General features: G+C 71.6%; 53 protein-coding genes (2 of these 53 running past the window's edge). 29 read left to right on the forward strand and 24 right to left on the reverse strand.

The features are described from left to right. The 6 genes from M1203_RS04210 to sigK form a co-directional block, all read right to left on the reverse strand. On the reverse strand, positions 1-309 hold the 5' end (the start) of the coding sequence (locus M1203_RS04210) for a glycosyltransferase family 2 protein (protein ID WP_249948120.1). 936 nt of this gene lie to the left of the window's left edge; 309 of the gene's 1,245 nt are visible here — the first part of the coding sequence; its start codon is at positions 307-309; its stop codon lies off the left edge, out of view. Then, the gene (locus tag M1203_RS04215) at positions 306-2,021 is read right to left on the reverse strand and encodes an ArnT family glycosyltransferase (protein WP_374401814.1); all 1,716 of its coding nucleotides are present in this window, start codon (positions 2,019-2,021) and stop codon (positions 306-308) included. Before M1203_RS04215 ends, M1203_RS04210 begins: the two co-directional genes overlap by 4 nt. Next, on the reverse strand, positions 2,018-3,274 hold the full coding sequence (locus tag M1203_RS04220) for a glycosyltransferase (protein ID WP_249948121.1): 1,257 nt from the start codon (positions 3,272-3,274) through the stop codon (positions 2,018-2,020). The genes M1203_RS04215 and M1203_RS04220 overlap by 4 nt, the downstream gene beginning before the upstream one ends. 205 nt (positions 3,275-3,479) lie before the next feature. After that, positions 3,480-5,531, reverse strand: coding sequence for a thioredoxin domain-containing protein (locus M1203_RS04225; protein WP_249948122.1), 2,052 nt, complete (start codon positions 5,529-5,531; stop codon positions 3,480-3,482). A gap of 130 nt (positions 5,532-5,661) precedes the next feature. Then, on the reverse strand, positions 5,662-6,411 hold the full coding sequence (locus M1203_RS04230) for an anti-sigma factor domain-containing protein (RefSeq protein WP_249948123.1): 750 nt from the start codon (positions 6,409-6,411) through the stop codon (positions 5,662-5,664). Then, positions 6,408-6,992 (reverse strand): ECF RNA polymerase sigma factor SigK, encoded by a 585-nt coding sequence (gene sigK, locus M1203_RS04235; protein ID WP_374401819.1) that lies wholly within the window; start codon positions 6,990-6,992, stop codon positions 6,408-6,410. The genes M1203_RS04230 and sigK overlap by 4 nt, the downstream gene beginning before the upstream one ends. 289 nt (positions 6,993-7,281) lie before the next feature. Here sigK and M1203_RS04240 point away from each other — a divergent pair, with 289 nt between their 5' ends. From M1203_RS04240 to M1203_RS04250, 3 genes are all read left to right on the forward strand, one after another. Next, positions 7,282-8,853, forward strand: coding sequence for a molybdopterin-dependent oxidoreductase (locus M1203_RS04240; protein ID WP_374402100.1), 1,572 nt, complete (start codon positions 7,282-7,284; stop codon positions 8,851-8,853). 281 nt (positions 8,854-9,134) lie between these two features. Next, the gene (locus tag M1203_RS04245; RefSeq protein ID WP_249948126.1) at positions 9,135-9,788 is read left to right on the forward strand and encodes a fasciclin domain-containing protein; all 654 of its coding nucleotides are present in this window, start codon (positions 9,135-9,137) and stop codon (positions 9,786-9,788) included. 206 nt (positions 9,789-9,994) lie between these two features. After that, positions 9,995-13,231 carry a tetratricopeptide repeat protein gene (locus tag M1203_RS04250; RefSeq protein ID WP_249948127.1) on the forward strand — a complete coding sequence of 1,079 codons (3,237 nt, stop codon included), beginning with the start codon at positions 9,995-9,997 and terminating at the stop codon, positions 13,229-13,231. Between the two features lie 75 nt (positions 13,232-13,306). Here the strand turns inward: M1203_RS04250 and M1203_RS04255 are convergent, their stop codons facing one another. Together M1203_RS04255 and mca are read right to left on the reverse strand one after the other, a co-directional pair. Next, complete coding sequence (locus tag M1203_RS04255; protein WP_249948128.1) at positions 13,307-13,606, reverse strand: hypothetical protein; 300 nt, start codon at positions 13,604-13,606, stop codon at positions 13,307-13,309. After that, complete coding sequence (gene mca / locus M1203_RS04260; RefSeq protein ID WP_249948129.1) at positions 13,599-14,480, reverse strand: mycothiol conjugate amidase Mca; 882 nt, start codon at positions 14,478-14,480, stop codon at positions 13,599-13,601. Before mca ends, M1203_RS04255 begins: the two co-directional genes overlap by 8 nt. Before the next feature lie 98 nt (positions 14,481-14,578). Here mca and M1203_RS04265 point away from each other — a divergent pair, with 98 nt between their 5' ends. After that, positions 14,579-14,980: a DUF4307 domain-containing protein gene (locus M1203_RS04265; RefSeq protein WP_249948130.1), complete on the forward strand. Its 402-nt coding sequence runs from the start codon at positions 14,579-14,581 to the stop codon at positions 14,978-14,980. 232 nt (positions 14,981-15,212) lie between these two features. Continuing rightward, a complete protein-coding gene (greA, locus tag M1203_RS04270; RefSeq protein WP_249948131.1) occupies positions 15,213-15,710 on the forward strand; it encodes a transcription elongation factor GreA in 498 nt (165 codons plus the stop codon). 144 nt (positions 15,711-15,854) lie between these two features. On the opposite strand, the gene ilvA is transcribed toward greA, so the two are convergent. Continuing rightward, positions 15,855-17,108 carry a threonine ammonia-lyase gene (gene ilvA, locus M1203_RS04275; RefSeq protein ID WP_249948132.1) on the reverse strand — a complete coding sequence of 418 codons (1,254 nt, stop codon included), beginning with the start codon at positions 17,106-17,108 and terminating at the stop codon, positions 15,855-15,857. Positions 17,109-17,275: 167 nt separating this feature from the next. On the opposite strand from ilvA, the gene M1203_RS04280 reads away from it, so the two are divergent. The 3 genes from M1203_RS04280 to M1203_RS04290 are packed head-to-tail and all read left to right on the forward strand — an operon-like array spanning position 17,276 to position 18,734. Beyond that, complete coding sequence (locus tag M1203_RS04280; RefSeq protein WP_374401826.1) at positions 17,276-17,929, forward strand: MarR family winged helix-turn-helix transcriptional regulator; 654 nt, start codon at positions 17,276-17,278, stop codon at positions 17,927-17,929. A gap of 32 nt (positions 17,930-17,961) precedes the next feature. Beyond that, complete coding sequence (locus M1203_RS04285) at positions 17,962-18,483, forward strand: sigma factor-like helix-turn-helix DNA-binding protein (protein WP_249948134.1); 522 nt, start codon at positions 17,962-17,964, stop codon at positions 18,481-18,483. Then, positions 18,480-18,734: a hypothetical protein gene (locus M1203_RS04290; protein ID WP_249948135.1), complete on the forward strand. Its 255-nt coding sequence runs from the start codon at positions 18,480-18,482 to the stop codon at positions 18,732-18,734. The genes M1203_RS04285 and M1203_RS04290 overlap by 4 nt, the downstream gene beginning before the upstream one ends. 90 nt (positions 18,735-18,824) lie before the next feature. On the opposite strand, the gene M1203_RS04295 is transcribed toward M1203_RS04290, so the two are convergent. Next, a complete protein-coding gene (locus tag M1203_RS04295; RefSeq protein WP_249948136.1) occupies positions 18,825-19,982 on the reverse strand; it encodes a cystathionine gamma-synthase in 1,158 nt (385 codons plus the stop codon). A 96-nt stretch (positions 19,983-20,078) separates the two neighbouring features. Here M1203_RS04295 and M1203_RS04300 point away from each other — a divergent pair, with 96 nt between their 5' ends. Together M1203_RS04300 and msrA are read left to right on the forward strand one after the other, a co-directional pair. Continuing rightward, on the forward strand, positions 20,079-21,248 hold the full coding sequence (locus tag M1203_RS04300; protein ID WP_249948137.1) for a hypothetical protein: 1,170 nt from the start codon (positions 20,079-20,081) through the stop codon (positions 21,246-21,248). 113 nt (positions 21,249-21,361) lie between these two features. Beyond that, entirely contained in the window at positions 21,362-22,018 is a 657-nt protein-coding gene (gene msrA, locus M1203_RS04305) for a peptide-methionine (S)-S-oxide reductase MsrA (protein ID WP_249948138.1), read from the forward strand. A gap of 79 nt (positions 22,019-22,097) precedes the next feature. Here msrA and M1203_RS04310 read toward each other — a convergent pair whose 3' ends face one another. Then, the gene (locus M1203_RS04310) at positions 22,098-22,463 is read right to left on the reverse strand and encodes a PH domain-containing protein (protein ID WP_249948139.1); all 366 of its coding nucleotides are present in this window, start codon (positions 22,461-22,463) and stop codon (positions 22,098-22,100) included. Positions 22,464-22,620: 157 nt separating this feature from the next. On the opposite strand from M1203_RS04310, the gene M1203_RS04315 reads away from it, so the two are divergent. The 8 genes from M1203_RS04315 to abc-f all read left to right on the forward strand — a co-directional run bounded on the left by M1203_RS04315 (position 22,621) and on the right by abc-f (position 31,503). Continuing rightward, positions 22,621-23,445, forward strand: coding sequence for a hypothetical protein (locus M1203_RS04315; protein WP_249948140.1), 825 nt, complete (start codon positions 22,621-22,623; stop codon positions 23,443-23,445). A 113-nt stretch (positions 23,446-23,558) separates the two neighbouring features. Beyond that, positions 23,559-24,131: an RNA polymerase sigma factor gene (locus M1203_RS04320; RefSeq protein ID WP_249948141.1), complete on the forward strand. Its 573-nt coding sequence runs from the start codon at positions 23,559-23,561 to the stop codon at positions 24,129-24,131. Beyond that, positions 24,128-24,976 (forward strand): zf-HC2 domain-containing protein, encoded by an 849-nt coding sequence (locus M1203_RS04325; protein ID WP_249948142.1) that lies wholly within the window; start codon positions 24,128-24,130, stop codon positions 24,974-24,976. The genes M1203_RS04320 and M1203_RS04325 overlap by 4 nt, the downstream gene beginning before the upstream one ends. A gap of 103 nt (positions 24,977-25,079) precedes the next feature. Continuing rightward, entirely contained in the window at positions 25,080-25,889 is an 810-nt protein-coding gene (locus M1203_RS04330) for an ABC transporter ATP-binding protein (RefSeq protein ID WP_249948143.1), read from the forward strand. After that, positions 25,886-27,361 carry a hypothetical protein gene (locus tag M1203_RS04335; RefSeq protein WP_249948144.1) on the forward strand — a complete coding sequence of 492 codons (1,476 nt, stop codon included), beginning with the start codon at positions 25,886-25,888 and terminating at the stop codon, positions 27,359-27,361. Before M1203_RS04330 ends, M1203_RS04335 begins: the two co-directional genes overlap by 4 nt. A 146-nt stretch (positions 27,362-27,507) precedes the next feature. After that, positions 27,508-28,071 carry a hypothetical protein gene (locus M1203_RS04340; RefSeq protein WP_249948511.1) on the forward strand — a complete coding sequence of 188 codons (564 nt, stop codon included), beginning with the start codon at positions 27,508-27,510 and terminating at the stop codon, positions 28,069-28,071. 190 nt (positions 28,072-28,261) lie between these two features. After that, a complete protein-coding gene (locus tag M1203_RS04345) occupies positions 28,262-29,695 on the forward strand; it encodes a ParB/Srx family N-terminal domain-containing protein (RefSeq protein ID WP_249948145.1) in 1,434 nt (477 codons plus the stop codon). 200 nt (positions 29,696-29,895) lie between these two features. Beyond that, positions 29,896-31,503, forward strand: a complete 1,608-nt coding sequence (gene abc-f, locus M1203_RS04350) for a ribosomal protection-like ABC-F family protein (protein ID WP_249948146.1) — start codon at positions 29,896-29,898, stop codon at positions 31,501-31,503. A 58-nt stretch (positions 31,504-31,561) separates the two neighbouring features. On the opposite strand, the gene M1203_RS04355 is transcribed toward abc-f, so the two are convergent. From M1203_RS04355 to M1203_RS04375, 5 genes are all read right to left on the reverse strand, one after another. Next, on the reverse strand, positions 31,562-32,551 hold the full coding sequence (locus M1203_RS04355; RefSeq protein ID WP_249948147.1) for a GNAT family N-acetyltransferase: 990 nt from the start codon (positions 32,549-32,551) through the stop codon (positions 31,562-31,564). A 114-nt stretch (positions 32,552-32,665) separates the two neighbouring features. Continuing rightward, entirely contained in the window at positions 32,666-33,349 is a 684-nt protein-coding gene (locus M1203_RS04360; protein ID WP_249948148.1) for an ABC transporter ATP-binding protein, read from the reverse strand. Between the two features lie 43 nt (positions 33,350-33,392). After that, a complete protein-coding gene (locus tag M1203_RS04365; RefSeq protein WP_249948149.1) occupies positions 33,393-34,862 on the reverse strand; it encodes an ABC transporter permease in 1,470 nt (489 codons plus the stop codon). A 147-nt stretch (positions 34,863-35,009) separates the two neighbouring features. Then, a complete protein-coding gene (locus M1203_RS04370; protein WP_249948512.1) occupies positions 35,010-36,269 on the reverse strand; it encodes an Ig-like domain-containing protein in 1,260 nt (419 codons plus the stop codon). A gap of 166 nt (positions 36,270-36,435) precedes the next feature. Further along, positions 36,436-36,801: a hypothetical protein gene (locus M1203_RS04375; protein WP_249948150.1), complete on the reverse strand. Its 366-nt coding sequence runs from the start codon at positions 36,799-36,801 to the stop codon at positions 36,436-36,438. 107 nt (positions 36,802-36,908) lie between these two features. Here M1203_RS04375 and M1203_RS04380 point away from each other — a divergent pair, with 107 nt between their 5' ends. Beyond that, positions 36,909-37,193: an LAETG motif-containing sortase-dependent surface protein gene (locus tag M1203_RS04380; RefSeq protein ID WP_249948151.1), complete on the forward strand. Its 285-nt coding sequence runs from the start codon at positions 36,909-36,911 to the stop codon at positions 37,191-37,193. A 62-nt stretch (positions 37,194-37,255) separates the two neighbouring features. Here M1203_RS04380 and hutH read toward each other — a convergent pair whose 3' ends face one another. From hutH to M1203_RS04405, 5 genes are all read right to left on the reverse strand, one after another. Next, entirely contained in the window at positions 37,256-38,803 is a 1,548-nt protein-coding gene (hutH, locus tag M1203_RS04385; protein WP_249948152.1) for a histidine ammonia-lyase, read from the reverse strand. Between the two features lie 428 nt (positions 38,804-39,231). After that, positions 39,232-40,401, reverse strand: a complete 1,170-nt coding sequence (locus M1203_RS04390) for a diguanylate cyclase domain-containing protein (protein ID WP_249948153.1) — start codon at positions 40,399-40,401, stop codon at positions 39,232-39,234. Positions 40,402-40,482: 81 nt separating this feature from the next. Continuing rightward, entirely contained in the window at positions 40,483-41,292 is an 810-nt protein-coding gene (locus M1203_RS04395; protein WP_249948154.1) for an enoyl-CoA hydratase/isomerase family protein, read from the reverse strand. An 88-nt stretch (positions 41,293-41,380) separates the two neighbouring features. Beyond that, positions 41,381-42,532, reverse strand: a complete 1,152-nt coding sequence (locus tag M1203_RS04400) for an adenylate/guanylate cyclase domain-containing protein (protein WP_249948155.1) — start codon at positions 42,530-42,532, stop codon at positions 41,381-41,383. Positions 42,533-42,766: 234 nt separating this feature from the next. Continuing rightward, positions 42,767-43,645, reverse strand: a complete 879-nt coding sequence (locus M1203_RS04405; protein ID WP_249948156.1) for a biotin--[acetyl-CoA-carboxylase] ligase — start codon at positions 43,643-43,645, stop codon at positions 42,767-42,769. Positions 43,646-43,763: 118 nt separating this feature from the next. Between M1203_RS04405 and M1203_RS04410 the strand changes: the two genes are divergently transcribed. The 4 genes from M1203_RS04410 (at position 43,764) to M1203_RS04420 (ending at position 46,465) form a co-directional block, all read left to right on the forward strand. Next, positions 43,764-45,377, forward strand: coding sequence for an acyl-CoA carboxylase subunit beta (locus M1203_RS04410; protein WP_249948157.1), 1,614 nt, complete (start codon positions 43,764-43,766; stop codon positions 45,375-45,377). A 21-nt stretch (positions 45,378-45,398) separates the two neighbouring features. Beyond that, complete coding sequence (locus tag M1203_RS04415; protein WP_249948158.1) at positions 45,399-45,605, forward strand: acyl-CoA carboxylase epsilon subunit; 207 nt, start codon at positions 45,399-45,401, stop codon at positions 45,603-45,605. Between the two features lie 68 nt (positions 45,606-45,673). Continuing rightward, positions 45,674-45,802 carry a morphogenic membrane protein MmpB gene (gene mmpB, locus M1203_RS38650; RefSeq protein ID WP_283958182.1) on the forward strand — a complete coding sequence of 43 codons (129 nt, stop codon included), beginning with the start codon at positions 45,674-45,676 and terminating at the stop codon, positions 45,800-45,802. Positions 45,803-45,850: 48 nt separating this feature from the next. Then, a complete protein-coding gene (locus M1203_RS04420; RefSeq protein ID WP_249948159.1) occupies positions 45,851-46,465 on the forward strand; it encodes a nucleoside triphosphate pyrophosphatase in 615 nt (204 codons plus the stop codon). Between the two features lie 28 nt (positions 46,466-46,493). Here the strand turns inward: M1203_RS04420 and M1203_RS04425 are convergent, their stop codons facing one another. Beyond that, positions 46,494-46,961 (reverse strand): hypothetical protein, encoded by a 468-nt coding sequence (locus M1203_RS04425; protein WP_249948160.1) that lies wholly within the window; start codon positions 46,959-46,961, stop codon positions 46,494-46,496. Between the two features lie 306 nt (positions 46,962-47,267). Between M1203_RS04425 and M1203_RS04430 the strand changes: the two genes are divergently transcribed. The 3 genes from M1203_RS04430 (at position 47,268) to M1203_RS04440 (ending at position 50,547) form a co-directional block, all read left to right on the forward strand. Next, positions 47,268-49,022: a biotin carboxylase N-terminal domain-containing protein gene (locus M1203_RS04430; protein WP_249948161.1), complete on the forward strand. Its 1,755-nt coding sequence runs from the start codon at positions 47,268-47,270 to the stop codon at positions 49,020-49,022. Between the two features lie 94 nt (positions 49,023-49,116). Beyond that, entirely contained in the window at positions 49,117-49,698 is a 582-nt protein-coding gene (locus tag M1203_RS04435) for a TetR/AcrR family transcriptional regulator (protein ID WP_249948162.1), read from the forward strand. Positions 49,699-50,112: 414 nt separating this feature from the next. Continuing rightward, positions 50,113-50,547 (forward strand): DUF5707 domain-containing protein, encoded by a 435-nt coding sequence (locus M1203_RS04440; protein WP_249948163.1) that lies wholly within the window; start codon positions 50,113-50,115, stop codon positions 50,545-50,547. A gap of 216 nt (positions 50,548-50,763) precedes the next feature. On the opposite strand, the gene M1203_RS04445 is transcribed toward M1203_RS04440, so the two are convergent. Together M1203_RS04445 and M1203_RS04450 are read right to left on the reverse strand one after the other, a co-directional pair. Further along, a complete protein-coding gene (locus M1203_RS04445; protein WP_249948513.1) occupies positions 50,764-51,882 on the reverse strand; it encodes a DeoR/GlpR family DNA-binding transcription regulator in 1,119 nt (372 codons plus the stop codon). A gap of 241 nt (positions 51,883-52,123) precedes the next feature. Next, the gene (locus tag M1203_RS04450; protein ID WP_249948164.1) at positions 52,124-53,587 is read right to left on the reverse strand and encodes an NAD(P)H-quinone dehydrogenase; all 1,464 of its coding nucleotides are present in this window, start codon (positions 53,585-53,587) and stop codon (positions 52,124-52,126) included. Positions 53,588-53,766: 179 nt separating this feature from the next. Here M1203_RS04450 and M1203_RS04455 point away from each other — a divergent pair, with 179 nt between their 5' ends. The 3 genes from M1203_RS04455 to M1203_RS04465 all read left to right on the forward strand — a co-directional run. Next, positions 53,767-54,204, forward strand: a complete 438-nt coding sequence (locus M1203_RS04455) for a gamma-glutamylcyclotransferase (protein ID WP_030355792.1) — start codon at positions 53,767-53,769, stop codon at positions 54,202-54,204. A gap of 161 nt (positions 54,205-54,365) precedes the next feature. Then, positions 54,366-55,193: a purine-nucleoside phosphorylase gene (locus tag M1203_RS04460; RefSeq protein ID WP_249948165.1), complete on the forward strand. Its 828-nt coding sequence runs from the start codon at positions 54,366-54,368 to the stop codon at positions 55,191-55,193. An 83-nt stretch (positions 55,194-55,276) separates the two neighbouring features. Further along, a protein-coding gene (locus tag M1203_RS04465; RefSeq protein ID WP_249948166.1) for a phospho-sugar mutase crosses the window boundary here: on the forward strand, positions 55,277-56,551 show its 5' portion. The gene runs 390 nt beyond the window's last position; the window shows 1,275 of its 1,665 coding nt (coding positions 1-1,275); it begins with the start codon at positions 55,277-55,279; the stop codon falls past the right edge of the window.

The following is a 56,551-nucleotide window of genomic DNA, read 5'->3' on the forward strand; positions in this document are numbered from 1 at the left end:
TTCGACGACCGCGCCGCCGAGACCGCCCTCGGGCGCCTCGCGGTGGATCACGTTCACGGGGAACGGGCAGTCCTGCGCGGCCGACACGATCACCTCGGGGGTGTCGTCGGTCGAGTCGTCGACGAAGAGCACCTCGCAGGGCAGCCTGGCCGGTACGGCGTCGGTGAGCTGCCGCAGCAACTCCCTGATGTTTCCCGACTCGTTGAAGGTCGGGATGATGACGGTGACGGCGCCCGGCTCGGCGACGACGGTCGCTTCCAGCTCCGGTTCACCGCGCTCCCCGGCACCGATGGGGGGAAGAATGCTCATCGCCCGTCGCCTCCCGCGATCCGGTTGCCGTCCGTGATCCGGTCACCTCGCGTGATCCGGTTGCCATCGGTGATCCGCCGGATCTCGATCCGGTCCTCGCCGTCCCCGAAGACGGCGACGGCGGTCGAGTGCTCCAGCGCGTCGCGCACCGTGGGCAGATCACGCGCGTCGCGCCGTACGGTCGGGGACGCGACCACATAGTCCAGGTCGCGCCAGCCGTCCGGCATGGTCTTCGTGACGGCCGGGTCGAGGTCGGCCTTGTAGAACCAGATCGCGCCGAGCCCCGGCTCGTACCCGGCGTGCACCAGATCGAGCCAGAGCGCGTCATCGACCAGCACCCGGGCCCGGGAGGGGTCCGGCACCTCCGTCGCCATCCACGCGGCGGCCTGCCGGTAAGGGGCGTTGGCGTCGGCCGTCAGCGCGGTGCGATCGCCCTCGTACCAGCGGGGTACGACGACCACGAGCGCGGCCAGGGCGAGCGCCGCCAGCGCGGTGCGGCGGACGGTGGTGAGCGCCCGGCCCTCCCGCGGACCGCGCCGTCTGCGCAAAATCGCGTGGCTGACGGACGCGGCGCCGCCCGCCAGCACCAGCGCCAGGAACGGCAGCCCCTGGATCACATACATCGCGGGCAGATAGCCGGACGGGCGCAGGGCGACCAGGGTGAGGATCACCACGGCCAGCGCGGGCCCCGCCAGCGCCCGCGCGGTGACCGACCAGCGCAGGGTGACCATCAGCAGGACGGCGCCCGCGATCCCGCCGAGCGGCAGCACCCGGTCGTAGTACAGCCAGGACTGGAGCACCCCGTACGAACCGCTGCCCGGGTCGAGCACAAAGCCGGATCCGGGCCTGCTCATCTGGTACGTGATGCCGTCCCAGAGCGAGACATGCCCGGCGCCGGGCAGCAGCTCCCCCTTGAGCAGCGCCATCAGCGGATAGCAGAGCCCGACCAGCGCGCAGGCGGTGATCGCGCCGGTCACCGCGAACTTCCGGGTGTCGCGATGGCTGTGCCGCCACAGCGTCATCAGCAGCGCGGGCAGGATGACCAGCATGGTCTCCTTCGTCAGCACCCCGACGGCGGCGGCGAGTCCGGCCGCGAAGTGGTGCCACAGGTGCCGGCTGGGCGAGGCCGCGAGACAGAACGCGAGCAGCATCCACATCACGGCGAGGTTGTCGAGGAAGATCTCCCGCTGGAGCACCACGGAGAGCGGGGAGAGCCCGAACAGGGCCATCGCCAGCCCGGCGGCCCAGCGCGGCAGCCACAGCCGCCGGGCCAGCACATAGAGGAAGACCGCGCTCGCCGCGCTGACCAGCAGCATCGCGAAGCGCATCGGGGCGACCGTCATCGTCTCGGGCGAGAGGAGCGAGGGCAGCCAGGTCAGAAAGGCGATCTGCATCCAGCCGAGCGGCGGATGGTCGTACCAGTAGGTGTAGTGGGCGAGGCCCTTGCCCTCCTGGACGGCCCAGGCCTGGGCGAGATAGGTGCCCTCGTCGTCGCTGAGCGTCGGATAGTGCTGGATGTTCCAGCCCTGGACCAGCAGGATCGCGACGAGGAGCGCCCCGCACAGGAGCAGATCGGCGCGGGAACTGCGGAAGCGGATGACCGGGCGGACGGTGAGCGGCGTCGGGCCGCCGCCGCGGCGGCGGGCATGGCTCGGCCGCGCGGGGACGGTGGTCCGCTGATCCGCCGTCACCTCGGGGAGGGTGGAGGTCACGCGTGGACGTCCTCTCGGATGAGATGCGCGCCGACATGACTGGTCAGCTCCCAGTCGCCGTGCCCCCGCTGCTCGCGCCAGACGGCGCGGATCGCCGCGCCCGCGAGGAGCAGTTGGTAGAAGGGGCCGCCGACGATGAGCTTCAGATAGTGCGTGAGCCGGACCCGCAGTCCGTACTGCTTGCCGAAGTCATGGAGCCCGACGACCTCGAAGACGAAGGTCACCATGGCGGTGACCAGCGGCAGGAAGGTCACGAACGCGACCGTCACCGGGACGTCGAGGAGGAGCGCGATCCCCACATTGAGCGGGATGATCAGACCGGTGAACGCCTGGAGGAACGGTGTCATCAGCGTGTAGCGGGCCAGCATTCGCTGTCCGCGCGTGGGCAGTTGGCGCCAGTCCTTCTTGCGGTAGACCTGAAGGAAGCCCTGGTTCCAGCGGGTGCGCTGCTTGAGCAGGGACATCAGCGAGCCCGGGGTCTCCTCGCGGGTCACCATGTCGGAGTCGTAGGCGACGACGACCTTCTTGCCGGCGCTGGAGAGCCGTACGCCCAGATCGCAGTCCTCGGCCAGGCAGTTCTGGTCCCAGCCGCCCGCCTCGCGCAGGACGTCGGTGCGTACGAAGACGGTGTTGCCGCCGAGCGGGATGAAGCCCTTCTGGGCGTGCAGATGGAGCCTGCTGCGGAACCAGAAGAAGTACTCCAGGCAGTTGCGCAGGCTGTACCAGCTGGAGTGGAAGTTGATCAGCTGGACGCCGCCCTGGACGACATCGGCGCCGGTGGTGCGGAAGGCGTGGTCGACATGGGCCAGCAGCTCGGGATGGACCTGGTCCTCGGCGTCGAAGACCCCCACGACCTCGCCGGTGCAGTGCGGCAGCGCGGTGTTCAGCGCCTTGGGTTTGTTCTTGGCCTCATGGGTGTCGACGACGACCCTGACCCGGTGCGGGTCGCGGGCGGCGGCCCGCTCGGCGACCGCCGCGGTCTCCGGGTCGTCGTGCCCGACGATGACGATGATCTCGAACTCGCGGTGGCCGGACTCCAGCAGCCGTTCGACGGTGTGCTCCAGTACGGCCTGTTCATGACGGGCCGGCAGGAGCAGCGAGAACGAGCCCTGGCGACCGCCGTCGGGCCGGTCGAATCTGGTCGCGGCCAGCGTTTCCGGCGTACGCCAGGCATGCATCTGCCACCAGAGCGTGAACGCGGCCATCCAGAACAGCGCCAGTGAAATGGCAGCGATGAGTACAGACGTGAACACATGGCCCCCCTCGGCCAGGGCCGGCCGCGGCAGGCCCCCCTGGCCGTCGGCTGACCCGTACATCCCCCTGTGCGCACAGTCCCCCCGTGCACACCTGTTGTGACTCTTGTGAAGACGATAGGGGGGACCTGTGACCGCCGGAGGGCCGATTGGGTGAATACTGCGTTTCGGGCCGATTCACCATGCGTCGAAAATCAGCCAGACGTTACTCGAAAACGCCCAACTCTCCCTTGAGGGCGGCTACTTCCGTCACCGGTGCCGCGCAGACGAACCTCCGGCAGACATAGGCGGCGGCCTCCCCGCCGACCAGCGGACGGTCCGCCAGCAGCGGGAATTCATCACTTCCGGCCACGCCCGCGGCGACGACGGCACCCGGCGCGGTGCCCAGCAGCGCCGTACGGTGCAGCGCGCTCCGCCCGGGACCGGTCCCGTCCGCGTCGTCCCCCGGCTTCTCCACGACCGCGACCTCGCGCGGCCCGTCGAGCAGCGCCTCGGCCACCGCGAGCCCCCAGCCGATGAACCGCGGCGCCCTCGGCCCGAGCGCCTTGACCACCCCCAACGCCCCTTCCGCCGCGGTGCGGTGGGCCTCCGAGCCGGTGTGCGCGGCATACGAGAGGAGCGCCCCGGCGGCGGCCGTCCAGCCGGACGGCGTGGCGTTGTCCGTGGGGTCCTGCGGGCGCCTGATCAAACGTTCGGCATCGTTCGCCGTGTCGTACAGCGTCCCGCCCTCGGCCACGAACCGGTCGAGGACAATGTCCAGCAAGAATCCGGCGAATTCCAGCCAAGCACCCTCACCGGTGACCCCCGCGAGCGCCAGGAAGCCCTCGGCGACATCGCCGTAGTCCTCCAGGACCCCCGCGTTGGCTCCGGCGCGGCCGTCCTTCGACGTACGGGCGAGCCGCGCCGTATCGTCCAGATGCACCCGCACCAGCAGATCGGCGGCCTCGGTGGCGCGCTCCACCAGATCCGGCCGGTCGAAGTAGGCGCCGGTCTCGGCCAGGGCGGCGATCGCGAGCCCGTTCCAGGCGGCCACGACCTTGTCGTCCCGGCCCGGCCTCGGCCGTCCGTCGCGCGCCGCGAGCAGCCGCCGCCGTACGGAATCGACCCGGGCGGCGTCCGCCACCCCGCCGTCCAGGGGCAGTTGCAGCACGGACGCGCCCTTCTCGAAGGTGCCTTCCTCCGTCACCCCGAAGTACCGCGCGGCGAACGCGGCGTCGGACTCCCCCAGCACCTCGCGCAGCTGGTCCGGCGTCCACACATAGAAGGCGCCCTCCACATGCGCGCCGCTGCCGTCGTCGCTGTCCGCGTCCAGCGCGGACGCGAACCCGCCCTCGGCCGTGCGCAGTTCGCGCACCATGAAGTCGGCCGTCTCCAGCGCCACCCGCCGGGCCAGATCGGAACCGGTGGCCCGCCACAGATGCGCGTACACCCGGCACAGCAGCGCATTGTCATACAACATTTTCTCGAAGTGGGGCACCGTCCACTCACGGTCCACCGAGTACCGGGCGAACCCGCCGCCCAACTGGTCGTAGATCCCGCCCCTGGCCATCGCCTCGCACGTGTCGGCCGCCATCTGGAGCGCCCCCTCCGCGCCGGTACGGGCGTAGTGGCGCAGCAGGAACTCCACCGCCATCGACGGCGGGAACTTGGGCGCCCCGCCGAACCCGCCCCGCGCCGCGTCGTACTCCCGCGTCAGCCCCAGCAGCGCCTGCGCCAACTCCTCCTCGCCCGGCACCCCGTCCCCCCGGTACGCGAGCGACCGCCCGGCCAGCTCCCCCACGATCCGCGCCGCGACCTCCGCGACCTCCCCGCGCCGGTCCTTCCACGCGGCACTGACCCCCTCCAGGACCTGCGGGAAGGACGCCATGCCGTGGCGGGGCGCGGGCGGGAAGTACGTACCGAAGTAGAACGGCTCCCCGTCCGCCGTCAGAAACACCGTCATGGGCCACCCGCCCTGCCCGGTGGCCGCCTGCACCGCCTCCATATACACGGCGTCCACATCGGGCCGCTCCTCGCGGTCGACCTTGACGCTGACGAAGTGCGCGTTCATGTACCGGGCGGTCGTCGGGTCCTCGAAGCTCTCGCCCGCCATCACATGGCACCAGTGACAGCTGCTGTACCCCACGCTCAGCAGCACCGGCACATCCCGCCGCCGCGCCTCCTCGAACGCGGCGGGCGACCACGGCCACCAGTCGACCGGGTTGTCGGCGTGCTGGAGAAGGTAGGGGGAGGTCTCATGGGCCAGTCGGTTCGCCATACGCCCATCCTGCCCCAGCGGGGGCGCTGCCCTCGCGCACGCCCGCCGCGGGCGCGGAGTTCCGGGCTGGTGACGCGGCAGGTTCGAGGGCTCCGCCCATGGAGTGCCCGACGTACGCGCGTGCGTCCGGTCATGCGGGAAGCGTGAGCAGCATCAGTGGAGCGGTGGTGGGCTGGGGTGAGCCGCCGGCGGGTTCGATGGTGAGCCCGACGGCGGTGGCCTTGCCGAGGTCGCCCTCGATGGCCACGGCCCCGTCGTGTTCGAGCAGTCCGGCCGGGCGCATGGTGCCGTGTTCGGCGTACCAGAGCTGGTAGGTCCTGCCACTGGCCGGCCTGGGGAGGCCGGTGCCGACGAACACCGCCTTGCCCAGCTGCCTGGACGTGATGACCGCGGCGGAGGCCCCGTTGGTGGTGCGGCCCTGGACGGTGCGGACGTCGGGGGCGGACATGACCGACGTCAGGTCTTCGAGCTGCCGGGCCGCCTGCCGCGCCTCTCGTTGCGACTCGGTGCTCCGCTGGTGCTGCCAGGCCGCGACGCCCGCCAGGGTGACGGTGACGACGATGCCGGCGGCGACGAGGAGGGGGCCGGTCCTGCGCATCGCCGAGAAGATCGATGTGACGCGCTGGTCGCTCGCCGGCACACGTGGGGGCATCTGGCGTACGGAGTCGATGCCGTGCATGACGGAATCCCTCATGCCCCGCGGGGCCGGGCCGGCCACCGCTCCGGCGAGCCGGCCGGCGGTGGCGGCGAACCCGGCCACCTCGTCCCGGCACGGTGCGCAGTGCGCGAGATGGGCCTCGACCACCTCGCGCTCGTCGTGTGGGAGCGCGTCGAGTGCGTAGGCGCCGGTAAGGCTGTGGAGTTCTTCGTGAACTCTCATGCTGTCACCCCCATGCAGTCGCGCAGCCGGATGAGCCCGTCGCGCATACGTGTCTTGACGGTCGGAAGCGGGGTGCGGAGGGTTTCCGCGACTTCCCGGTAGGTCAGCCCCTGGTAGTAGGCGAGAGTGACCGCCTGCCGCTGGAGTTCGGTGAGCTGCTTCATACAGCGGCGCACCTGCTGGCTCTGCAACCGGGTCTCGGCTCGCTCGGCGACATCGTCGTAGGGCCGTTGCAGGTCGCGTACGGCGTGGTCGCGGTCGCGGTTGGCTGCTGCCTCGGCCGAGCGGACCCGGTCCACGGCGCGGCGGTGAGCGATCATGCTGGCCCAGGCGTGGACGCTGCCCTTCTCCGGGTCGTAGCGCGGAGCGCGCCGCCACAGGTCGATCATGACTTCCTGGGCGACTTCCTCGGACTGGGCACGGTCGCGCACGACCTTGAGGACGATCCCGAACACGGTGTCGACGACGGCGTCGTAGAGAACCGTGAAGGCTTCCTTGTCGCCGCACGCGACACGCCTCATGATCTCGTCCAGCCGGAGTTCGGCGGGGTGTGGCGGGCCGGAAGGAGCGGGTTCACTCAACGGGTTCCCTCTCATCACTGGTGGGCCACCTCACACAGGCAGCCCTTATGACCGGCGGGACGCTTCCCTCGCATATCAGCCCTTCGGTGATCAGTGACGACGAATGGGGGAGTTCAGGCGCGGCGCGCTCCGCCACGCTGTGCCTCCTCATTACTTCGCCACGGTCGGGCAAGCGGATGGGTCACTCATCGCCCGGAGGAACGACCGTGTCCGGCGGTCAACTGTGAGACCGCCGGCACCGGGCGGGTCCAAGCCGGTGGCCGCGCCGCCGCGAAGGACGGGTGTGACCATCAACCGAGCAACTCTCATCCGTGGGACGACGGCGGGCGCCGCCGGACTGCTGGCCGCGTTCTCCTCGCTGGCGGTGGGGGAACTGGCGGCAGCGCTCGTGCGACCGGAGGCCAGTCCCGTGCTCGCGGTCGGCGGCGCGTCCATCGACCTCACCCCGGCACCGGTGAAGGACTGGGCGATCCGCAACTTCGGCACCCACGACAAACTCGTGCTGCAGGCGGGCATCCTCACCGTACTGGCGCTGTTCGCCGTGGCCCTCGGCCTGCTCGCCCCGCGCCATCGGCGGGCCGGCGCTCTCGGAGTCCTGGCCTTCGGCGTGATCGGAGCGGCTGCCGCGCTCGGGCGCCCGGATTCCGCGTCGTGGACCGACGCCCTGCCGTCGATCACCGGGTCACTCGCCGGTGCCGCGGTGCTGTACGTCCTGGCCCGCGCTCTCGCCGGCCCCCGCGACGCGGTGACGCAGGACGGACCGGATGGCTGGGACCGCCGCGGCTTCCTGCTCGCCGCATCCGCGGCGGCCGTCGCCTCCGCTGGGGCATCGGTCCTCGGCCGCGGCCTGGCCTCCTCCCGAAGCGGTGACGCCGTCGCGTCACGAGCGGCCATCACCCTGCCGACCCCCGGGTCACCGGCCCCCGCGATCGATTCCCGCGCCGCACCGCGCGTTCCCGGAATGCCGCCGTTCACCACCCCGAACAAGGACTTCTACCGCGTCGACACCGCCCTCGTCGTCCCCAGGGTCGACGCCACCGCCTGGCGCCTGAGGATCCACGGAAGGGGCGTGACCAACCCTCTCAGCCTCACGTTCCAGGACCTGCTGGACAGTGAGCTGATCGAGCGCGACATCACCCTGACCTGTGTGTCCAACGAGGTGGGCGGCCCCTACGTCGGCACCGCGCGCTGGATCGGCGTACGCCTGGCGGACCTGCTGCGGCAGGCAGGAGTCAGGCCGCCGTCACGCGGGGGCCGGGCCGATCAACTCGTGGCCCGGTCCGTCGACGGGATGACGCTCGGCGCCCCTGTCGAGGACGTGATGGACGGCCGGGACGCCATGCTCGCCATCGGGATGAACGGCGACCCGCTGCCCTTCGAGCACGGCTTCCCGGTCCGTATGGTCGTGCCGGGGCTCTACGGCTATGTCTCCGCCTGCAAGTGGATCGAGGACATCGAGCTCACCACCTTCGACGCCTACGACCCCTACTGGGTCAAGCGGAAGTGGGCCCGCGAGGCCCCCATCAAGACACAGTCCCGCATCGACACCCCCAAACCCTTCGCGCGCCCCACGGCCGGCACCGTCATGGTCGCCGGGGTCGCCTGGGCACAGCACCGGGGCATCGACCTGGTCGAGGTACGCGTCGACGACGGCCCCTGGCAACGCGCCCATCTCGCGGCCGAACACACCACCGACACCTGGCGCCTGTGGTCCCTCCCCTGGAAAGCCACCACCGGCACCCACACCCTCACCGTGCGCGCCACCGACCGCACCGGCGAGATCCAGACGGAGCGGCGCGCCCGCACCATCCCCGACGGCGCCAGCGGTTGGCACAGCGTCGTCGTGACAGTGACCACCTGACGGAGTGACCTGACAGAGCGGCCTGACGGGCGACCTGACGCACGACCTGACGCGCGATCACCTCGAACTCCCGTTCAAGAGCTGCCCCATCGGGTGATATCTCGTCGCCTACGCGATCCACCAATCCACCTCGCGCCGCGCTCCGAATCACCAATGTGACGATCAAACGGAGAGCCCTCACGGGACAAGCGTCACCAGGTGACCCGCGCTTCCCGCCCAGGCCGCCCCACACACCCAAGTCACTACACACCGCAATCATTCGATCACCCAGGAGAACTCTGATGACTTCCTTCCGCTTCCGTCGTGCCGCTGTCGCCGTCGCCGCGGCCGCTGTTCTGCCCCTCGCGCTGACCGCCTGCGGGGAGAGCGACTCTTCGACATCGGCCGCGGACAAGGAGACGACGGCGCCGGCCGAGGAGAAGTCGACCCCGCCCGCGGACGATGCCGCTCCTGGCGGCGATGGTCCGTTCGGGCCCGCCTGCGCCTCGGTCCCCACGGAGGGCGCCGGCTCCTTCGACGGCATGGCCAAGGACCCGGTGGCGACGGCCGCCTCCAACAACCCCGCCCTGTCCACACTGGTGGCCGCGGTGAAGAAGGCCGGGCTCGTCGACACCCTCAACAACGCACAGAACATCACCGTGTTCGCGCCCACCAACGACGCCTTCGCCAAGCTCCCGAAGGCCGACTTGGACAAGGTCCTCGCGGACAAGGAGATGCTGACCAACATCCTCACCTACCACGTGGTCGGGCAGAAGCTCACCCCGCAGCAGCTCGAGAACGGCAGTTACGAGACTCTCCAGAAGTCCACCCTCACCACCAAGGGATCCGGCGAGGACTACACCGTCGACGACAACTCGAAGGTTGTCTGCGGCAATGTCCCGACCGGCAACGCCACGGTCTACATCATCGACACCGTGCTCATGCCGAAGTCCTGACCAGCGAACGGGACTTGGCCGAACACCCCCACCACCCACTCACACACCCACTCACACACTCACCCACCGCTCACCCGGCACAGAGGCGACTGTGCCGGGTGAGCGGTGCGGGTGTGCCGACCGTGGACCGGCGGGCTCCCTCGCCATCGCGTGCCGCAGGCAGGACAATGTCCTCTCTCAACCCATGCTCTCGGAGGGGGACGCACATGCGGGAAAGCCACCGGGCCGAAGCCGAGAGGCTGTTGGTACGTGCCGTGGAGGAAGAGGTACGGCGCTCCGGCGGGCGGACCGAGGGGAACACCCTGCTGGCGCGCGGGCGCGGCGCCCTGGACGCCATCGCGGCAGGCGCGGACGAGGAGTACGCCGCGTATGTGCGCGCGCTGGACACGGACCGGGCCGAGCGGCCCGCGCTCTCGGAACGCTTCAGCAAACAATCCCTCGGAACGCCCGCACTGGTCACGTCCGTCGCCGCGGTCGCCGCCATCGGCGCGGATGTCGCGCTGGGCACCGCCACGGGCGTCGCGCTCGGCGCCGGCGCCGTCGTCGCGGTCGCGGGGGCCGCGACCACCGTCGCCAAGGTGACCGCCTCGCACTGGCCGGCCGCGCACCGCAGAGCCGGGGCGGCCGGCCAGCCAGGCGGCACCGAACAGTTGCGGCTCCAGTGGCTGACGGCGCTGGAGGTACGGGGCATCCGCCCGTTCCTCGACCAGCAGCGGGTGCTGACCTCCGCGTCCCGGCGCACCACCAAGAAGCCCACCGTCGTCCCGCAACTGCGCGGCGGGGACCGCAGCGCGGCGGCCCGCCGGCGCAGTGTGCTGGAGCAGTCCTTCGGCCATCTGCCCGAGCCGGCCGGGCCGTTCGCCGGCCGGCGCGCGGCGATGGCGCAGATCGCGCAGTGGGTGCACGCGGCCCGGGTGTCGACGGAGACGAAGCCGACGGTCGTGGTGCTGTACGGCGCCCCCGGCTCCGGCCGCACCGAACTGGCCGTACGGGCCGCGCACCAGCTCAAGGACCAGTTCAGAGGCGCGTGCGTGGTCGACCTGCGCGGCGGCGGCTCCTTCGAGGCGCCCCTGTCGACCCGGGAGGCGCTGCTGCATCTGCTCAACCGGCTCGGCGCGCCGCGCGAACAGCTGCTGTTCCGCGAGGGGTCCTCCCCGGAGCAGCAGGTACGGCGGCTGAGCGAGCTGTATCACCAGCATCTGACGGGCCTGCCGGTGACGGTCGTCCTGGACGACGCCTCCGACCCCGAACAGGTACGGACGCTGGTGCCCGAACGGTCCGACAGCCTGGTGCTGGTGACGGCCCGCGAGCGGCTCGATCTGCCGGACGACGTACCGGCCTGGGTGCACCAGCTGGCCGTCGAGCCGCTGGACACGGCGGGCGCGGAAGAGCTGCTGCGGGCCATGGCCGAACCGTCCGCCGCGTCGGCGGAGGGACCGTACGACGCGCAATCCACCGACCGGGTCGGCGAGTTGTGCGGCGGCCTGCCGCTCGCCCTGCGGATCGCCGGTTCCTCCCTCACGGAGCGTTCCGCCCAGCGGCTGGCCACGGACCTCGACGCGTACGGCCCGGTCGAACCGGTCGAGCGGGCCCTGTGGGTGCGTTACACCGACATGAGCGACCAGGCCCGCAGGCTGCTGCGCCGCCTCGCGCTGGCGGGCCGCGCCTCCCTGGGCGCGGCAGCGGCGGCGGCGCTGCTGGCGACGGACGAGCAGGAGGCGGGCCGGCTGCTGGCCGAGCTGTCCCGGGCGGGTCTGATCGACCACGTACGGGCCAGCCGCTACCGGCTGCACGACGTCGTCAGGATCTTCGCGCACTCACGGCTGCGGGACGAGGAGGGCGCCGAGGACCGTACGGCCGCCCAGGAACGGCTGATCCGGAACTACGGCGAGCTGGCCGACTCCGTGATCCGGCTGGTCGACGGCAAGACCTCCACCCGCGCGGACCTCTTCAAGACCGCGGCGGGCGCGCACGGCTTCTCCTCGCTGGAGTCCGCGCTGCGCTGGCTGGACGACGAGTCCAGCTTCATCACGGCCGCGCTGCGGCACGCCGAGGGGGTCGACCAGCAGGCCGTACTCAACCTGCTGGGCGCGCTCTGCGACTACTGCCTGCTGCGCGGCGACCTCTACCGGCTGGGCGAGATCAACGAGCTGACCCAGGCGGTGGGCCAGGGGCTGCTGCTCCGCTCGGTCCAGTGGCGTACGGGCATCGCGGCCCGGCAGCTCGGCGAGCTGGACAAGGCGCGCACCACCCTGACCACGGTCGTCGGTCTCTACCGTGAGGCGGACCATGACGCGGGCGCGGCCCGCGCGCTGTGCTCGCTCGGCATCACCCTGCATCACCAGGGCAATCTGACCGAGGCGTCGGCGAAGCTGCGCGAAGCGCTCGCCCTCCAGTCCCCGGAGCCGCTGGCCGGAGACCGCGGCTGGACCCTGCACGCGCTGGCGGCCGTCGAGCGCGACCGCGGCTCGCTGGCCGAGGCGCTCACCCTCCTGTCCCGCGCGCTCGTACTGCACCGCGAGAACGAGTCCCTGCACGGCGAGGCGTGGACGCACTTCCAGCTGGGCCAGTTGTATCTGCGCCTCGGCGAGGTGGCGCGGGCGGAGGCGGAGCTGCGCGCGGCACTCGATCTGTACGGCAGGACCCGTGACGGCCGCGGCGAGGCCTGGGCGATGACCCAGCTCGCCCGTACCCACCTGGTGGACGGCGACCCGGCCCCCGCGGTCGGTGAACTGCGCGACGCCCTCGCCCGCCACCGCGACAACGAGGACGCGCGCGGTGAGGCGTGGACGCTCTACTACCTGGGCCACGCGCTGGAGGCGACGGGCGACCGCGACCAGGCGGTACGGGAACTGGAGCGGGCGCGCACGATGTTCTCCCGGATGCGGGACGTGTACGGGCTGGCCTGCGCCCGGCACCACTCGGGCCGGGTCACCCGCGACCAGCGCGCCGCCCAGACCGGCAACCTCCGCAACTCCGGCTTCGCCCGCCAGCTGCTGACCGACGCCCGCGCGGACTTCCGCCGCATCGGCGTCGCCCACGGCGAGGCCTGGACCTGTCTGGAGCTGGCCGTCATCGACGCCGGCAACAACCGCCCCGGCCAGGCGCTCCAGCTGTGCGACGAGGCGACGGCGCTCTTCGCCTCGTACGACGACCACCGCGGCGCCGACTGGTCCCGCTTCCTGCGCTGCACGCTTCTGCCGTACGCCTCGGCGGGCGGTATCGAGGTGGGCTCGGTCGTCGCCGAACAGGAACTGTCGGACCTCTCCGCCGCCGACCACACGTCCCGCGACAGCAAGCTCACGGAATCCATGGCGACGCTCGGGGTCATGCTGAGCCGGGGCGTACGACTGGAGGACGGCTGGCAGGCCTGGCAACTGGGCATGGTGCCGAACCGTCACGCACGGGAGGTGATGGGCGTACCGGTGACCGCGGTCACATAGCCAACTCCCTCAGCCCCGTGACGCCCTGTGGGTCGGGGCGTCAGGGGGCCGGGCGCGGGACGACGCCGAAGGTCGCTACTCGCCGCGCGGCGCGGCGGACGTCGGCTCGCTCTCCGTGGGGCGCTTCGCAGCCGGCGCGGCCGGGGACTCCGCGTTCGGGGACTGGGGGGCCGCGACCGGCGGCTGTGCCGGGGTCTCCTCGAAGTTGACCATGTCCATGTGGCGGTTCATCGACTTCATGAGCATCCACACGCCCCCCGCCATCACCGCGAACACGATGAACCCGAGCACACCGGGCGTCACCTTGTTCTCGTCGAGCTCCTTGGCGAGAGGAGCCGCGAACGCCACTGCCTGAATCGCATCCATATCAGGCATTGTCGCGGATGCCCGCGAACAGGTCGCTCTCGGGGAGGGATGTATCGACGAGCGACTTCGCCAGCTCGTACTCCTCCGTCGGCCAGACCTCCCGCTGGATGTCCATCGGGATACGGAACCAGCCGCCGTCGGGGTCGATCTGGGTGGCGTGCGCGATCAGCGCCTTGTCCCGGATCTCGAAGAAGTCGGCGCACGGAACATGCGTGGTCAGGGTCCGCTCCTCGCGCTCGAACTCCTTCCAGCGCTCCAGCCACTCGCCGTACGGGGACTCAAGGCCCCGGGCGAGCAGCGCCTCGTGCAGTGCGACCGTACGCGGCCGGTTGAAGCCCTGGTTGTAGTAGAGCTTCTCCGGCTGCCAGACGGGACCGAAGTCGTCCTCCGGGTACTTCTCCTTGTCCGCCGCGGCCTCGAACGCCACCATCGAGATCTTGTGGGTCATGATGTGGTCCGGGTGCGGATACCCGCCGTTCTCGTCGTACGTGGTGACGACCTGCGGCCGGAACGAGCGGATCAGGCGTACGAGACGGCCCGCCGCCTCGTCCACGTCCTCCAGCGCGAAGCAGCCCTCGGGCAGCGGCGGCAGCGGATCGCCCTCGGGCAGACCTGAGTCGACGTAGCCCAGCCACTCCTGCTTGACGCCGAGAATCTCGCGCGCCTCGTCCATCTCCTTCTTGCGTACCTCGTGGATGTGCTCCTCGATATAGGCGTCACCCTGGAGCTTGGGGTTGAGGATGGAGCCGCGCTCGCCTCCCGTGCAGGTCACGACCAGCACGTCCACCCCCTCGGACACGTACTTGGCCATGGTGGCCGCGCCCTTGCTCGACTCGTCGTCGGGGTGGGCGTGAACGGCCATCAGTCGCAGCTGCTCAGTCAAGACTCGATCCTCAGTGATGTGGCGCGTTGGACGGCTTCTATAGTGACGGATATCGGGGGGCGGAAATTCCGGGTTGCCCGACTCCGAAGGGAACGATCATGGCCGTGGTGCGCGAGGAGCCTCTCCGGGACCGCTACGGCCGCTCGGCGGACCAGCGCGCGGACCGCGGGCTGAAGATCGTCGGCGCGGTGCTCGGCGTCGCGCTGATCGGTCTGATCGGCTGGTTCGGCTATCACTACGTGGTCGAGCGCAGTGTCTCCGGCGAGCTCATCAAGTTCAAGCGGGTTTCCGCCACCGAGGTCGAGGCGCATCTGGAGGTCCGCAAGGACCGGGACGCCACCGGCAGCTGTACGTTGCGCTCCCTCGCGGAGAGCGGCGCGGAGGTCGGCCGGCTGGATGTGCGCTTCGGCGCGGGCGAGACGCGGATCGACCGGGTCGTCACGGTGCGCACCACGGACAGCGCGACCAGTACCGAGCTGCTGGCCTGCACGTCGGACTAGGGCGCGTCCGGAAAACCCGGCCCTCGCGCGCCGGAACCGGCGGCAGAAGCCCCGGGACCCGCCGCCGACGCCCCCGATGCAAGGCGCTGACCTGCGCTGATGTAATTCTGACGGCATTCGTCCTCCCCCTTGCGCCACGAAATTGTTAGGCTCGTGGTTTCGCCCACCCGAGAAGGCACATCCTTCTGGGTAGGGCGTTGCTTTGTATTCCCGGTACCTACGAGGAGCACCTGTGACCCAGACCAGTGAGAACGTCACCTGGCTCACCCAGGAGGCGTACAACCAGCTGAAGGCCGAGCTGGAGTACCTGTCTGGTCCCGCGCGCACGGAGATCTCTACGAAGATCGCGGCGGCCCGTGAGGAGGGCGATCTCCGGGAGAACGGCGGGTACCACGCGGCCAAGGAGGAGCAGGGCAAGCAGGAGCTCCGAGTGCGCCAGCTGACCCAGCTCCTGCAGAACGCGAAGGTGGGCGAGGCCCCGGCGGACGACGGGATCGTCGAGCCCGGCATGGTCGTGACGATCGCTTTCGACGGAGATCCGGACGACACCCTGGACTTCCTGCTCGCCTCGCGCGAGTACGCCAGCTCGGACATCGAGACCTACTCGCCGCAGTCCCCGCTCGGCAGCGGTGTGAACGGCAAGAAGGTCGGTGAGAACGCGGAGTACGAGCTGCCCAACGGCAGGACCGCCTCCGTGAAGATCCTCGACGCCAAGCCCTACCAGGGCTGAGCACCACGAGGCAGCCGCCTGCCGGACCACACGGTCCGGCAGGCGGAGTCGATCGGCCCGGCGCCACACGGTCCGGCAGGCGGGTCCCCCGGCCCCGGCGCTGCGCCGGCCCGGCGGCTCCTTCGGCCCTGGCGGCCGGCGCCGTCAGCCCAGGATCGTGTAGCCCGCCTCCCGCAGCGCCGCCGCCACCTCCGTGCAGTGCGCGGGCCCCTTGGTCTCCAGATGCACTTCCACATCCGCCTCTGTCAGCCCGAGCCGCGGATCGGTCCGTACATGGCTCACATCGAGCACATTGGCGTCCGCGACCGACAGCACCCCGAGCATCGTGGCCAGCGCGCCCGGCCGGTCCGTCACCCGGAGCCGCAGGCTCAGATAGCGGCCCGCCGCCGCCATGCCGTGGCGCAGGATCCGCTGCATCAGTACGGGGTCGACATTGCCGCCCGAGAGCACCGCGACCACCGGGCCGTGAAAGGCGCCGGGGTCGCCGAGGAGCGCGGCCACCGGGCTCGCCCCGGCCGGTTCCACCACCAGCTTCGCCCGCTCCAGGCAGAGCAGCAGGGCGCTGGACAGCTCGTCTTCCGAGACCGTACGCACCTCGTCGACCAGCTCCTGGATCAGCTGGAACGGGATGTCGCCGGGGCGGCCCACCTTGATGCCGTCCGCCATCGTCTGCGGTGAGTCGACCTCCATCGGGCGGCCGGCGGCGAGCGAGGGCGGATACGCGGCGGCGCCCGCGGCCTGCACGCCGATCACCCGCACGTCGGGGCGCAGCGACTTCACCGCGAGGGCGATGCCCGCGGCCAGCCCGCCGCCGCCGATCCCGACGACGATCGTCCGCACCTCGGGGCACTGCTCCAGGATCTCCAGGCCGACCGTGCCCTGACCGGCGATGATGTCCGGGTGGTCGAAGGGGTGGATGAAGACCGCGCCGGTGTTCCTGGCGTACTCCTCGGCGGCGGCCAGTGTCTCGTCCACGACCTGTCCGTGCAGCCGTACCTCCGCTCCGTAGTCGCGGGTCGCCGCGATCTTCGGCAGGGGCGCGCCGACCGGCATGAACACCGTCGACCGGACGCCGAGGAGGGTGGAGGCGAGCGCGACGCCCTGGGCGTGGTTGCCCGCGCTGGCCGCGACGACGCCCGCCGCGCGCTCCTCCGGGGAGAGGCCGGCGATCCGTACGTACGCGCCGCGCAGCTTGAAGGAGCCGGTCCGCTGGAGGTTCTCGCACTTGAAGAGGACCGGTGCGCCGACCAGCTGCGTCAGATACCTGCTCCCCTCCATCGCGGTCATCCGCGCCACGCCGGACAGCATCTTCTGGGCCCCACGGATGTCGTCGAGGATCAGGGGGTGCGCGGGGTGGTGCGCGGGGCGAGGCACCGGGCGGGACGTACCGAAGCTCATGAGTGCCAGTCTCGCAGCTCACCGGCCGGGCGGCGGTCGGCGTCCACGGACCGGGCGCCGGTGCGGGTCACGTACCTCGGCGGGTTTACGCAGGGCAGGTACGGTCCAAGCCGCCGCCGCGTACTCTGTCCCCCACCAACCGACCCCCGCACGAGAGAGCCACAGCCATGCCCCCCATTCAGGACATGACTTCCGCTGCGTCGGTCTCCAGGGAGACGCCCTCCGAACCCTCGGACGACGCCGGCCTCCTCGATGCTCTCCAGCACCAGGTGGCCGTCTTCGCCCGGCGGGCCGAACAGACCCGGCTCGGCGGTGTGGGCCAGGTCCGCAATTCGATGGACCGTGCCGCGTATCTGCTGCTCAACCGGCTCGACCGGGAAGGCCCGATGGGCGTCAAGGCGCTGGCCGCCGGGATGGGCATCGACTCCTCCACCGTCACCCGGCAGGTCGCGCCGCTGGTCGACTCCGGCCTGGTCAAGCGCACCTCGCATCCGGAGGACGGCCGCGCGGTCGTGCTCGAACTGTCGGCGCGCGGACTGGCCAGACTCGAAGAGGTCCGCTCGTCGCGGCGCGAGCTGATGGCGCAGGTCACGGGCGGCTGGACGGAAGAGGAGCGGAACTCCTTCACCACCCTGCTCACCCGGTTCAACGGCGCGCTGTCGGCGCGGGCGGCCGGACTGCCCTCCGGTGACGGCGGTACGGGCGGTGACGGCGATCCGGACGTCACAGGCGTTACGGGCGTGACGGGCCGTACGGATGAGCCGGAGGCGGGCGACCGCGTGGCCGGGGAGGCGAGCCGGGGCGCGACGACGCCCTCTTGACCCTGGGCGCCCGACTGGCCTCATATGAGGTCGTGCGAGAGCGGCGGGCTGCCCTGGATCGCCGCCGCGCCCGGGAGTTCGAGACGTTCGCGGCGGGCGCGGCCGGCCGGCTGCTGCATGCGGCCGTACTGCTCACGGGCGAGCCGCCGGACGCCGCCCCGCGGGCCCAGCGTCTGCTGATCGCCGCGCTGTCCCGTACGTACGCGGAGTGGGACCGGCTCAGCGGTGACGACGGTGAGGATCCGTACGACCGGGCCCGCCGCGAGCTGGTGCTGCGATTCGCCCGCGAGGCCGCCTGGCGCGCCCCGGCCCGGCGCGGCCGCCGGGGCCGTCGGGCGGGCGGCGTGCTCGGGGAGCTGGGCCCGCAGGAACGTGTCGTACTGGTGCTGCGCCTGTACGAAGGGCTGGCCGAGGAGCAGACCGCGGCGCTGATCGGTCTTCCGGTGGAGCGGGTCCGGGTGGTCTGCGCGCGGGCGGTCGCGGCGATGCGGGAGCGGGCGCGGCGGCGCGGTACGAGGCCGGGCCCGTCCGGGCTCCGGGAGGCCGGCCGATGAGGGGCGGCGACCGGAAGCGGGCCGAGGTGCTGCGGATGATGCTGGATCCGGTACGGCCCGACGTACCCGCCGAACTCATCCGCCGCGCCACCGAACGCGGCGCCCGGCTGCTGCGCAGGCGCCGGGCCGCGCGGCGACTGCTCTGGACGCTGCTGATCGTGGTGCTGGTGGTGTTCAGCGTCTGGGCCTCGGCCGCGCATCCGTGGTCGGTGCCGCCGGCGGAGACGACACCGCCGCTGGAGGACTGGTGAAGCCCCCAGCGGCGGTGAGAGGTTCTGTTGTGAAGCGGTTCAGCGGTTCCGCGGCTGCGCAGCCGCGCGGTTCCGCGGTGAGGGGGCCGCTCAGCCCAGCGCCTGCTGGAGATCGGCCAGCAGATCGTCGCCGGACTCGATCCCCACGGAGAGCCTGACCAGGTCGGCGGGCACCTCCAGCGGCGAGCCCGCCGCCGAGGCGTGCGTCATCCGGCCGGGGTGCTCGATCAGGGACTCGACGCCGCCGAGGGACTCGCCGAGCGTGAACAGCTTCGCGCGGTCGCAGACCGCGACCGCCGCCTCCTCGCCGCCCTCGACCTGGAAGGAGATCATCCCGCCGAACGCCTTCATCTGCTTGGCGGCGACCTCGTGCCCCGGGTGCTCGGGCAGCCCCGGGTAGAGGACCTTGGAGACGCGCGGGTGCGCGGTGAGCATCTCGGTGATGCGCGCGGCGTTCTCGCAGTGGCGGTCCATCCGTACGGCGAGGGTCTTGATGCCGCGCAGCACCAGCCAGGCGTCGAAGGGGCCGGCGACGGCCCCCATCGCGTTCTGGTGGTAGGCCAGTTCGTCGGCCAGCTCGGCGTCGTCGACGATCAGCGCGCCGCCGACGACATCGGAGTGCCCGCCCATGTACTTCGTCGTCGAGTGCACGACGACATCCGCGCCCAGCGCCAGCGGCTGCTGGAGATAGGGGCTGGCGAAGGTGTTGTCGACGACGAGCTTCGCCCCGGCCGAGCGGGCGATCCCGGCGAGCTGCGCGATGTCGCTGATGTTGAGGAGCGGGTTCGAGGGGGTCTCGACCCAGATCGCCTTCGTACGCGGGGTGAGCACGGCCCGTACCGCCGCCGGGTCCGAGGTGTCCGCGACCGAGAAGTCCACTCCCCAGCGGGAGACGACCTTCGCGAAGAGCCGGAACGTGCCGCCGTAGGCGTCGTTGGGGATCACCACATGGTCGCCGGGCGCCAGCAGCGTACGCAGCAGGCAGTCCTCGGCGGCGAGCCCGGACGCGAAGGCGAGCCCGCGCCGGCCGCCTTCCAGGGCCGCGAGGTTCTCCTCCAGCGCGGTACGGGTCGGGTTGGCGCTGCGGCTGTACTCGTATCCGCCGCGCAGGCCGCCGACGCCGTCCTGCTTATAGGTGGACACCTGGTAGATCGGCGGGACGACGGCGCCGGTGAGGGGGTCCGCGGTGTTGCCCGCATGGATGGCGCGGGTCTCGAAGTGGTGCTCGCTGGTGTGCTGGTCGCTCATGGGCCTGAGCGTAGCGCCGGTTCACCGTCCGGCGGGGGCGGTGAGGGTGTGGGGGCGGGCGGGTCCGGTCGCCGTGGCATCCGGGACAATGGGGCCATGGAGATTCTCTGGTTCCTGATCGCGATGGGCCTGCTGGCCGCGGTCATCGTTCCGTTCGTACGGCGCAGCAGGGGCGGTATCCGCCAGGTCGCCCCGGGATCGCCCGATGCCGCCGACCCGGCCGCGTACGGCTTCGTGCGGCAGGAGGCGCTGGACGTCCGGCTGCCGGGTCCCGACCAGGACCTCCTCGACGTGCTCGACGTCGTCCAGCGCACCCAGGACTGGCGGGCCGCCGCGCAGCTGCTCGCGGGCACCCCGAAGGAGGGCGAGGTGCGCTGGCAGCGCGTACAGGCGTTCGCCGGGGCGGCCTCGCTGGAGCTCCAGGCCTCGTCGGCGAGCGCGCAGGCGAAGGAGGGGTTGCCGGCGAAGGAGGGGCCGCTGGTGAAGGAGGCACAGCGCCCGGCGGGCGGGGCGTGGCTGCGGGCCTGGCGTGCGGAGTCGCCGAAGGACGCGGGCGGGGCGGCGGTGCACGCGGAGTTCCTGGTGCAGCAGGCGTGGCGGTCCTCGGCCGCCGGGACCGATGAGTTCCGGATCATCCTGGAGGAGGCCCGTACGGTGTGCGGCGAGGCGGCCCTGCTGGCGCCGGGCGACCCCGTGCCGTACATCATCGAGCTGGCCGTGGCCCGTGGGCTCGGCTACCCGCCCGAGCGGTTCGACCAGCTGTGGGCGAAGGTGATCGACCGCGCTCCGGCGCATATGGGGGCGCATCTGGCGGCGCTCCACTACTGGTGCGAGAAGTGGCACGGCTCCCGGGAGGAGGCCGACCGGTTCGCGACCGCGGCTGCGGCGCGCGCGCCGCAGGGCTCGCTGCTGGCGGCGCTGCCGCTGTTCGCGGTGTACGAGCACCTTCCCGAGGTCAATCTGGTACAGGGCTTCTACCAGAGCGCGGTGGTCACGAAGGCGGTGGAGGGCGCGCTCTTCGCGGTCCACGCGGCCCGGCACGACGACCCGATGCTCCCGCACGTACGGCATCTGCTGATCCTCTTCCTCGTACGGTCCGAGCGCTGGGCGGAGGCGATGAACCAGCTGGTGCGGGTGGACGGCCATGTCGGGGCGCTGCCCTGGACGCACGACGGCGACCCGGCGGCGGAGTACACGGTGTACCGGGCGCTGGCGGTGGCGGGATACGAGGCGAACGGCGGCAGCCCGGCGACGCTGCCGCGCTGAGCCACCGGCCACGGAACGGGGGTCCCGGACCACCGGTCCACGACCTGGGGTCCCGGAATGTCCTGGACCCCTCGTACGTTCCTCTGAACAGGACCCCAAACCTGAGGAGAGCCATGTTCCTGCGCCGCACCCCCGAGCTCCCCACCCCCGAGCAGGCCCTCCGCGGCCGCCCGGAGCCCACGTTCGCGGTCCCCTCCCGCCATACGGTCCTCGGCAACCCCCTGCTGGGCCCGTACCCGGAGGGCATGGAGACCGCCGACTTCGGCCTGGGCTGTTTCTGGGGCGCGGAGCGCACGTTCTGGCAGAAGGAAGGCGTCTGGACCACCCTGGTCGGCTACCAGGGCGGCTCCACGCCGAACCCCACCTACGAAGAGGTCTGCTCCGGCCTGACGGGCCACACCGAAGCGGTGCGTGTCGTCTACGACCCCAAGGTCGTCTCGTACGCCGACCTGCTGAAGACCTTCTGGGAGTCCCACAACCCGACGCAGGGCTTCCGCCAGGGCAATGACGTCGGCACGCAGTACCGCTCGGCGATCTACACCCACACCCCGGCCCAGGCCGAGGCCGCGGAAACGTCTCGCGCCGCCTACCAGAAGGTTCTGACGGGCAACGGCTACGGCACGATCACCACGGAGATCCTCCCGGCGGAGGGCCGCACCTTCTACCCGGCGGAGGCCGAACACCAGCAGTACCTGGACAAGAACCCGGCGGGCTACTGCGGCCTCGGCGGCACGGGCGTCTCCTGCCCGATCGGCGTCGCCTCCGCCTGACCGGCGTCGCTTCCGCTCCGGAGGTCACGGACAGGCCGGACAGGGCCCGGCCTGTCCGGTCGTGGCGCGCCCGGTCGGTCTACCGCGCCACGAACTGCGTCAGGATGGCCTGGACCTCGTAGATGTCGACGCCCTTCGTGAACGTCTTCGTGATCGGCTCGGGGTTGCTGGAGATCCAGATCTTCAGCTCCGCGTCGAGATCGAACGTGCCGGCCGTCTCCACGGCGAAATGCGTGATGCTCTTGTAGGGGATGGAGTGGTACTCCACCTTCTTCCCGGTGATCCCCTGCTTGTCGACGAGGATCAGCCGACGGTCAGTGAAGAGCATAGTGTCGCGGATCAGCGTGTACGCGGCGTACACCTGCTCGCCCTGGCCCAGAAGGCGCGCGTAGTCCTGCTGTGCCGCCGCCGGGTCGACCGTGTGCGCGTTGCCGAACAGTGCCATGGCTGGCCCCCCATATATGGAAACTATCCGATTTTCGGACTATACCGGCCACGCCCTGTCTGCTCGGCTCCTGTGGCCGACCGGGATTCACTTCTGCCCAAGTCGCACCGGAACACGCCCACTTCACGCCCCCCATCCCGGCGGATAACTTGAGCGCATGTGCGTCTCGATGGACCAGGCGGAGTTCTCAGGCACCACCCTGTACGCCGGGCGGCTGCATCACGCGGCGCACGGGCTGATTCATGTCCTCGGGTATCAGAACACCGCGGCCAATCTCGCCGTCGGGCCCAACGCCATGCTGCTGCATCTGCCCGCGCGGCAGATGTCCCGGGAGAACTTCATCTCGGCGGGGCGCAGTCCGGACGTGCTCAGCCGGATGGTCGACGCCGTGCAGCCGGTGCCCGCCGCGGGGCGGGACGGGATGGCGTGGATGGGGTGGGACTCCGGGCAGCGGGTCGAGGTGTTCGAGCACGACATCTATACGGTGCTCCTCGCCAGCGATCCGACGCTGCTCGAATCCGCCCTGATACAGGTGCCGTTACGCAGACGGCCGCGCCTCAATCCGCTCCTCTTGGAGTTCTACGCCGCCCACTACCCCGGCCACTCCATCGCCGTGTGCTGCTTCGACAACGCCGAGGCGGAGCGGGCGAAGCCGCTGCTGATGTGGTACCGGCCGACGGCCCCCGACCGGCTGACGCTGCCCGCGCTGGACTGTCATACCGGCGAGCCGCCCGACCTCGACACCGAGGTGCCCGTGGACCATTGGGTGCTGCTCAGCACCGATGAGGCGCCGGAGGGCTGGGGGGAAGCCGTCGACTATCCGCCCGGGATGCGCCACCAGCTGCGGCAGTATCTGCCGGACACCGTCATGGGCTCCTACTTCGGCGGCTGTTCCCTCCCCAACGGCGACTTCGCCATCACCCACGACGATCTGCTCGCCGGTGATCTGGACCGCATACACCGGCTCCGGCCCCGCGCCTGAGCCGGCCGTGACGGCCATGACGGCCGTGACGACCGAAGCCCACCCTCCGCCCGAATGTGACGCAGGGCACATCGAATGGAAAACCTCGCGCCGGACCCGTACGTCTAGCCGGTGTGGGATCCAGCGGGAAGACACCAGCGGAGCTTGACGAGGAACGGCTCGTCAGGCTCGTCGCCAAGGGCGACCGCGCCGCGTTCGAGGAGCTGTACCGGCGTACGGCGCCATGGCTGGCGGTGCGGTTGCGCCGGCGGTGTGCCGATGAGCAGATCGTCGCCGAGGTCATGCAGGAGACATATCTGGCGGTGTGGCGCGCCGCGAGCGCGTTCGCGGGGGCCGCGGTCGGCGGCACCGCCGTCGGGTGGCTGTGGACGATCGCGGCGCGCCGGCTCGTCGACGCCTTCCGCCGGCGCGCGCACCAGGCCCGGCTGCCCGCCGCCGTGACCGCCGACGCCACCAGGCCGGCCGTCGCGCCCGCCGCCGAGGACGAGGCGCTGGCGGCGGCGGTCGGCGGGGAGGTCGGCGACGCGCTGCGGCGGCTCGCGCCCGAACTGCGCGACGTACTGCGGGCCATGGTGCTCGACGGGATGTCCGTACGGGAGACCTCACTCCTGCTCGGAGTGCCGGAAGGAACCGTCAAGACCCGCGCCCGGCGGGCACGGAGAGCGATGCGGGAGGCGCTGTCATGAGCGTGGAGGACGCGGTGGAACACCCCTCGGAACGGCTCATCGGCCGGTACGCGCGCGGCGATTCGGACGATACGGAGAAGGGGCGGGGCGGCGTCACGCATGACGAGGTGTGGGCGCTCGAAGCCCATCTGGAGTCCTGCGCCGGGTGCCGGGCGCGCCTCGCCGCGGCCACCCGCCACGCCACCCCCGCCGTGAGCGCGCTCGTCGACGGAGTCTGGGCCGGGCTGGCACCTCAGCTCCCGGCGATCGCGCCGATGCCACGGCGCCGCCGGTGGGCCCTGCCGCTCGCGTCCTGGGCCTCACCGGCGATGGTGCCGTGGCTGTGCATGACCGTCCTCGTCACGCTGATCGCCGTGCTCCTCGACAGCCTGAGCGGCCAGGAGGTCTCCTTCGTACTGCTGCTGGCCCCCGTACTGCCCGTGTTCGGTGTCGCCGCCTCCTGGGCGCGCGGCCTCGATCCGGCGTACGAACTCATCGCGGGCACCCCGCGCGCCGGACTCCAACTGGTGCTCCGGCGCACGACATCCGTGCTCCTCGTGGTGATCTCCGTGCTCCTGGTGGCCGGTTGGCTGACCGGTGCCGGAGTCGCGCGGTGGCTGCTGCCCTGTCTGGCGTTCACCACCGGCGCGCTCGCGCTCGGCGGGCTGATCGGGGTGACCCGGGCCGCGATCGGGCTGGTGGCGGCATGGGCGGCGGTGATCGTGGCGCCGACGGTCGGGGTGAGCGGTACGCCCGTCGCCCTCCGCGCGGACGCCCTGCCCGTGTGGGGCGCCGTCTTCGCGCTCGGTGTGGTGGTCGTGATCGTCCGCAGGGGCGCGTACACCCTCCTCGGCGTCCACCGCTGAGACCACCGACACCGGCACACCCTCTCCCTCTTTCTTTCTCACCTCTCCAACCACCCGAAAGGGCCTTTGCCATGACCGAAGGAGAAGCAGAAGTGGTGACGACATGACGCGCGCCGTGACCGCGGGCGAAGTGGCGCCGAAGACCTACGCCTGGGAGATCCGCGCCGAAGGGCTGCGGGTACGGGCCGGGGGCCGCACGATGGCCGTCAACGGCCTCGATCTGGAACTCGGTACCGGAGTCCACGGCCTGCTCGGACCCAACGGCGCCGGCAAGACCACCCTCATCCGCGCCCTCGCCACCGTCCTGCGGCCCGCCGGGGGCACCCTCGAACTGCTGGGCTCACCCGCCGACGCGGTGACCCACCGGCGCGAGCTGCGCCGCCGTATCGGCTATCTGCCGCAGGAGTTCGGGTACTACCGGCGCTTCACCGTCCGCGAGTTCGTCGAGTACATGGCGTGGCTGAAGGAGGTGCCGCGCGAGGAGATCCCCGGCGCGGTCCAGCGCGCCGTCGAGCGCGTGGGCCTCGCGGACCGCGCCGACGACCGGCTGAAGACCCTCTCCGGTGGCATGGTGCGGCGCGCGGGGATCGCGCAGGCGATCGTCAACGATCCCCGGATCCTGCTGCTCGACGAGCCGACCGCCGGGCTCGACCCGGCGCAGCGGCTGCGCTTCCGCGAGCTGCTGCATCAACTCGGCACGGACAGCTGTGTGGTCGTCTCGACGCATCTGGTCGAGGACGTCGCGGCGGCCTGTACGGACGTGGTGCTCATCGCCGACGGCGCGCTGGTGTTCCGGGGCACCCCGGACCGGCTCGCCGACGCGGGCGGCGCCGAACACCCGGGCGACAGCCCCATCGAGCGTGGCTACGCGGCGCTGCTCATGCGCTCCGAGCCGGGAAAGGGTACGTGGTGAACAGGGAAGCCCCCGCGCGGCAGGTGCGCACACCTCGAAAGGGCCGGATCCTGCGCGTCGAACTCCGGCGCTCGGCCGCCCTGCCGGCCGGCGTCCTGCTCCTGTTCGTCGCGTTCGCGTTCCTCCAACTGGTCAGTGGACCGTGGTGGGAGGGCGCCGAGAGCTGGACGGCGCAATTCACCTCCACCGCCTGGTGGCAGCGGTTCTCGATGGTGCTCCTGTGGCCGCTGGCGGTGACCGCCGGAGCGGTGCACGGGATACGGGACCGGCGCTCCGGTACGTCCGAGCTCCTCGCGACCACACCGCGCCCGGGGTGGCACCGCGCCACCAGATCCGCGGGCGCGTTCGCGCTCACGCTGAGCGCCGCGTACGTACTCGTGTTCCTCTACGGCGGGGTGCGGGTGCTCGCCAACGACGGATACGTCCACCTCGGCTGGCTGCCGGTGTTGGCGGTCGGCGTACTGGCGCTGGTCGCGGGCGCCCTGCTGGGCATGGGGGTCGCCAGGGCCGTACCGTCCGCGCTGACTCCGCCGGTGCTCGCGCTGGGATCTCTGACGGCGGTGCTGGCCGTGCATGTGACGGTCACGCCCGGCATGGTGCCGAACCGGATCGTGCTCCTCTCCCCCGCCCTCTCCCAGGTGTACAGCACGTTCCTGACCGTCACCTGGCGCGTCCACGCGGGACAGACCGTCTGGCTGCTCGGGCTGGCGGCCACCGGGTTCCTCCTGCTCGTGGCCCGGAGGCCGCGCGCCCGGCTGCTCGCGCTGGGGCCCATAGCGCTGGGCGCGGCCGTCGCGGTGCCGCTCCTGCCGGCCGACTCCGCGCGCAACTACGCGCTCGACAAGGCGTCGACGGCGCTGGTGTGCGAGGGCCGTGTCTGTGTGACGACGTTGCACGAACCCCGGCTGGCGGCGCTCAAGGGTCCCGGCGAGGAGGCCCTGCGACTGCTGGGACGGCTGCCGGACCCGCCGTCGGCGGTGCGCGAGAGCGTCGATCCGTGGCCCGGAGAAGGGAACGGAGGGACGAAGGCGACCCGTTCCGCCCCCGTCGTGGCCACCCCCGCCGTACCCGCCGATGTCGTCCCCGTCGACTTCGAGACCCCGGCTCTCGACGGCGCGACGAACGAGGAGTACACCCGCGCCCTGCTCGCGGGCGCGGGTACGGCGCCGTGTCTCGACGCGGACATGAGCGACCCGGCCGAGGAGCGAGCGCGGGCGTACGACAGGACCAAGGCCGTACGCGAGCTCGCCGCGCGGACCGTGGCCGCCGCCTGGTTCACCGGTGATCTGGAGCCCCTGCGCGGCGCCGCCCCGCTGCGCGCCGACGCCGAGGCGCTGGCAGGACCCGCCTGGGACGCGCTGCGCGCCCTGCCCCCGGACGTACAGCGCGAGCGGATGGCGGCCCTGCGGACGGCCTCGCTCTCCTGCGACGGTGACCTGCTGGACGTACTGAAGGGCGGCGGTCCGCGGTGAGACGGCGGCAGCCGGAACGAGGGGCGGCCCCAGCCCCTCGACAATCCGCCCCCGGGCCGACCACCCGTCGCCCGACCACCCGCCGCCCGTCCGTCCCCCGGCCGACCCCCCGCCGGCCGTCGACCCGCCGGCCGTCGACCCGCTGGCTGACGCTCTACGCGCGCTCCCGCCAAGTCCCCGCGTCGCTCGCCGCCGCCACGCTGCTCGGCGCCCTCGCCACCTGGTCACTCACGCGGGGCACCGGGTCCGGTGATCCGAGGGCTCACGTCCTGCTGCTGACCTCCGTGGTGGCGGCGGGCGCGGTCGGCCTGAGCGGACAGGACCGCGCGCTCGACCGTACGGCGGCGATCCGCTGGGCGCCCCGGCGCGCGGCACATGTCCTGCTCATCGGGGTGCTCGCCGGGACGGTGTCGCTCCTGCTCCTGGCCGCCGGTGACGAGCCGGTGCGGGCCGGGACTCTCCTGCGCGACAGCGCCGGGTCGGCGGGGCTCGCCGCGATCGGGGCGGCGCTGTGGGGCGGCCGGTACGCCTGGACCCTGCCCCTCGGGTGGTGCGCGGTGGCGCTGTTCGTCCCGCCCACGGGCGGGGTGGCGGCCCAGGTCACGACGTGGCTGCTCCAGCCGTCCGGTACGACCGCCGCGGACGCCACGGCGGTCGCTCTCGCCGCGGGCGGCGGGCTGCTCTACGCACTGGCCGGGCCCCGGCGTTGACCGGCCCCCTACCCCTGCGGCGCCACACCGGCCGTACAGCCGTGCCGACTTGTCACTATCGTTCACCCGTCCGCCACCCGCCCGACGACCAGAAGCCATCGGGTGGTACCGGGAGAGGTGAGTGGATATGTCCGATCCACCACGCCTCCCGCAGGGGCGCGGTCCCGTCGACATACCAACTGGAGACCGTATGACCGGCTCAGCCCGTACCCAGCACCGGCCCGACAGCCACCGCACGGCACGGGCCGGGGGCCTCCCGGCCGGCGCGGCGCGCGGTCTGGCCGCCGGACTGGCCGTGGGCGCGCTCGCGTTGGGCGGTGTCGTCGCGAGCGGTTCCCCCGTCGGCGCGGCCCCGGCGGGTACGGCCGGCCCAACCGGAGCGGGAGCCAAGAGCGCCGCCCTCAAGGCCCGGCCGGGCGACCTCCTCGACGTCACGCTCGACCAACTGCGCCCCACCCAGCCCTCCGTGGGCTTCGACCAGATCTACTACAAGCTCGGCCGCTACAGCAGCACCAAGGACGAGCAGAACGGCGACTTCAACAAGCGGTTCGACGACTGGTGCGAGACCAACGGCCAGGAGAAGGCCGCGACGGTGCCGCCGGGCGCCAAGCTCTCCGACCCGTCCACCTTCACCTGCACCGTCCCGGTCGGCCAGGAGACGGACGAGACGCGCGCCGCGATGAAGACGGTCGTCGTCGGCCCCGGCGGCGAGCTGTATCTCACCGACGGACACCACTCCCTGACGTCCTTCCTCGAAACGCCCGACGGCGGCCCGAAGACGCCCATCCGACTGCGCGTCACGGGCAATCTGAGCGGTCTGTCGCCCGCCGCCTTCTGGCGGACGATGCAGGAGAAGAAGTGGGTCTGGCTGCGCGACGAGAACAACAAGCCCATCACCACCGACCAGCTCCCCCAGCGCCTCGGCCTGGCCGGTTTCCATGACGACCGCTACCGCAGCCTGGTCTACTTCACGCGCGACATCGGCTACCGGGCTCCGGCGGAGACGGCGGAGTACCTGGAGTTCCTGTGGGGCACCTGGCTGCGCGACCGCGTGAACCTCGACTCGTACGACCTGGGCTCCCCCGACTCCTATCTGACCGCCGTCCGCGCCGCCTCCGAGGCCATGTCGGGCACGGCCGGTGACACCGTCATCTCCGACGGCCGCACCGCCGACGAGCTGGGCCGGATGGCGGAGTGGAACGACGGGAAGAAGCCGACCGGCGGTGAGTTCGGCAAGCTGAGCGCCCCGATCTCCGACAAGAAGCCAGGCAAGCTCGCGTACGCGCTGGACTTCCGTGGCAGCCTTCCGGCCGCACCCGCCTGCACGAAGACGCTGACCGGCAAGCACACCGGCCCGCTGGTCGTCTCCTCGGGCGTCATCTGTCTGAACGGCACGAGCCAGACCGGCCCGGTCGTGGTCACGGGTGGCGCGAGCCTGATCGCGAAGGGCGCGGACATCACCGGGCCCGTCCAGGCGGTCGGCGCCACCACCGTGGAACTCTGCGGCACCTCGCTGACCGGTCCCCTCTCCGTGGTCAACACCAAGCAGCGGCTGACCCTGTCGGGCCCCGGCTGCACCCCGAACACCCTGAACGGACCGGTCCAGCTGGTCGGCAACCCCTGACCGCACCGGCGCCGGCACCGGTAGCCGCATCGCACCGGTAGCCGCACCGGCGGTACGGAGAAAATCCCTGGGCCGCGCCGAACGGCGCGGCTACAGTGGACGGCATGTTCCGCCACTACTTCTTCCTGTGATTCCGGACCCGCTCCCCAGGTCCGACACTGCTCAGCCCTGCACAAGGGCGTGACAATCCAGGAAGAAGCATGCGCGAACGCGCCCAATTGGCAATGAAAGACGTGTCCAAGGCGTACGGCGACCGGTCGGTTCTCGACCAGGTGTCGCTGACCGTACGTCCCGGCGAGAAGGCCGGAGTCATCGGGGAGAACGGCTCCGGCAAGTCGACGCTGCTGCGGCTGCTCGCCGGGGCGGAACGGCCCGACGACGGTGAGATCACCGTCCATTTCCCCGGCGGCGTCGGCCATCTCGCCCAGACCCTCGCCCTCGATCCCGGTCGGACCGTCCAGGACGCCGTGGACGCGGCCCTGGCCGAACTGCGCGCGCTGGAGCGCCGGATCGCGGCGGCCGAAGCGGCACTCGGCGAGGCGGATCCTGACGAACTGGCCGCCTACGGCGATCTGTTGGCGGCGTACGAGAAACGCGACGGCTACCGCGCGGACGCCCGCGTCGACGCCGCGCTCCATGGCCTCGGGCTCGCCGGGGTGGCCCGGGACCGTACCCTCGGCACACTCTCCGGCGGCGAGCGGTCCCGGCTGGCGCTGGCCTGTGTCCTGGCGTCGGCGCCCGAGCTGCTGCTGCTCGACGAGCCCACCAACCATCTCGACGTCCGCGCGAGCGTCTGGCTGGAGGACCAGCTCAGGGCGCATCGCGGGACGGTCCTCGCCGTCACCCATGACCGGGCGTTCCTGGAGCGGATCGCGACGACGATCCTGGAGGTCGACCGGGACACCCGCGCGGTGACCCGGTACGGCGACGGCTGGAGCGGCTACCGGACGGCGAAGGCAGCGGCCCGGCGCCGCTGGGAGCAGGACCATCTGGAGTACGTGGCCGAGGTGGCGCGTACGGAGGAGCTGGTCGCGGCGGCCGGCCGGCGGCTCGTGGCCACCGGCGGGGATCCGCGCCAGGGCTTCGGCAAGCACCGCCGCTCGCACGAGGCGAAGCTGTCCGGGCAGGTCAGGGCGGCGCGGGAGCGGCTGTGGCGGCTCAAGGAGAGCCCTGTGCCCGCGCCTCCGGAGCCACTGAGGTTCACGGCCGCGCTCGCCTCCGGCGGCGGGGACGGGGTCGTCGCCCAGCTCGACGATGTGGTGGTCGGCGACCGGCTGTCGATCGCCGGTCTCCGTGTGACGGCGGGCGAACGGCTGCTCGTGACCGGCCCCAACGGCGCGGGCAAGACCACACTCCTGCGGGTCCTGGCCGGTGAACTGCGCCCGGACAGCGGTACGGTGCGCCACACCGGCCCGCTCGGCCATCTGGCCCAGGAGCTGCCCCCCGTACCGTCCCGCCGCCCGCTGCTGGGGGCCTTCGCGGCGGGCCGTCCCGGGTTCCCGGAGGAGTACGCGGACGAGCTGCTCGGCCTCGGACTGTTCCGGCCGGACGATCTCGGCGTACCGGTCGCGGCCCTCTCGGTCGGCCAGCGGCGCAGGCTGGAACTGGCCCGGCTGGTGACCCGCCCCGCCGATCTGCTCATCCTCGACGAACCGACGAACCATGTGGCGCTCAGCCTGGTGGAGGAGTTGGAGGAGGCGCTGGCGGCGTACCAGGGGGCGGTGGTGGTGGTCTCGCACGACCGCGGTTTCCGGGCCCGGTTCACGGGCGCGCGGCTGGAGCTGCGGGCGGGCCGTGTGGTGAGCTGACCGGCCGACGCCGCTGACCGACGGGTGGGGGCGGGCCGGCCGTGCGGCCGCCCGTCGGTCAGAGCTTCGCCTGGAAGAGCCCGGCGGGCCGCTCCCGCCGGTAGCCGAGCGCCTCGTTCATCGCCAGCATCGACGCGTTGTCGTCGGCGACGGTGGTACGGATCTCCCGTACGCCCGGGTGCAGTTCACTGAGCCGCCCCAGCAGATGGCGTTTGACGGCGCGGCCCAGACCCCGGCCCCGGTGGGCGGGGACGACCACCGTGTCGTACTGGAGCGCGCGGGTGTCCGAGGGGGCGGTCAGGACGACCTCGGTGTAGGCGACGACGGCGTCGTCCCGCTCGGTGTCCAGGACGGCCGAGGTGAGGACGATCCCGCCGCGCCGCTCGATCAGCCGGGCGGCGGTCCTTACCCGCTCCACGTCCCAGCTCGGGGTGTGTTCGTCCAGCTGTCTGCTGGGCCCCGACACATCACGTCTCGCGCCGTGGGCGCGGGCGAACGCCTCGGCCGTGCCGTCGGGCACGACGCCCGACCAGCCCACGAAGCGCAGCCCCTCCGGCAGGGCGGGCCGCGGAATCTCCTCCAGCGCCTGTGCGACGCGCTGCACGTACCGGCCGAGGCGCAGGACGTTGGTGAAGCCGAGGCTGTCGACGAACGCCTCGCCCGCGCCGCCGAGTTCCAGGACGGTCGAGACCGAGGAGCGTCCCTGGGCGGCGAGTTCGGCGCGTATCGCCGTCCAGAGCGTCGCGCCGACGCCGCGCCGCCGGGCATCGGGGCGTACCACCAGGGCGTCCAGGAAGGCCGTGTGCCGATTGGCCTCGTCGGTGAACAGCAGCAGCGAGGCGACGCCCTCGTACGCGCCGTCCTCGCCCACCGCCACGAGGTGCGCGTTGCGCCCGCTGACCGGCGGGATCCGCAGCTTTCCCGCCGTCTCCGTCCTGCTCGGCTCCGGCGCGGAGGCCGGCAGATCGCGGACATGGGCCGCGCTGATCACCGCGTGCCAGGCGTCTGTCTCGGCGTCCGAGGGCGGGCTTCCCAGAGTGATCAGCATGGATCGAACCTACGCGTACGAGGGTGGTGACGCCCCCGACTTTCGGAGACATCCGGGCGGAACCGGGCCGTACGTCAACGCCCGTACGGCCCGGCGCGTGCGCCACTCGCGGAATCAGGCCGCGGCGTTCTCGGTGATCGTGACCCGTCCCTTGCGGATCGTGGCGAGCCGTGGAGCGCGGCGGGCGATCGAGCTGTCGTGAGTGACCATGATGAAGGTCAGGCCGTGCTCTTTCCAGAGGCCCTCCAGCAGTTCCATGATCTCGTCACGCATCGACTCGTCGAGATTTCCCGTGGGTTCATCGGCGAGCAGCACCTTCGGCCGCTTGACGAGCGCGCGGGCGATGGCGACGCGCTGCTGCTGGCCGCCGGAGAGCTCGCCCGGCACATGGCCGAGCCGTTCGCCGAGGCCGACGGAGGCCAGCGCCTCCGCCGCGCGTTCGCGCCGGGCCGCGCCCTTGAGGCCGAGCGGCACGAGCGCCGTCTCGACATTCTCCTGCGCGGTCAGGGTGGGGATGAGGTTGAAGCTCTGGAAGACGAAGCCGATGCTCTCCGCCCGTACCTTGGTGAGCTTGGCCTCGGGCAGCTTGGCCAGATCCACCCCGTCGAACTCGACGCTGCCCTGCGTCGGCCGGTCGAGGCCGCCGAGCATCTGGAGGAGCGTGGACTTTCCCCCGCCGGTCGGTCCCTGGATGACGAGCCGGCCGCCGTCCTCGATGGTCAGATCGACGCCGGCGAGCGCGTCGACGGTCTTCTTGCCGCGCGAGTAGCGCTTGGTGACGCCTCTGAGCTGGTACACGTTCAACTCCTGCTGTGCGAAATCCTGCTGAAGGGGGACGGGACTACTCGACGCGGCGCAGCGCGTCCGCGGGCCGCAGCCGGGAGGCCCGCCAGCCACCGAAGCCACCGGCGATCAGACCGCCCGCGACGGCCAGCCCCACGGCGATACCGATGGTGGCGAGGGAGACGGGCGCGGTCAGGGCGATGTCGAGGGCCTTGGCCGCGGTCTGGCGCCCGGGGCCGCCGCCGCCCATGGGACCGCCGCCCGCGAGGCCGCCGCCGCCCCCGCCGCCCCCGCCGCCCGTGGCGCCGAGCTGCGCCGTGAGGGTCGGGCTGATGGCGGTGACGAGATAGGCGCCGCCGAGGCCGAGGGCGATCCCGAGCGCACCGCCGAGCAGCCCGTTGACCAGCGCCTCGCCGACCACCTGACGGGTGACCCGGCCGCTCTTCCAGCCGAGCGCCTTGAGCGTGCCGAACTCCCTCACGCGGCGGCTGACGGCCGAGGAGGTGAGCAGACCCGCGACCAGGAAGGCCGCGATCAGCACGGCGATGGAGAGCCACGTTCCGACGGTCGTGGCGAGGTCGGAGGCGGTGGACAGGGAGCCGGACACCGTACCGGCGAGATCGGCGGAGGTGGTGACCGTCGTGTCCGGGATGTTCTTCTGGATGGCGGTCTTGACGCCGGCGATCTGCTGCGAGTCGGCGGCCTTGACGTAGACCGTGGTGACCTTGTCCTTGGAGTCGGCCAGGGTCTGGGCCTTCTTCAGCGGGACGTAGAGGTTGGCGGCGGAGTCGCCGCTGTCGGCGGTGGCGACCCCGACGATGGAGAACTTCGTGCCGGAGATGGTGACGGTCTTGCCGACCGCGAGGCTCTTCTCCTTGGCGTACGCGCTGTCGACGACCGCGACCGCCGCGTCCGTCTCGGTGCTCTCGAACGTACGGCCCGTGGTGATCTTGGACGAGGTCAGCGGGCCGAGCGCGGGCGCGGCCACATCGGTGCCGAAGACGGTGTACGAGTCGACGTCGAACGCGGCGCCGCCGCCCCGGACCTCACCGCCGCCGGAACCGCCCGTACCGCCCTGGCCGGTTCGGCCACCGCCCTGCGGCGGGGTGATCTCGCCGGGTTTGAACTCGCCGTTGACCTTGAGCACGGTCAGGCTGAGCCCGCCGACGGCCTCGGCTACCCCGTCCTGGTCGCCGACCTCGGTGACGGTCGAGGAGGCCAGGGTCTGGAGGCCCTGCACCATCACCCGGTCACTGCTCTGTTCGGCGTCGGAGTCGCCCTTGGCGTCGAACTCGAAGCGCCGGCGGTTGGTGTCGCCCTCGCCGGGCGGGGGCGCGGCCTTGGTGACGGTCATGTCGGTGCCGAGACCGTAGAGCGACTGAAGGACCTTGTCCTGGGCCTGGCTCATGCCCGAGGAGACAGAGCTGACGATGATCACCAGCGCGATGCCCAGGGCGAGCCCCGAGGCGACGACGAGCGCCGCCTTTCTGCGACGGCGCAGCTCGCGCCTGAGGTAGGTGAAGAACATGTGCGCGAAGCTAGGTGCCCGGTGTGATGACGAGTTAAGGACCGGGTGAGAGCGGGATGAGAACGCGAACGGCGGCGGCACCGCAGGAGGTGCCGCCGCCGTTCACACAGGGGCTCGGAGCGGCCGGATGAACCGGGCCGGGTCGGGTCAGGCGGCCGAACCGGCCTGCCACTCGGCCCAGTTCATGTTCCAGCCGTTGAGGCCGTTGTCCGGCGCGATGACCTTGTCGGCGGAGTTCTTGACGACGACCACGTCGCCGAGGAGCGAGTTGTTGTAGAACCAGGCGGCCGGCTGGTTGGGGTCACCCGCGCCCTTCACGTCCTTCAGGCCCACACAGCCGTGGCTCGTGTTGACGTTGCCGAAGGCGTCTCCGCCCCAGTAGCTGCCGTGGATGAAGGTCCCGGACGTGGAGAGCCGCATGGCGTGCGGGACGTCCTTGATGTCGTACTCGCCCTTGCCGTCGTCGTCCGTGAAGCCGACCGTGGCACCGTTCATCCGGGTCTCCTTGAACTTCTCGGAGATCACCATCTGGCCGTTGTAGGTCGTGTTCTCCGGCGAACCGGCGGAGATCGGGATGGTCCTGAGCGTCTTGCCGTCCCGTACGACGGTCATCGTCTTGCTCTTGACGTCGACCGTGCTGACCTGGCTGCGGCCGATCTGGAAGGTGACGGTCTTCTGCTGGACACCGAAGACGCCGTCCGCGCCCTCGACCCCGTCCAGGTTCAGCTTGAGGGTGACCGTGGAGCCGCCGGTCCAGTACTGCTCGGGGCGGAAGTCGAGGCGCTGCTGGTTGAACCAGTGGCCGACGACCTGCTGGCCGCTGCTCGACGTGACGGTGATGCCGTCCTGGACGGCCTTCTTGTCGGTGATCGCCTTGTCGAAGTTGATCGAGACCGGCATACCGACACCGACCGTGGAGCCGTCCTCGGGGGTGAAGTTCCCGATGAAGCTGTTGCTCGGCGAGACGGTGGTGAAGGAGGAGTTCTCATGGGCCTCGCGGCCCTTGTCGTCCTTCGCGGTCGCGGTGATCTTGTACGAGGTGGAGCGTTCCAGCTGGGCGTCCGGCTGCCAGCTCTTGGCGTCGGCGGCCAGGGTGCCCTTGACGTCAGTGCCGTCCGCGGTGGTCATGGTCACGCTGGTGAGGGTGCCCTTGGTGACGGTGACCTTGGCGTCGTTGTTGATACCCACATTCGTCGCGCCGTTCTTGGGCGCGATGGTTATCTGGGCCTGTGAGGTCTCCTTGGCGGCCACCTCGTCCGCCTTGGCCTGCGCGGACGCCGTGCTCTCGGAGGGGCCCTTGTCCGCCCCCTGGCTACAGGCCGAAAGCACCAGTACGCCGCCGAGCGCCACGGACGCGGCCGCGATGACCTTGCGCCGCTTGCTGTCCCTCATCACACGCTTCTCCATCATCGCCGCTAAACCCTGCCGATAACACTTAAGAACACCTGTACCGGTTCGTCCGGTTCCACATCGATCGAAGATGTGGTGAACACCACTCGCCCCGCGGAAACACGGAAGCCCCGGCCCGTCGGCTGCGGCGGACCGGGGCTTACCAGAGTGACACGCCTGCGCGCTACATCCGACCAGCTCCGACCTCGCCCTCGACCCCGGCCTCTTCGCCGTCGTCCTCGTCGTCCTCGTCGAGGCCCCACTCCACCGCGTCGGGGTCGTAGTCGATCAGTTCGCTGGTCCACGAGGCCTGGGCCAGCTCGACCCCCGGCACCTCCTTGACCAGGTCGAAGGGTTCCACCAGATACGCGAGGGCCTCCGCCTCGTCTTCCCGGACAGCGGACCGGGCATGCGTCCGTTCGTCGTCCGGCATGGATTCGTCCGCGCCGATACGGGCGAGGGCGGCGGCGCTCAGTCGCTCGGGGTCATCGACCTCCAGCACCAATTCCACCTGTACCCGAACATACCGTGATGTCTCAGAATCGCTCATACGACGGAGGGTAAGCGCCCGGACCCACGACTTTCCCGCGACCCGCTGCTATCACTAACATCACCGCACCCAGCCAATTCGGCGTTGTCACAAGGGGGATCGATCACGTGTCCGTCGCGCGCCGACCGCTCCTGACCGCTGCCGCCGCCGGTACCTTGCTGTGCGCCCTGTGGTTCGTGCCCTCGGCGAAGGCCACCGAGGAGCAGGGCGGTCACCGGGAGCCGGCGGTATCCGCTCAGAGCCTCACCGCCGGGGAGTCCGAGCAGCTGACCCTCGCCGACACCGGTGGCGTGGACACCACGCCGTATCTGGTCGGCGGGAGCCTCTGTCTCGGGATCGGCGCGGGGTTCGTCGCGTACTCCCGGCGCAGAGGTGCCCGCGTGCCGCTCTGAGCCGCGTACATACGGAGGGGCCGCCCGGACGGCCGGGCGGCCCCTCCGTACGCCCAGCCGTCTCAGGCCAGCGGCCCGGTCACCGGCTCGACCGCGGCGACGAGCCCGCCCCCGCGCACGAACGCGTCGGCCCCGGCGAGATCGGGCGCCAGGAAGCGGTCAGGACCGGGCCCCTCGACGCCCGCCGCGCGCAGGCCGTCGATGGCCGCCTGGGAGGCGGGCGCGGGCGTCAGGCCCGTACGCAGCTCGATCGCGCGCGTCGCCGCGTACAGCTCCACGGCGATCACGCGGGTCAGATTGTCGACGGCGGTACGGAGCTTGCGCGCCGCCGACCAGCCCATGGAGACATGGTCCTCCTGCATCGCGGACGAGGGGATCGAGTCGACCGAGGCCGGCACCGCGAGCCGCTTCATCTCACTGACCAGGGCGGCCTGGGTGTACTGGGCGATCATCAGCCCCGAGTCGACACCCGGGTCGTCGGCGAGGAAGGGCGGCAGCCCGTGCGAGCGGTTCTTGTCCAGGAGCCGGTCCGTACGGCGCTCGGCGATGGACCCGAGGTCGGCCGCGGCGATCGCCAGGAAGTCCAGCACATACGCCACCGGGGCGCCGTGGAAGTTGCCGTTGGACTCCACCCGGCCGTCCGGCAGCACCACGGGGTTGTCGACCGCCGACGCGAGCTCACGCTCGGCCACGACACTCGCGTACGCCAGCGTGTCCCGGCCCGCGCCCGCGACCTGCGGGGCGCAGCGCACGGAGTAGGCGTCCTGGACCCGGGGGGCCTCGTCCTGCTGGAAGTGCCCGGTCAGCCCGGACCCGGCGAGCACCCGCAGCATATTGGCGGCGCTGTCGCCCTGGCCCGGGTGCGGGCGGATGGCGTGCAGCTCGGGAGCGAGGACCTTGGCGGTACCGAGCAGGGCCTCCAGGCTCAGCGCGGCGGTGATGTCGGCGCAGGTGTAGAGCCGCTTCAGATCGGCGATCGCCATGACCAGCATGCCGAGCATGCCGTCGGTCCCGTTGAGCAGGGCGAGCCCTTCCTTCTCCCGCAGCTCCACCGGCTCGATCCCGTGCGCGGCGAGCAGCTCGCCCGCGGGCCGCACGACGCCGTCGGGGCCCTCCGCGTCGCCTTCGCCCATGAGGGTCAGCGCGCAGTGGGAGAGCGGCGCGAGATCCCCGGAGCAGCCGAGCGAGCCGAACTCGTGCACCACGGGCGTGATCCCCGCGTTCAGCACGTCGGCCATGGTCTGCGCCACGCCGGGGCGCACGCCGGTGCGCCCTGACGCGACGGTCTTGAGCCGCAGGAACATCAATGCCCGTACGACGTCCCGCTCGACGCGGGGGCCCATGCCGGCGGCGTGCGACCGCACGATATTGCGCTGGAGCCGGCCCCGGAGATCCTGGCTGATCCACCGGGTCGCGAGCGCCCCGAACCCGGTGGAGACCCCATAGACCGGCTCGGGCTTGGCGGCCAGCGCGTCCACGACCTCCCGAGCGGCGGCGAGCGCGTCGAGCGCCTCGACGGAGAGCTCGACGCGGGCGTGCCCCCGGGCGACGGCGACCACGTCCTCGGCGGTCGTCCCGGACGTCCCCACCACGACAGTGTGCATATCCATATTCAGGAGCGTACGGACTGAATCTAACCGTGTCACTAGCGGTACGGGTGTCGTCGTCGGCCGGGGGCCGGGGCCTCCGGAGGTACATGTCCGGACGGCACGATTTACGGCGCGACCCTGCCCAAACGATGGTTCGGGCGTCCACGCGCCACAAATCACGCTTTAGTGTCCGGACACGCACCTCCTCCGACCCCGACCCCCTCCCCCCGGTGGTCGCACTCGCCCTCGCGGTCGGCCGGGCCAGTCGGTGACGGGCGGTGAAGGGGGGCGCGCAGGGATCGTGTCCGGGACGTAGAGCGTGATTTGTGGCGCGCGAACGCCCGAACGAACGACAGGCCAGAACCGCGCCGTAAATCATGCAGTCCCGGACGCGAACCCGGAGCGACCACCGGCAACAACCCGCACACAACCACCGGCCCCAGCCAAAACTACGACCCCCCGCCGGAAGGCGCATCGCGGAAGCGTCTGCGGTCCCCGTCCCCCCGCACCGGCGGCGCGTCCGCCAGCCTCAGCACCGCCCCGTCCCGCCCCGCCACCACCGGCCCCCCCGCCCGCGCCGCCTTCGCCCGGTACTGCGCCGCGTCCGCCAGGCGGAACAGCCGTCGCGCCGACGGCACCTCCCCGATCGGATCCCCCGTCGACGCGATCCCGCACGCCACGCCCTCGCCCAGGTCCAGCGCGGCCGCCCGCTCGCACAGCTCCGCCGCCACCGCCAGCACCTCGTCCGAGGTGGGCCCCACCGTCAGCAGACAGAACTCGTCCCCGCCGAGGCGTGCCACCAGCGCGCCGGGCAGCCGCGCGCCGCAGACGGACAGCAGCGTGGCGAACCGTTCCAGCAGGCGGTCACCGGCCGCGTGGCCCTGGGTGTCGTTGACCCTCTTGAGGCCGTTGAGGTCGCAGACGACCAGGCTGACGACGGCCCCCTCCTGCCGGTGGCGCCCGATCGCCTCGTCGAGCCGTACATCGACCGCGCGACGGTTCGCGAGGCCCGTCAGCGGGTCGGTGAAGGCGAGTCGGCGGACCTCTTCCAGGCGCTCGGTCTGGGCGATCCCCGCCGCCACCACCGACGCGATGACGGTCGCGAAATCCGCGTCGGCCGCGTCGAACAGCGGGGCTTCCGGGGGTCTGGCCACATACAGCTCGCCCCACGCCCGGCCGTGCAGCACGATCGGCGCGACGACACAGCAGCCACGGCCGCGCCTGCGCAGCGCGGCCACGCGCTGGTGGTTGTAGCCGGGCCCGCCTGACACCCCCGGCGCCGGTACGACCGCCGGCCCCGCCGCGGTCTCGACCCACGCCTGCGGGCCGCCGCCCGCCGCCCACCGCCCGTGCAGGAACTCCGCGATCTCGGGGAACTCGTGCACGGGGTACGTCTCGTCCTTGGGGAACTCCTCCTCCCCCGCGACCCGCGCCCCCGTGTTCACCAGCACCCTGAGATGCCCGAGTTCCCGCTCCCACGACGACAGCGCCGCGAAGCTCCCCCCGAGCGCCTCCAGCGCGCCGTGCGCGGCGGCCCGCCAGGACTCGATCGCCGTAGGGGCCGCCGCCATCGCCTGAGACAGTTCCACTATGGCGCGCAGTCGCCCATCCACTCCCATCGCCCCAGCTTAAGACGGTTTGAGGGGATTTGATCATCTGGCGGGATGGGGGATCGTTGCGCGTTCACCCACAGGGCGCGTTCACTCTCCGGGCCACTGCGGCTTCCGCTTCTCGTTGAACGCGGCGACCCCTTCCGCCCGGTCCCCGGAGAACGCGACGGACCGCCACGCGGCGTCCTCGACCTCAAGCCCCGCCCGCAGATCGAGCCCGTGCCCGAGCCGCAGCGCGCGCTTGGCGGCGCGCAGGCCGACGGGCGAGTTGGCGGCGATACGGCCGGCCAGGGCCAGGGCCTCGTCCCGGTCGGCGCCCTCGTCCACCAGCTGGTCGACGAGTCCCAGCGCCGCCGCCTCGGCGGCGGCCACCCGCCGTGCGGTGAAGACCAGTTCGGCGGCGCGCGCGGCGCCGACCCGGCGCGGCAGCAGCTGCGTACCCCCGCCGCCGGGGATCACCCCGACCGACACCTCGGGCAGCCCCACGACCGCCGTGGAATCCGCGACGATCAGATCGCAGGCGAGCGCCAGCTCGAAGCCGCCGCCCAGCGCGAAGCCGTGTACCGCCGCGACGGTCGGCATCGGCAGTTCCAGTACGCCGGTGTACGCGGCCCGCGCGGTCGGCCGCTGGCGCAGGAGTTCGGCGTCGCTGAAGGAGTTGCGCTCCTTGAGGTCCGCGCCGACGCAGAAGGCCCGCTCGTGGGTGGAGGTCAGCACCGTGGCCCGTACGTCCCGGTCGGCGCCGAGCGCGGCGCAGGCGTTCCCGAGGGACCTGGCCAGCTCGGTGGAGACGGCGTTCATGGCCTTGGGCCGGTCCAGGGCCAGTTCCGCGACATGCCCGCCCTGCCCGTGCCGCCGTACGACGACGAACTCCCCGAACCTCTGCTCAGCCTCAGCCATGACCGCACCCTCCCGGTTAACGACGGTTCACTTCACCGGGGCCGATCCTAGGGGGCGGCTTCGGCCCAAGGGCAGGGCCGGACAGGCCCTAGGTGCTCCGCCGCCCCATCAGCCAGGGCTCGACCACACCCAGACCCCGCACCGGCCGCTGCCACATCGGCTGGAGCCCGAAGCGGTACGAGGGCAGTGCCACGCCCTCCTTGTCGGCCTTCGCCGCCGCCTCCGCCGCCTGCGCCTCCGAGGCCGGGGCGTCGCCCGTGCGGATCAGCTCCTCCGCGAACGCGCCGTCGACCAGGACCGTGTCCTTCGGCGCTATCGACGTGAGCCGGCTCGCGAGGTTCACCGTCGTACCGAACACGTCACCCATCCGCGTCGTGACCGTCCCGAACGCGATCCCGACGCGCAGCGCCGGCATCGACTCGTCATGGGTCATGGTCTCTATCAGGCGCAGCGCTATCTCCGCGGCCGTTCCCGCGTCGTCCGCCGCGAACAGGACCTCGTCGCCCAGGGTCTTGATCAGCCGGCCGCCGTGCGCGGCGACGAGGTCGGCGGCGGTCGTCTCGAACGCCTCGACCAGCTCGCCGAGCTCCTCCTCCTCCAGCCGCCGGGTCAGCCGGGTGAACCCGACGAGGTCGGCGAAGCCGACGGCGAGCCGGCGGTCGACCATCTCGTCGTCGTCCGCGGCCTGGACGACACGGCCCGTGGCGGCGGCGAGCTGGCGCCGCCACACATAGACGAGGAACTCCTCCAGCTCGGGCAGGAGCAGTTCCACCAGCGGGTAGGTGACTTCGGTACGGGTCATGCCGGGCTCGGGCGGCTCGGTCAGGCCCTCCAGGAAGGAATCGATCTGCCACTCCGCCAGCCGGGCGGTGGTCTGCCCGGTCGAGCGGGCGACCTGGATCGCCATCGGCTCGCTGAGCAGCCCCGCCTCCACCAGACCGGCGAGCCGCCGCAGGGCCAGTACGTCCGCCTCCGTGAGCGCCTTGGCCTGGCCGATGTCGGCGAAGCCCATGGCGCGCCAGAAGCGGGAGGCGAGGTCCATCGAGACCCCGGCGGTACGGGCGGCCTGGAAGGCGGTGTAGCGGCGGTCGGCGCCGAGGATGAGCTGTTCGAGGCGGATGGCCAGCGGGTCGTCGGACGGCTCGGCCGTGTGGTCGACGACATGGTGGGGAGTGGGGTGTGCCGAAGACTCCGACGGCGGCTGCGCGTCCTCGCCGGAAGTCGAATCGTCGACGGTCACCGGCCGCCTCCTGCCCGTTCCCTGCGCACTGCCCTGCCGATCTGTCGTGGACCGCCTCAACGATACGGCAGATGTGCGCTGGCTCACGTATCGCGGGGGCACCCGGATCGGGGCGCGACGGTCCGGTCACGGGCCGTCGCCAGTGGCCGCACGAGGGCCGGCCCGGCGACGGGTGCCATGTGCACTTTGCATATGCCCACACCGGAGGACGAGCCCCCGGATCCGCCCGCGAGTTCAGGCGACCGGCCGCAGATGGACGATGTCGCCCGCGCCGACCGGATGCCGGGCGCCGTCCTCCGTGGTGACCACCAGCCGTCCGTCGCCGTCCACGGCCACCGCCTCACCGACCAGCTCGCGATCGCCCGGCAGGACCGCGCGTACGGTGCGGCCCAGCGTCGCGCACCCCGCCGCGTACGCCTCCTGGAGCCGGGACGCGGCCGGATCGCCGCCCGCCTCGCGCCACTCCCCGTACCACCGCTCCAGCGCCCGCAGGACCCCGCGCAGCAGGGTGTCGCGGTCGAGGGAGACCGCGTTCGCCAGGGCCAGCGAACCGGCCGCCGGTACGGGCAGTTCCGCCGCGTGCAGCGAGACATTCACGCCGACACCCACCACGACCGCGTCGTCCCCCGCCCGCTCCGCGAGGATCCCGCCGGCCTTCCGCTCCTCGCCGCCCACGGTCACCAGCAGGTCATTGGGCCATTTGAGTGCCGTGTCCACGCCCGCGGCCCGCGCCAGCCCGGTCGCGACGGCCACTCCGGTCAGCAGCGGCAGCCAGCCGTAGCGGTGGACGGGTACCCCGGGGCCGGGCCGGAGCAGTACGGAGAAGAAGAGCCCGGAGCGCGCCGGCGCGGTCCAGCGCCGGTCCAGCCGGCCGCGGCCCGCCGTCTGCTCCTCGGCGATCAGTACGGTGCCCTCCGGCGCCCCCGGTGTGCCGTCCGCCCCCGGCCTGGCCCGCGCGGACAGATCGGAGTTGGTGGATCCGGTGGCGGTGACCACGTCGAGCGAGCTCCACAGCCCGTCGGGCCGGATCAGCCCGCGGCGCAGCGCGCGTTCGTTCAGCGGGGGGCGTTCGAGGTCGGACCAGCGGCTCTCGGGTGCATGGGGATCCGTCATGCAAGCCACCCTAGGTGTGGCCAACACCGCACTGCCGAACGGTATCCGCGCCGATACCCTACGGATCAGTAGCACCCGGAACACCCGCATCCGTGAACCCGCAGGGAGCCGCATCCCGATGTCCGAGCCGGAAAACGCCCGAGGAATCCCCCACGGAACCGCCGCCCACACCACCGCGGGCAAGATCGCGGATCTCCAGCGGCGCATCGAGGAAGCCACGCACGCGGGTTCCGCGCGCGCCGTGGAGAAGCAGCACGCCAAGGGCAAGCTGACGGCCCGCGAACGGGTGGATCTGCTGCTCGACGAGGGGTCCTTCGTCGAACTGGACGAGTTCGCCAGGCACCGCTCCACCAATTTCGGCATCGAGAAGAACCGCCCGTACGGCGACGGGGTCGTCACCGGCTACGGCACGGTCGACGGCCGTCCGGTCTGTGTCTACTCGCAGGACTTCACGATCTTCGGCGGCTCGCTCGGCGAGGTCTACGGCGAGAAGATCGTGAAGGTCATGGACTTCGCGCTGAAGACCGGATGTCCGGTCATCGGCATCAACGACGGCGGCGGCGCCCGGATCCAGGAGGGCGTGGTCGCCCTCGGCCTCTTCGCCGAGATCTTCCGCCGCAATGTGCACGCCTCGGGCGTCGTACCGCAGATCAGCCTGATCGTCGGCCCGTGCGCGGGCGGCGCGGTCTACTCCCCCGCGATCACCGACTTCACGGTGATGGTCGACCAGACCTCGCACATGTTCATCACGGGTCCCGATGTCATCAAGACGGTGACCGGCGAGGACGTGGGCTTCGAGGAGCTGGGCGGCGCCCGTACGCACAACACGACCTCCGGCGTCGCGCACCACATGGCGGGCGACGAGAAGGACGCCATCGAGTACGTCAAGTCCCTGCTGTCGTACCTCCCCTCGAACAACCTGTCCGAGCCGCCCGCCTTCCCCGAGGTGGCGGAGCTGGCGACGACGGACGAGGACCGCGAGCTGGACACGCTGATCCCGGACTCCGCGAACCAGCCGTACGACATGCACGCGGCCATCGAGCACGTACTGGACGACGCCGAATTCCTGGAGACCCAGGCGCTGTTCGCGCCGAACATCATCACCGGCTTCGGCCGGGTCGAGGGTTTCCCGGTCGGGATCGTGGCGAACCAGCCGATGCAGTTCGCGGGCTGTCTGGACATCAACGCCTCCGAGAAGGCCGCGCGGTTCGTCCGTACGTGCGACGCCTTCAACGTCCCGGTGCTGACCTTCGTGGACGTCCCCGGGTTCCTGCCGGGGGTCGACCAGGAGTACGGCGGCATCATCCGGCGCGGCGCCAAGCTGATCTACGCGTACGCCGAGGCCACGGTCCCGCTGATCACGGTGATCACCCGCAAGGCGTTCGGCGGCGCGTACGACGTCATGGGCTCCAAGCATCTGGGCGCCGACCTCAATGTGGCCTGGCCGACCGCGCAGATCGCGGTGATGGGCGCGCAGGGCGCGGTGAACATCCTGCACCGCCGCACGATCGCGGCGGCCGGTGATGTGACGGCGCAGGAGGAGACGCGCGCCGAACTGATCCAGCAGTACGAGGACACGCTGCTCAATCCGTACGCGGCGGCCGAGCGCGGCTATGTCGACGCGGTCATCATGCCGTCGGAGACCCGGGCGCACATCGTCAAGGGCCTGCGTCAGCTGCGGACGAAGCGGGAAAGCCTGCCTCCGAAGAAGCACGGCAACATCCCCCTGTAGGACTCCGGGAAGGGCGCCGAAATGATCAAGGTTGTACGAGGAAACCCGACCCGGGAGGAGCTGGCCGCCGCGCTCGCGGTGGTCCGGGCGCGCGCGGCGGCGGTGGCGGACTCACCGCCGGGCGCGGCCGAGCCCCCCGCCGAGTGGTCGGCCCCGACACGGATCGCCCGCCGCCGGCTCCCGGAGCCGGGCCCGCGGGCGTGGGCGCGTACGTACTGGCCCGGCTAGGACGTCACCGCGGCGCCTGAGTACCCATACTCAGGCGCCGCGGACCGGGCGGCCGGAGTATCGGTCCCATGCTGTGGTCCGACCCGGAGAACGAGCCGCCCAGGGAGATGCGCGACGCGCAGCTCATGCTGCGCCGCGCCGGGATCCTGCTCGCCCTGGCCGTGGTGGTCGCCATGATCGTGCTCGGCCTCGGCTGATCACCTCCCGGTGACCTCCCCCGTACCGGCCGGACGCGGCGACCTACGATGGCCCGCATGACCGATCAGCGCCGCCGGCTCGTTCTCGCCTCCGCCTCCCCCGCCCGTCTCGGACTGCTCAGGCAGGCCGGGCTCGCCCCCGAGGTGATCGTCAGCGGCGTCGACGAGGACGCCCTCTCCGCCCCGACCCCCGCCGAACTGGCGCTCGTTCTCGCCGAGGCCAAGGCCACCGCCGTGGCAGCGCTCCCCGCGGCGGCCGGCGCGCTGGTCGTCGGCTGTGACTCCGTCCTCGAACTCGACGGCGAGGCGTACGGCAAGCCCGCCGACAGCGAGGAGGCCACCGCCCGCTGGAAGTCGATGCGCGGACGCGACGGAATCCTGCGGACCGGTCACTGCGTGATCGATACGACGACCGGCCGCAGCGCCGCCGAGACCGCCTCGACCACCGTCCGCTTCGGCACCCCGACGGACGCCGAGATCGCCGCGTACGTCGCCTCCGGTGAACCCCTCCAGGTCGCGGGCGCCTTCACCCTGGACGGCCGCTCCTCTCCCTTCGTCGACGGGATCGACGGCAACCACGGCAATGTCATCGGCCTGTCGCTGCCGCTGCTGCGCCGGCTGCTCGGCGAGCACGGCGTCACGATCACCGACCTGTGGGCCTGAACCGGCCCGGTACCCACGGCACTTGCGCTCAGGCGGGCGCCGGCCCCTCGGCCGGGCTCACCCGCTCGGGCTCGTACGCCACCAGCACCAGCACGATCAGCCCCAGCACGACCATCAGGAACGCGAAGGCACTCCACCCCACCAGGCCCACCGTCACCGCACCGAGCAACCCGTGCACCACCGCGCAGACGATGAGCGCGATCCTGCCGAAGCGGCCCGGAGCCCGGTCCTTGAGGGCCGTACGCGCCAGAATCACCGCCACAAGCACGAGATAGGCGCCGAAGACCCCGCCCGTCACCCACGTACCGAGAGACATGGCGGACGGATCGAGTCCGGCCAGGGACATTCGCTGATTGTCGACAACCGTCGCCAGCACACCGTTGACGAACACGATGCCGACCGCCTCAAGCAGCAGCACGATCGCGGCCACCCAGGCCACCGGTCTGCGCGCCACGACGCCACCCTCTTCCTCTGTTACCGGTAGTACGTACGACATCGCGCACGCTACTAACCGGTAAACCGCCGGACAAGGGCCCGAGCGAGGTCAGAGAATCATTCGGCCATTCGTAGGGACTCCACAAAGATTCGCGATCCGCCGAGGGGTACTCGGACAGAGAGCTGGACCACATCCGAGCGCTACTGTGCGACGGGGAAACCCGGCGTACCGTGGTGCCACAAGGGATTTCGCCCCCTGACTCGGCCTCGGACCACGCTCTGTGTGGGCGAGGTCACCATTGGGGACGGATCCTTGGGGCGTGTCGGCAGTCCCTAAACTCAGCTTGTTTTCAAGGAGGGAGCCATCGTGCGCAAGGTGCTCATCGCCAACCGTGGCGAAATCGCTGTCCGCGTTGCCCGTGCCTGCCGGGATGCCGGGATCCAGAGCGTAGCCGTCTACGCGGACCCGGACCGGGACGCCCTGCACGTCCGCGCGGCCGACGAGGCGTTCGCCCTGGGCGGTGACACCCCGGCAGCCAGCTATCTGGACATGGCCAAGGTGCTCCAGGCGGCCAAGGACTCCGGCGCGGACGCGATCCACCCCGGCTACGGATTCCTGTCCGAGAACGCCGAATTCGCCCAGGCCGTACTGGACGCCGGGCTGACCTGGATCGGCCCGCCCCCGCAGGCCATCCGCGACCTCGGCGACAAGGTCGCCGCCCGCCATATCGCCCAGCGCGCCGGCGCCCCCCTGGTCGCCGGCACCCCCGACCCGGTCTCCGGCGCGGACGAGGTCGTCGCGTTCGCCGCGGAGCACGGCCTGCCGATCGCCATCAAGGCCGCCTTCGGCGGCGGCGGACGCGGCCTGAAGGTCGCCCGTACGCTCGAAGAGATCCCGGAGCTGTACGACTCGGCCGTCCGCGAGGCCGTCGCCGCGTTCGGCCGCGGCGAGTGCTTCGTCGAGCGCTACCTCGACAAGCCCCGCCACGTCGAGACCCAGTGCCTGGCCGACTCCCACGGCAATGTCGTCGTCGTCTCCACCCGCGACTGCTCCCTCCAGCGCCGCCACCAGAAGCTCGTCGAGGAAGCCCCCGCACCCTTCCTCTCCGACGCCCAGAACGCCGAGCTGTACGCGGCGTCCAAGGCGATCCTCAAGGAGGCCGGCTACGTCGGCGCCGGCACCGTCGAATTCCTCGTCGGCACCGACGGCACGATCTCCTTCCTGGAGGTCAACACCCGCCTCCAGGTCGAGCACCCGGTCACCGAAGAGGTCACCGGCATCGACCTGGTCCGCGAGATGTTCCGCATCGCCGACGGCGAAGCCCTCGGCTATGACGACCCGGCCGTGCGCGGACACTCCTTCGAGTTCCGTATCAACGGCGAGGACCCGGGCCGCGGCTTCCTGCCCGCCCCCGGCACCGTCACCACCTTCGCCCCGCCCGCCGGCCCCGGCGTCCGTCTCGACGCGGGCGTGGAGTCCGGCTCCGTCATCGGCCCGGCCTGGGACTCCCTGCTCGCCAAGCTGATCATCACCGGCGCCACCCGCGAACAGGCCCTCCAGCGCGCCTCCCGCGCCCTGAACGAGTTCACGGTCGAGGGCATGGCCACGGCGATCCCCTTCCACCGCAAGGTCGTCACCGACCCCGCCTTCACCTCCGACCCCTTCACCGTCCACACCCGCTGGATGGAGACGGAGTTCACCAACGACATCCCGCCCTTCGCGGCCCCCGCCGACGCCGAGACCGAGGACGAGCCCGGCCGCGAGACCGTCGTCGTCGAGGTCGGCGGCAAGCGCCTCGAAGTCTCCCTGCCCTCCAGCCTGGGCATGACCCTGGCCCGCACCGGCCTCGCCGCCGGCGCCAAGCCCAAGCGCCGCGCCGCCAAGAAGTCCGCCTCCGCGGCCTCCGGCGACACCCTGGCCTCCCCGATGCAGGGCACCATCGTCAAGGTCGCCGTGGAAGAGGGCCAGGAGGTCAAGGAGGGCGACCTCGTCGTCGTCCTCGAAGCCATGAAGATGGAGCAGCCCCTCAACGCGCACCGCTCCGGCACCATCAAGGGCCTCACCGCCGAGGTCGGCGCGGCCCTCACCTCCGGCGCCACCATCTGCGAAATCAAGGACTGACCAGCACCGAGGCCCCGCCGCAGCACTTCTGGCGGGGCCTTCGCGTGTGCGGTGGCATCCTTGACGCCACGGGCGGAGACAGGGAGGACCCCCAATGGCGAGCGGTACGGCACACGCGCTGCCCCGGCCCATGCGCGCCGACGCGCGCCGCAACTACGAGCGCCTGCTCACGGAGGCCCGCCGCAGTTTCGCGGAACACGGCACGGACGCCTCCCTGGAGGACATCGCGCGCCGCGCGGGCGTCGGCATCGGCACGCTCTACCGCCACTTCCCGAACCGCCACGCGCTGATGAACGCGGTCTTCCAGGAAGCGCTCGGCTCCCTCATCGAGCGCAGCCGCGAGCTGGCCGAGGCGGAGCAGCCGTGCGGCGCGCTGGTCGAATGGCTGGGTACGCTCATCACTCATGCGGGTGAGTACCGCGGACTCTCGCAGGCGCTCATGTCGGCCTCCCACGACAAGAGTTCGGCGCTGTCGCAGTGCAGTGTGCCGATGCGCGAGGCGGGCGGACGCCTCCTGGCGCGGGCGCAGCGGGCCGGCCATGTCCGGGCGGAGGTCTCGATCGACGACCTGATGCAGCTCACGAACGCGATCGCGTTGGCTGCGGAACAGTCCCCGTCGGACCCGCACTTGGCGGACCGCCTCCTGAAACTGACGCTGACGGGCCTGCGGCCCTGAGGTAGCGGGGGCCGGGGCGCGCTCGTCTTGGCCGGGGCCGGTTTCCGGGGTGCGTTTTGGCTGGGGCCGGTGGTGGTGTGCGGGTTGTTGCCGGGGTGCGCTCCGGGCCCGCGCCCGGGACTGCATGCTGTGCTTTCCCGGGGGACACCCCCGGACCCCCGTACGGCGCGCAGCTGCCCAGACGATGGTTCGGGCGTTCGTGCGCCACAAATCACGCTCTACGTCCCGGACACGACCCCTGCGCGCCCCCCTTCACCACCCGTCACCGACGAGGCGTCCGGGGCCCGGCTCTATCCCTGGTTGGAGGAGCTGATCATCCCGGAGCCCGAGGACCACGCGATCCCGCGCTCATAGGCTCGATGACATCGGGAAACGCACCGACAACCGGGGCGCCCAGTACTCGGAGGGGAATCCATGTCCAAGCGCATCATCGTTCCGTCGCTCATTGGTGCCGTCGCTCTCGGCGGTATCGCCATCGGTGGCATCGCCTCGGCCAGCCCGTCCGTCAAGCCGACCGTGGAGAACGGCGCGGCCCGCTATGTCGCCCCGACCGCCGGCGCCGCGGGCTCGCTCACCTTCACCGCGAAGGTGACCGACGACTCGGGAATCCGGAGCCTCAAGGTCCTGGCCTGGCCGAAGAGTTCGGAGCTCAAGCCGACGGCCGAGGAAATGGCGGACGTCGAGAGCGCCGCGTGCAAGAAGGACCTGTGCACCTACACCCTGAAGGTCACCCAGAAGGACGCCGCCGAACTGCCCGAGGGCACCTGGTACATCTCCGCGCTGGCGACGGCCAACGACGGGGACAAGACCTTCGTGCCCGAGGCCGCGGTCTTCAACGTCACGCGCTGACCCGGGCGGGAGCGACCACCGGGGGGAGGGGGTCGGGGTCGTAGGAGGTGCGTGTCCGGACACTAAAGCGTGATTTGTGGCGCGCGAACGCCCGAACCAACGACAGGCCAGAACCGCGCCGTAAATCATGCCGTCCGGACATGTACCTCCGGAGGCCCCGGCCCCCGGCAGCCGAACACGCAACCGCAACCCGCACCCCCGCTGGACGGCGAACCCCTACCGGCGACGCAAGTCCGCCACCCGCGCCCGCTCCCCCGGCTCCTGCGCCGCCAGCGACGCCGTCGCACTCCGCAGCGGGGACCCCGGCCCCCCGCTCCCCGGACCCTGTCCCGGACCCGGCCCCGCCGCATGCGTACGGCGCTGCCCCGGAAGCGGTACGTCCCGACGCGACTGACGCCCCGCCGGATGCACATCACCGCCCGAGCCACCACCCGTCGCCCCGGCACCGGCACCGGCCCCGGCCCCGGACCCCGCACCGGCACCCGCGGCGGAACCGGCAACCGCACCGGATCCGGAACCAGAGCCCGCACCGGCCGACGCCCCGGACACCCCGGAGACCCCGCCCGCAGAACCGCCGGCTCCGCCGGCCACCCCGCCGGCCACCGCGATCTGTACCCCCTGATCCGCCAGCGCCTGAAGCTCCGTCGCCGCGCGATCGTCATGCGCCGGCGGCTCGTCGGTCACCAGCCTGCTGATCAGATCCGTCGGCACCGTCTGGAACATCGTGTCGGTGCCCAGCTTCGTATGGTCGGCCAGCACCACCACCTCCGCCGCGGCCTGCACCAGCGCCCGGTCCACGCTCGCCGAGAGCATGTTGGACGTGGAGAGCCCGCGCTCGGCGGTCAGCCCGCTCCCGGACAGGAACGCGCGGGTGACCCGCAGGCCCTGGAGGGACTGCTCCGCCCCGCTGCCGACCAGCGCGTAGTTGGAGCCGCGTAACGTGCCGCCGGTCATGACGACTTCGACCCGGTTGGCATGCGCGAGGGCCTGCGCGACGAGCAGCGAGTTGGTGACGACGGTCAGGCCGGGGATCCGCGCGAGCCGGCGGGCCAGCTCCTGCGTGGTCGTACCGGCGCCGACGACCACGGCCTCGCCCTCTTCGACGAGACTCGCGGCGAGATCGGCGATGGCCGTCTTCTCGGCCGTTGCGAGATGGGACTTTTGCGGAAAGCCGGATTCTCGCGTGAATCCGCCCGGCAATACCGCACCGCCGTGCCGGCGGTCGAGGAGTCCTTCGGCCTCCAGCGCCCGCACGTCCCGCCGTACGGTCACTTCGGAGGTCTGGACGACGCGGGCGAGCTCACGGAGCGACACGGCCCCGTTGGCGCGCACCATTTCGAGGATCAGTTGGCGACGTTCTGCAGCGAACACGAAACTGACAGTAACCCCAACGACCGTCTGCTTTCAGCAGTTTGCGCCGAATAACAGAAGTTGTACACAGACGAGAGCGCACAGTGGTATAAAGCGATCCCGCAATTCGAACGCACCACCATGGAACGGGCTTACCCAGCCCTACGAGCCGATGAACGCCCCGCCGGAACCCGCCCGGGACGCCCGTCGCGACCGGCGGACCGGGTCAGCTCTCCTCGCCGGTCTTCACGGTGTGCAGCTGCCGCGCCACCTCGGCGATCGAACCCGAAAGGGACGGGTAGACGGTGAAGGCGTTCGCGATCTGTTCCACGGTCAGGTTGTTGTCGACGGCGAGCGCGATGGGGTGGATCAGCTCACTGGCCCGAGGCGACACGACGACCCCGCCGACCACGATCCCGGTGCCGGGACGGGCGAATATTTTGACGAAGCCGTCCCTGATGCCCTGCATCTTGGCGCGCGGGTTGCGCAGCAGCGGCAGTTTGACGACACGGGCGTCGATCCTGCCGGCGTCGACGTCCGCCTGGCTGTAACCGACGGTGGCGATCTCCGGGTCGGTGAAGACGTTCGCCGAGACGGTCTTGAGGTTGAGCGGGGTGACCGCGTCGCCGAGGAAGTGGTACATCGCGATCCGGCCCTGCATGGCCGCGACGGAGGCGAGGGCGAAGATCCCGGTGACATCGCCGGCGGCGTAGACGCCGGGCGCGGAGGTACGGGAGACCCGGTCGGTCTTGATGTGGCCCGAATCCTTGAGCAGGACGCCGGCCTCCTCCAGGCCCATGCCCGCGGTGTTCGGGATGGCGCCGACCGCCATCAGGCAGTGCGTACCGGAGATGACCCGGCCGTCGGAGAGCGCGACCTCGACCCGGTCACCGACCCGCTTGGCGGCCTCGGCACGGGAGCGGGACATCACGTTCATGCCGCGGCGCCGGAAGACGTCCTCCAGCACGCCGGCGGCGTCGGAGTCCTCGCCGGGCAGCACGCGGTCACGGGAGGAGACGAGCGTGACCCGGGAGCCGAGCGCCTGGTAGGCACCGGCGAACTCGGCGCCGGTGACGCCCGAGCCGACCACGATCAGTTCCTCGGGCAGCTCGTCGAGGTCGTACACCTGCGTCCAGTTGAGGATGCGCTCGCCGTCGGGCTGCGCGTCCGGGATCTCGCGGGGGTGGCCGCCGGTGGCGATCAGTACGGCGTCGGCGGTGAGCGACTCCTCGCTGCCGTCGGCCGCGGTCACGATCACCTGGCGCGAGCCGTCCACGGCCTGGCGTCCGTCGAGCCGCCCCCGCCCGCGCATGACGCGCGCGCCGGCCCGGGTGACGGAGGCCGTGATGTCGTGCGACTGGGCGAGCGCGAGCCGCTTCACACGCCGATTGACCTTGCCGAGATCGACCCCGACGACGCGGGCCCTCTGCTCAAGAGGGGGACCCGCGGGGGAGCCGCTGATGGATGCCGTGTCGGCGACGATGATGCCCAGTTCCTCGTACGAGGAGTCGAAGGTGGTCATCACCTCGGCCGTCGCGATGAGGGTCTTCGACGGCACGCAGTCGGTGAGCACCGACGCGCCACCGAGTCCGTCGCAGTCGACGACGGTCACTTCCGCGCCGAGCTGAGCCCCTACCAGAGCCGCCTCGTAGCCGCCGGGGCCGCCACCGATGATCACGATCCGGGTCACGAAAAAGTCCGCCTCGCGTTGTCAACCCGGCCCGTCTGCCACCCCGGCCGGGGTTCCGGGGGAGCCCCGGGGGATGCAGTACGTACTCCATTGTCCCGCACGCTTCAAGTACCGCCCCTCCGGGGTCCCCGCACCCCAAAACAGCAAGCCACGTCTGTACCTCCCGTACCCTCGACCCCATGTCGCTCTACGCCGCGTACGCCGGCAACCTCGACGCGCGGCTGATGACCCGCCGCGCCCCGCACTCCCCGCTGCGTGGCACCGGCTGGCTCAACGGCTGGCGGCTGACCTTCGGCGGCGAGCAGATGGGCTGGGAGGGGGCGCTGGCCACGGTGGTCGAGGCGCCGCGTTCCCAGGTCTTCGTCGCGCTGTACGACATCGCCCCGATGGACGAGGACTCCATGGACCGCTGGGAGGGCGTGGGGCTCGACATCTACCGCCGGATGCGGGTACGCGTGCACACCCTGGACGGCGAGGAGCCGACCTGGATGTATGTCCTGAACGGCTACGAGGGCGGTCTCCCCTCGGCGCGCTATCTGGGCGAGCTGGCCGACGCGGCGGAGTCGGCCGGGGCCCCGCACGACTATGTGATGGAGCTGCGCAAGCGCCCCTGCTGACCCGGGGGACGGGGGACGGGGGACGAATCGCACCGGAACCGACCCACGGGCGGAAAAGCAGCACAACGCCGCTGTTTTCGTTGGAAACGACAGTACAACGATGTCATGCCTGTGCGACTAGCATCTACGCGCGTAGGGCATGACCGGCTACCCTCATCCGCGTGAACGCATCTGTTATCCCGGCCAACGCCGACGGACCCGACCCCCTGGCCGCCGCCGACGCCGCCGCCACCCGCCTGCGCGAGCTGACCGGCGCCGAGACGCATGACGTCGCCCTGGTGATGGGCTCCGGCTGGGCGCCGGCCGTCGACGCGCTCGGCACCCCCGAGGCGGAGTTCCCCGTGACCGAGCTCCCCGGCTTCCCGCCGCCGGCCGTGGCCGGCCACGGCGGCAGAATCCGCTCGTACCGGATCGCCGAGAAGCGCGCGCTGGTCTTCCTGGGCCGTACGCACTACTACGAGGGCCGCGGGGTCGCCGCCGTCGCGCACGGCGTACGTACCGCGGTGGCCGCGGGCTGCAAGACCGTCGTCCTGACCAACGGCTGCGGCGGGCTGCGCGAGGGCATGCGCCCCGGCCAGCCCGTGCTGATCAGCGACCACATCAATCTGACGGCCGTCTCCCCGATCGTCGGCGCGAACTTCGTGGACCTGACGGACCTGTACTCGCCGCGCCTGCGCGCGCTGTGCAAGGAGATCGACCCGGCCCTCGAAGAGGGGGTGTACGTGCAGTTCCCCGGCCCCCACTACGAGACGCCCGCCGAGATCAACATGGTCCGCGTCATGGGCGGCGACCTCGTCGGCATGTCCACCGTCCTGGAGGCCATCGCGGCCCGCGAGGCGGGCGCCGAGGTGCTGGGGATCTCGCTGGTCACGAACCTGGCCGCGGGCATCTCGGGCGCACCCCTCAACCACGAGGAGGTCCTTCAGGCGGGCCGCGACTCGGCGACCCAGATGGGTGCTCTGCTCGCCCAGGTGCTTGAGCGCGTCTAAGCCGCGTCCGAGTCGGGAATGACATCCCGCCGGGGCCACGCCGTCGGCCCCGGCAGCACAGCTACCAGGAGGTGCCCCCCACCGTGCAGCAGGACGCCACGCATCAGGACCTCATCGCGCGGGCCAAGGCCTGGCAGGCCGAGGACCCCGACAGCGACACCCGCGAAGAGCTGGGAAAGATCATCGACGCCGGGGACACCGGCACCCTGGCGGAACGGTTCGCCGGGACGCTCCAGTTCGGCACCGCCGGGCTGCGCGGCGAACTGGGCGCCGGGCCCATGCGGATGAACCGCGCGGTGGTCATCCGCGCCGCGGCCGGGCTCGCCGCGTACCTCAAGGCCGAAGGCCATGGTGACGGCCTGGTCGTCATCGGATACGACGCCCGCTACAAGTCCGCCGACTTCGCCCGGGACACGGCGGCCGTGATGACCGGCGCCGGGCTGCGCGCCGCCGTACTGCCCCGGCCGCTGCCGACGCCCGTCCTCGCCTTCGCCGTACGGCATCTCGGCGCCGTCGCGGGCGTGGAGGTCACCGCCAGCCACAACCCGCCCCAGGACAACGGCTACAAGGTGTATCTCGGCGGCGGCTCCCAGATCGTGCCGCCCGCCGACGGCGAGATCGCGGCCCGGATCGCCGCGGTCGGCCCGCTGGCCGGCGTGGCCCGGCCCGACGGCGGCTGGGAGATCCTGGGTGAGGAGGTCCTGGCGGCGTATCTGGAACGTACGGACGCGGTCCTGACCCCCGGCACCCCCCGCACCGCGCGCGTCGTGCACACGGCGCTGCACGGCGTCGGTACGGAAACCCTCCTGGCGGCCTTCGCGCGGGCCGGATTCCCGGAGCCCGTGCTCGTGGCGGAGCAGGCCGAGCCCGATCCGGCCTTCCCGACCGTCTCGTTCCCGAACCCGGAGGAGCCGGGCGCGATGGATCTGGCCTTCGCCACCGCCCGGCGCGTACGGCCCGACCTGATCATCGCGAACGACCCGGACGCGGACCGCTGCGCCGTCGCCGTCCCCGACGACACGGTCGTCAGCGGCTGGCGGACGCTGACCGGCGACGAGGTCGGCGCGCTGCTCGCGGCCCATCTCGTCCACAAGGGCGCGACGGGCACCTTCGCCGAGTCGATCGTCTCCTCCTCCCTCCTCGGCCGGATCGCCGGGGCGGCCGAGCTGGGGTACGAGGAGACGCTGACCGGCTTCAAGTGGATCGCCCGTGTCAAGGGTCTGCGGTACGGCTACGAGGAGGCGCTCGGCTACTGCGTCGACCCCGACGGCGTCCGCGACAAGGACGGCATCACGGCCGCGCTGCTGGTGGCCGAGCTGGCCTCCGAACTGAAGGCCAAGGACCGCACGCTCACCGAT

The organism is Streptomyces sp. 35G-GA-8 (assembly GCF_023534745.1).
Classification (GTDB): domain Bacteria; phylum Actinomycetota; class Actinomycetes; order Streptomycetales; family Streptomycetaceae; genus Streptomyces.

What these genes read in the sequence shown, in the direction of transcription:
- M1203_RS04225 (WP_249948122.1), bottom strand. Translation starts at nt 5,531, where the DNA reads ATGGCGAACCGACTGGCCCATGAGACCTCCCCCTACCTTCTCCAGCAC.
- M1203_RS04230 (WP_249948123.1), bottom strand. Translation starts at nt 6,411, where the DNA reads ATGAGAGTTCACGAAGAACTCCACAGCCTTACCGGCGCCTACGCACTC.
- M1203_RS04245 (WP_249948126.1), top strand. Translation starts at nt 9,135, where the DNA reads ATGACTTCCTTCCGCTTCCGTCGTGCCGCTGTCGCCGTCGCCGCGGCC.
- M1203_RS04250 (WP_249948127.1), top strand. Translation starts at nt 9,995, where the DNA reads ATGCGGGAAAGCCACCGGGCCGAAGCCGAGAGGCTGTTGGTACGTGCC.
- M1203_RS04255 (WP_249948128.1), bottom strand. Translation starts at nt 13,606, where the DNA reads ATGCCTGATATGGATGCGATTCAGGCAGTGGCGTTCGCGGCTCCTCTC.
- M1203_RS04265 (WP_249948130.1), top strand. Translation starts at nt 14,579, where the DNA reads ATGGCCGTGGTGCGCGAGGAGCCTCTCCGGGACCGCTACGGCCGCTCG.
- ilvA (WP_249948132.1), bottom strand. Translation starts at nt 17,108, where the DNA reads ATGAGCTTCGGTACGTCCCGCCCGGTGCCTCGCCCCGCGCACCACCCC.
- M1203_RS04280 (WP_374401826.1), top strand. Translation starts at nt 17,276, where the DNA reads ATGCCCCCCATTCAGGACATGACTTCCGCTGCGTCGGTCTCCAGGGAG.
- M1203_RS04290 (WP_249948135.1), top strand. Translation starts at nt 18,480, where the DNA reads ATGAGGGGCGGCGACCGGAAGCGGGCCGAGGTGCTGCGGATGATGCTG.
- M1203_RS04295 (WP_249948136.1), bottom strand. Translation starts at nt 19,982, where the DNA reads ATGAGCGACCAGCACACCAGCGAGCACCACTTCGAGACCCGCGCCATC.
- M1203_RS04300 (WP_249948137.1), top strand. Translation starts at nt 20,079, where the DNA reads ATGGAGATTCTCTGGTTCCTGATCGCGATGGGCCTGCTGGCCGCGGTC.
- msrA (WP_249948138.1), top strand. Translation starts at nt 21,362, where the DNA reads ATGTTCCTGCGCCGCACCCCCGAGCTCCCCACCCCCGAGCAGGCCCTC.
- M1203_RS04310 (WP_249948139.1), bottom strand. Translation starts at nt 22,463, where the DNA reads ATGGCACTGTTCGGCAACGCGCACACGGTCGACCCGGCGGCGGCACAG.
- M1203_RS04315 (WP_249948140.1), top strand. Translation starts at nt 22,621, where the DNA reads ATGTGCGTCTCGATGGACCAGGCGGAGTTCTCAGGCACCACCCTGTAC.
- M1203_RS04325 (WP_249948142.1), top strand. Translation starts at nt 24,128, where the DNA reads ATGAGCGTGGAGGACGCGGTGGAACACCCCTCGGAACGGCTCATCGGC.
- M1203_RS04330 (WP_249948143.1), top strand. Translation starts at nt 25,080, where the DNA reads ATGACGCGCGCCGTGACCGCGGGCGAAGTGGCGCCGAAGACCTACGCC.
- M1203_RS04345 (WP_249948145.1), top strand. Translation starts at nt 28,262, where the DNA reads ATGACCGGCTCAGCCCGTACCCAGCACCGGCCCGACAGCCACCGCACG.
- abc-f (WP_249948146.1), top strand. Translation starts at nt 29,896, where the DNA reads ATGCGCGAACGCGCCCAATTGGCAATGAAAGACGTGTCCAAGGCGTAC.
- M1203_RS04355 (WP_249948147.1), bottom strand. Translation starts at nt 32,551, where the DNA reads ATGCTGATCACTCTGGGAAGCCCGCCCTCGGACGCCGAGACAGACGCC.
- M1203_RS04365 (WP_249948149.1), bottom strand. Translation starts at nt 34,862, where the DNA reads ATGTTCTTCACCTACCTCAGGCGCGAGCTGCGCCGTCGCAGAAAGGCG.
- M1203_RS04370 (WP_249948512.1), bottom strand. Translation starts at nt 36,269, where the DNA reads ATGGAGAAGCGTGTGATGAGGGACAGCAAGCGGCGCAAGGTCATCGCG.
- M1203_RS04375 (WP_249948150.1), bottom strand. Translation starts at nt 36,801, where the DNA reads ATGAGCGATTCTGAGACATCACGGTATGTTCGGGTACAGGTGGAATTG.
- hutH (WP_249948152.1), bottom strand. Translation starts at nt 38,803, where the DNA reads ATGGATATGCACACTGTCGTGGTGGGGACGTCCGGGACGACCGCCGAG.
- M1203_RS04390 (WP_249948153.1), bottom strand. Translation starts at nt 40,401, where the DNA reads ATGGGAGTGGATGGGCGACTGCGCGCCATAGTGGAACTGTCTCAGGCG.
- M1203_RS04395 (WP_249948154.1), bottom strand. Translation starts at nt 41,292, where the DNA reads ATGGCTGAGGCTGAGCAGAGGTTCGGGGAGTTCGTCGTCGTACGGCGG.
- M1203_RS04405 (WP_249948156.1), bottom strand. Translation starts at nt 43,645, where the DNA reads ATGACGGATCCCCATGCACCCGAGAGCCGCTGGTCCGACCTCGAACGC.
- M1203_RS04410 (WP_249948157.1), top strand. Translation starts at nt 43,764, where the DNA reads ATGTCCGAGCCGGAAAACGCCCGAGGAATCCCCCACGGAACCGCCGCC.
- M1203_RS04415 (WP_249948158.1), top strand. Translation starts at nt 45,399, where the DNA reads ATGATCAAGGTTGTACGAGGAAACCCGACCCGGGAGGAGCTGGCCGCC.
- mmpB (WP_283958182.1), top strand. Translation starts at nt 45,674, where the DNA reads ATGCTGTGGTCCGACCCGGAGAACGAGCCGCCCAGGGAGATGCGCGAC.
- M1203_RS04420 (WP_249948159.1), top strand. Translation starts at nt 45,851, where the DNA reads ATGGCCCGCATGACCGATCAGCGCCGCCGGCTCGTTCTCGCCTCCGCC.
- M1203_RS04425 (WP_249948160.1), bottom strand. Translation starts at nt 46,961, where the DNA reads ATGTCGTACGTACTACCGGTAACAGAGGAAGAGGGTGGCGTCGTGGCG.
- M1203_RS04435 (WP_249948162.1), top strand. Translation starts at nt 49,117, where the DNA reads ATGGCGAGCGGTACGGCACACGCGCTGCCCCGGCCCATGCGCGCCGAC.
- M1203_RS04440 (WP_249948163.1), top strand. Translation starts at nt 50,113, where the DNA reads ATGTCCAAGCGCATCATCGTTCCGTCGCTCATTGGTGCCGTCGCTCTC.
- M1203_RS04445 (WP_249948513.1), bottom strand. Translation starts at nt 51,882, where the DNA reads ATGGTGCGCGCCAACGGGGCCGTGTCGCTCCGTGAGCTCGCCCGCGTC.
- M1203_RS04455 (WP_030355792.1), top strand. Translation starts at nt 53,767, where the DNA reads ATGTCGCTCTACGCCGCGTACGCCGGCAACCTCGACGCGCGGCTGATG.